The 57,671-nt window shown below is 64.0% G+C and carries 40 protein-coding genes (1 of these 40 running past the window's edge); 28 read left to right on the top strand and 12 right to left on the bottom strand.

From position 1 onward, the window contains the following. From ACVOLS_RS07650 to ACVOLS_RS07630, 5 genes are all read right to left on the bottom strand, one after another. Window positions 1-1,885: the 5' portion of a TonB-dependent receptor gene (locus ACVOLS_RS07650; protein WP_481545120.1), read on the bottom strand. The gene continues 374 nt to the left of window position 1, outside the view; the window shows 1,885 of its 2,259 coding nt (coding positions 1-1,885); the start codon lies at window positions 1,883-1,885; the stop codon falls past the left edge of the window. Between the two features lie 437 nt (window positions 1,886-2,322). After that, complete coding sequence (locus tag ACVOLS_RS07645) at window positions 2,323-4,506, bottom strand: TonB-dependent receptor (RefSeq protein ID WP_481545119.1); 2,184 nt, start codon at window positions 4,504-4,506, stop codon at window positions 2,323-2,325. A gap of 365 nt (window positions 4,507-4,871) precedes the next feature. Further along, window positions 4,872-5,753: a LysR family transcriptional regulator gene (locus tag ACVOLS_RS07640; protein WP_481545118.1), complete on the bottom strand. Its 882-nt coding sequence runs from the start codon at window positions 5,751-5,753 to the stop codon at window positions 4,872-4,874. Between the two features lie 135 nt (window positions 5,754-5,888). Next, a complete protein-coding gene (locus tag ACVOLS_RS07635) occupies window positions 5,889-8,297 on the bottom strand; it encodes a sodium:solute symporter family transporter (protein WP_481545117.1) in 2,409 nt (802 codons plus the stop codon). A gap of 52 nt (window positions 8,298-8,349) precedes the next feature. Beyond that, window positions 8,350-9,201 (bottom strand): HpcH/HpaI aldolase/citrate lyase family protein, encoded by an 852-nt coding sequence (locus ACVOLS_RS07630; RefSeq protein WP_481545116.1) that lies wholly within the window; start codon window positions 9,199-9,201, stop codon window positions 8,350-8,352. A gap of 351 nt (window positions 9,202-9,552) precedes the next feature. Between ACVOLS_RS07630 and xth the strand changes: the two genes are divergently transcribed. Beyond that, window positions 9,553-10,326, top strand: a complete 774-nt coding sequence (gene xth / locus ACVOLS_RS07625; RefSeq protein ID WP_481545115.1) for an exodeoxyribonuclease III — start codon at window positions 9,553-9,555, stop codon at window positions 10,324-10,326. Between the two features lie 56 nt (window positions 10,327-10,382). Here xth and ACVOLS_RS07620 read toward each other — a convergent pair whose 3' ends face one another. Further along, a complete protein-coding gene (locus ACVOLS_RS07620) occupies window positions 10,383-10,637 on the bottom strand; it encodes a GlsB/YeaQ/YmgE family stress response membrane protein (protein WP_481531951.1) in 255 nt (84 codons plus the stop codon). Window positions 10,638-10,739: 102 nt separating this feature from the next. Here ACVOLS_RS07620 and ACVOLS_RS07615 point away from each other — a divergent pair, with 102 nt between their 5' ends. The 25 genes from ACVOLS_RS07615 to ACVOLS_RS07495 all read left to right on the top strand — a co-directional run bounded on the left by ACVOLS_RS07615 (window position 10,740) and on the right by ACVOLS_RS07495 (window position 46,902). Next, window positions 10,740-11,330, top strand: coding sequence for a 4'-phosphopantetheinyl transferase family protein (locus ACVOLS_RS07615; protein ID WP_481545114.1), 591 nt, complete (start codon window positions 10,740-10,742; stop codon window positions 11,328-11,330). A gap of 231 nt (window positions 11,331-11,561) precedes the next feature. Then, window positions 11,562-12,203: a 16S rRNA (guanine(527)-N(7))-methyltransferase RsmG gene (gene rsmG, locus ACVOLS_RS07610; RefSeq protein WP_481545113.1), complete on the top strand. Its 642-nt coding sequence runs from the start codon at window positions 11,562-11,564 to the stop codon at window positions 12,201-12,203. A 332-nt stretch (window positions 12,204-12,535) separates the two neighbouring features. After that, window positions 12,536-13,333 carry a ParA family protein gene (locus ACVOLS_RS07605; protein WP_481514985.1) on the top strand — a complete coding sequence of 266 codons (798 nt, stop codon included), beginning with the start codon at window positions 12,536-12,538 and terminating at the stop codon, window positions 13,331-13,333. Beyond that, window positions 13,333-14,247 carry a ParB/RepB/Spo0J family partition protein gene (locus tag ACVOLS_RS07600; protein ID WP_481545112.1) on the top strand — a complete coding sequence of 305 codons (915 nt, stop codon included), beginning with the start codon at window positions 13,333-13,335 and terminating at the stop codon, window positions 14,245-14,247. Before ACVOLS_RS07605 ends, ACVOLS_RS07600 begins: the two co-directional genes overlap by 1 nt. Before the next feature lie 34 nt (window positions 14,248-14,281). Next, window positions 14,282-14,590 carry a helix-hairpin-helix domain-containing protein gene (locus tag ACVOLS_RS07595; RefSeq protein ID WP_296250089.1) on the top strand — a complete coding sequence of 103 codons (309 nt, stop codon included), beginning with the start codon at window positions 14,282-14,284 and terminating at the stop codon, window positions 14,588-14,590. Between the two features lie 38 nt (window positions 14,591-14,628). After that, window positions 14,629-15,594 (top strand): NAD-dependent epimerase/dehydratase family protein, encoded by a 966-nt coding sequence (locus ACVOLS_RS07590; protein ID WP_481545111.1) that lies wholly within the window; start codon window positions 14,629-14,631, stop codon window positions 15,592-15,594. 72 nt (window positions 15,595-15,666) lie between these two features. Next, window positions 15,667-16,389, top strand: a complete 723-nt coding sequence (locus ACVOLS_RS07585; RefSeq protein ID WP_481545110.1) for a glycosyltransferase family 2 protein — start codon at window positions 15,667-15,669, stop codon at window positions 16,387-16,389. Window positions 16,390-16,391: 2 nt separating this feature from the next. Beyond that, complete coding sequence (locus tag ACVOLS_RS07580; RefSeq protein WP_481545109.1) at window positions 16,392-16,727, top strand: lipid-A-disaccharide synthase N-terminal domain-containing protein; 336 nt, start codon at window positions 16,392-16,394, stop codon at window positions 16,725-16,727. Window positions 16,728-16,836: 109 nt separating this feature from the next. Then, window positions 16,837-18,621 (top strand): DUF885 domain-containing protein, encoded by a 1,785-nt coding sequence (locus ACVOLS_RS07575; RefSeq protein ID WP_481545108.1) that lies wholly within the window; start codon window positions 16,837-16,839, stop codon window positions 18,619-18,621. Between the two features lie 526 nt (window positions 18,622-19,147). Continuing rightward, a complete protein-coding gene (locus ACVOLS_RS07570; RefSeq protein ID WP_481545107.1) occupies window positions 19,148-19,984 on the top strand; it encodes a sulfotransferase family protein in 837 nt (278 codons plus the stop codon). Between the two features lie 128 nt (window positions 19,985-20,112). Next, complete coding sequence (locus ACVOLS_RS07565; protein WP_481545106.1) at window positions 20,113-28,740, top strand: Ig-like domain-containing protein; 8,628 nt, start codon at window positions 20,113-20,115, stop codon at window positions 28,738-28,740. Between the two features lie 53 nt (window positions 28,741-28,793). Further along, window positions 28,794-30,314 carry a TolC family protein gene (locus ACVOLS_RS07560; protein WP_481545105.1) on the top strand — a complete coding sequence of 507 codons (1,521 nt, stop codon included), beginning with the start codon at window positions 28,794-28,796 and terminating at the stop codon, window positions 30,312-30,314. Then, window positions 30,311-31,051, top strand: a complete 741-nt coding sequence (locus tag ACVOLS_RS07555; protein WP_481545104.1) for an efflux RND transporter periplasmic adaptor subunit — start codon at window positions 30,311-30,313, stop codon at window positions 31,049-31,051. The genes ACVOLS_RS07560 and ACVOLS_RS07555 overlap by 4 nt, the downstream gene beginning before the upstream one ends. Continuing rightward, entirely contained in the window at window positions 31,048-32,376 is a 1,329-nt protein-coding gene (locus ACVOLS_RS07550) for an efflux RND transporter periplasmic adaptor subunit (protein WP_481545103.1), read from the top strand. The genes ACVOLS_RS07555 and ACVOLS_RS07550 overlap by 4 nt, the downstream gene beginning before the upstream one ends. A gap of 3 nt (window positions 32,377-32,379) precedes the next feature. Continuing rightward, window positions 32,380-34,500: an efflux RND transporter periplasmic adaptor subunit gene (locus tag ACVOLS_RS07545; protein ID WP_481545102.1), complete on the top strand. Its 2,121-nt coding sequence runs from the start codon at window positions 32,380-32,382 to the stop codon at window positions 34,498-34,500. Window positions 34,501-34,777: 277 nt separating this feature from the next. Beyond that, entirely contained in the window at window positions 34,778-35,161 is a 384-nt protein-coding gene (locus tag ACVOLS_RS07540; RefSeq protein WP_481545101.1) for a hypothetical protein, read from the top strand. 54 nt (window positions 35,162-35,215) lie between these two features. Further along, entirely contained in the window at window positions 35,216-36,496 is a 1,281-nt protein-coding gene (locus ACVOLS_RS07535) for a TolC family protein (protein WP_481545100.1), read from the top strand. Beyond that, window positions 36,493-37,497, top strand: coding sequence for an efflux RND transporter periplasmic adaptor subunit (locus tag ACVOLS_RS07530; RefSeq protein WP_481545099.1), 1,005 nt, complete (start codon window positions 36,493-36,495; stop codon window positions 37,495-37,497). Before ACVOLS_RS07535 ends, ACVOLS_RS07530 begins: the two co-directional genes overlap by 4 nt. A 32-nt stretch (window positions 37,498-37,529) precedes the next feature. Next, window positions 37,530-40,697, top strand: a complete 3,168-nt coding sequence (locus ACVOLS_RS07525; protein WP_481545098.1) for an efflux RND transporter permease subunit — start codon at window positions 37,530-37,532, stop codon at window positions 40,695-40,697. A 391-nt stretch (window positions 40,698-41,088) separates the two neighbouring features. Further along, a complete protein-coding gene (locus ACVOLS_RS07520; RefSeq protein WP_481545097.1) occupies window positions 41,089-41,706 on the top strand; it encodes a cation efflux transmembrane domain-containing protein in 618 nt (205 codons plus the stop codon). Window positions 41,707-41,930: 224 nt separating this feature from the next. Beyond that, window positions 41,931-42,167, top strand: a complete 237-nt coding sequence (rpmB, locus tag ACVOLS_RS07515) for a 50S ribosomal protein L28 (RefSeq protein WP_431595526.1) — start codon at window positions 41,931-41,933, stop codon at window positions 42,165-42,167. A gap of 10 nt (window positions 42,168-42,177) precedes the next feature. Continuing rightward, on the top strand, window positions 42,178-42,345 hold the full coding sequence (rpmG, locus tag ACVOLS_RS07510; protein ID WP_172675037.1) for a 50S ribosomal protein L33: 168 nt from the start codon (window positions 42,178-42,180) through the stop codon (window positions 42,343-42,345). 153 nt (window positions 42,346-42,498) lie between these two features. Further along, on the top strand, window positions 42,499-43,875 hold the full coding sequence (locus ACVOLS_RS07505) for an FAD/NAD(P)-binding protein (protein WP_481545096.1): 1,377 nt from the start codon (window positions 42,499-42,501) through the stop codon (window positions 43,873-43,875). Window positions 43,876-44,032: 157 nt separating this feature from the next. Further along, a complete protein-coding gene (gene uvrD, locus ACVOLS_RS07500; protein WP_481545095.1) occupies window positions 44,033-46,228 on the top strand; it encodes a DNA helicase II in 2,196 nt (731 codons plus the stop codon). Window positions 46,229-46,452: 224 nt separating this feature from the next. Further along, window positions 46,453-46,902 carry a universal stress protein gene (locus ACVOLS_RS07495; RefSeq protein ID WP_282270134.1) on the top strand — a complete coding sequence of 150 codons (450 nt, stop codon included), beginning with the start codon at window positions 46,453-46,455 and terminating at the stop codon, window positions 46,900-46,902. A gap of 220 nt (window positions 46,903-47,122) precedes the next feature. Here the strand turns inward: ACVOLS_RS07495 and ACVOLS_RS07490 are convergent, their stop codons facing one another. Beyond that, window positions 47,123-47,404: a DUF2782 domain-containing protein gene (locus ACVOLS_RS07490; RefSeq protein ID WP_313174142.1), complete on the bottom strand. Its 282-nt coding sequence runs from the start codon at window positions 47,402-47,404 to the stop codon at window positions 47,123-47,125. Between the two features lie 78 nt (window positions 47,405-47,482). Between ACVOLS_RS07490 and polA the strand changes: the two genes are divergently transcribed. Both polA and ACVOLS_RS07480 read left to right on the top strand, forming a co-directional pair. Beyond that, a complete protein-coding gene (polA, locus tag ACVOLS_RS07485; protein WP_481545094.1) occupies window positions 47,483-50,251 on the top strand; it encodes a DNA polymerase I in 2,769 nt (922 codons plus the stop codon). 400 nt (window positions 50,252-50,651) lie between these two features. Further along, window positions 50,652-51,134 (top strand): DUF421 domain-containing protein, encoded by a 483-nt coding sequence (locus ACVOLS_RS07480; RefSeq protein ID WP_481545093.1) that lies wholly within the window; start codon window positions 50,652-50,654, stop codon window positions 51,132-51,134. Between the two features lie 187 nt (window positions 51,135-51,321). On the opposite strand, the gene hemF is transcribed toward ACVOLS_RS07480, so the two are convergent. The 5 genes from hemF to ACVOLS_RS07455 form a co-directional block, all read right to left on the bottom strand. After that, the gene (gene hemF / locus ACVOLS_RS07475; protein WP_481545092.1) at window positions 51,322-52,218 is read right to left on the bottom strand and encodes an oxygen-dependent coproporphyrinogen oxidase; all 897 of its coding nucleotides are present in this window, start codon (window positions 52,216-52,218) and stop codon (window positions 51,322-51,324) included. 46 nt (window positions 52,219-52,264) lie between these two features. Continuing rightward, window positions 52,265-53,821 (bottom strand): hypothetical protein, encoded by a 1,557-nt coding sequence (locus ACVOLS_RS07470; protein WP_481545091.1) that lies wholly within the window; start codon window positions 53,819-53,821, stop codon window positions 52,265-52,267. Between the two features lie 16 nt (window positions 53,822-53,837). After that, a complete protein-coding gene (locus ACVOLS_RS07465; RefSeq protein ID WP_481545090.1) occupies window positions 53,838-54,383 on the bottom strand; it encodes a hypothetical protein in 546 nt (181 codons plus the stop codon). 73 nt (window positions 54,384-54,456) lie between these two features. Then, a complete protein-coding gene (locus tag ACVOLS_RS07460; RefSeq protein ID WP_481545089.1) occupies window positions 54,457-54,888 on the bottom strand; it encodes an NUDIX hydrolase in 432 nt (143 codons plus the stop codon). Between the two features lie 198 nt (window positions 54,889-55,086). Beyond that, on the bottom strand, window positions 55,087-57,453 hold the full coding sequence (locus tag ACVOLS_RS07455; RefSeq protein WP_481545088.1) for a S9 family peptidase: 2,367 nt from the start codon (window positions 57,451-57,453) through the stop codon (window positions 55,087-55,089). Between the last annotated feature and the right edge of the window lie 218 nt (window positions 57,454-57,671).

The following is a 57,671-nucleotide window of genomic DNA, read 5'->3' as shown; positions in this document are numbered from 1 at the left end:
CTGCATCGTAGCGGCCCTGCGGGTCCGGGCCCCAGAACGAGGTGTAGCCACGCAGGTGCGTGTACAGGCCGGTGATCTTGAAGGTGTCGGTGAAGCGGAATTCGCCAGTGAGCTCGATGCCTTTGATGTCGGTGGGCGCGCGGGTCATGATGAAGTCGCTGGTCAGCGGGTCCACTTCCAGCGATGCACCGAAGTCGGAGGTGGAGTGGTACCAGCTGCCGCTCAGTGCACCGCGCGAACCGCGCCAGTTGAAGCCGATGTCGATGTTGTCGACGATGATCGCCTGCAGGTCGAGGATGCCGGCCACGGTCTGGCCCGGGTAATTCACGTTGCGCAGCGGGATGCCGATGTCGGGCAGGGTGAAGCCCTTGCTGTAGGCGGTGAACAGCGAGAACTCATCGGTGATGCGCCAGATCGCACCCAGGTTGGGCAGGTTGGCGGTGTAGTCCAGGGTGCCGCCTTCGACGAACGAATTGTTGCGGTAGGCGACGGTGGTATAGCTGTCGATGTCGAGCTCGCCGTTCTCGCGACGGAAGCCGCCGCTGACCGTGACCGGGCCGATATCCCAGGACAGCTGCGCATACGGGGCAACGCTCCTGTAATCCATCGGCGGCACCCATACGCGGTCGGTCATCACCAGCCGCTGCTCGGCCACGTCCTGCACGAAGTCCACGCCGGTATGCAGCTCCAATCCGTCCACGCCAAAGATGCTGGGGCGCGTCCACGAGGTACGCAGGCCCTTCTTGCGCGACTGGATCTCGGACTGGTCGAAGATGCGGTCGGCATCATCGGCCGGTGCCGGCTTCACCAGCTGGCGGTCGGCACCGTTCTCCGGCAGGAAGCGCATGCCCTGCTTGGCCTGGTAACCGACCAGGTCGAGCGTGCCGCCGTAGAAATCGCTGTGGGTGTACTGCAGGCTGTACTGGATGAACTTGTTGAGCGCATCGCGCTGGCCGTCGATGTGGCCCTTGATCGAGGTATTCGGCACCGGCGTGTCGCAGGGCGGCCAGTCGTTCGGGCCCTTGCAGCCGACCAGTTGGATGTAGTCGCCATTGCCGCCGATGTTGAAGTTGCTGTACGTGGCCTGCAGGCGCTGTTCGCCGTCCTCGCCGAAGTTGTAGCCGCCCTTCATGTACAGGTTGCGCGACTGCGAATCGGCCAGCGAACCACTGGAATTCATGCCGATGCTGCGGTTCTTGGCGTCATAGGCCATGCCGCGCTCGAGCTGCGAGACGCTGGCCAGGAAGTCGTAATTGTCCTGCTTGATCGCATGGCTCAGGCCCAGCTTCCAACCGACGCTGTCGTCGTTGAACTGGGTCTGGTAGCGCGCATTGATGGTGGTCTCGCTGCCGATCTGTTCCGGCACCTTGGAGATGTAGTTGATCACGCCACCGGTGGCGCCGATGCCTTCGGCGGCGGATGGGCCGTTGATCACTTCGATGCGGCCGATCACGCCCATGTCAGTGAAGGTACCGTTGCGGGTGCCTTCGCGTAGCGGCGAACCCTGCGGGATGCTGTCGAACAGGCGCAGCGGAATGCGCCCACGCAGCGACTCACCGGAGTTGGTCATTGCCTGCGAGGACTCGGCATAGCCGGGAATGGTGCGTGCCAGAACCGCGGTGTTGTCCTCGGTGATGATCAGCGACTGCTTGATCTCTTCTGGGGTGATGATGGTGATGGCGCCGGGGATCTTGTCCACCGCCTTGGGCGCGCGTACGCCGGTGACGATGACCCGGTCGAGCTCAGTGGCTTTCTTGTCCTGCGCGCGCTTGTCGGCGCTGCGGCTGTCTTCTTCGTTTGCTGCCTGCATCTGCTGGGCCTGCACGCTGCTGCTGATCGCCGCGGCCAGAACCAGAACCCCCAACGCTACCGGTACCTTCTTCATGGTGTTTATCTCGTTTTTGTTTTAGATAAGACGTGCATGAACTGCTGCCGCGGGCTGCGGCATTCCGATACTTCTGTTGGCTGCTGCATCCCTCCCGACGCAACTCCCCGACAACAGCAGCCTAGGCGTGCACAGGAGGGCATTGAAGGCGGGGGGCCTTGCTTCAGACGTGAGGTTTTGTTGCTTGAAGAAAGCTGCGGTTTTTTCTTGCGGTGCAACAAGAAAGGTTCTCTTGTTGCCGCTGGCCGTTGCTCTTGTAGGAGCGGCGTCAGCCGCGAAGCAGGCCATCGTTCCGGCGCCGAGATGTTTGCAATTGCAGGATGTGCGGGAGCGGTTGCTTTTTCCAGCTTCGCGGCTGACGCCGCTCCTACAAACCACAAACAACAAACAAAAACGGCGCCACAGTTGCCTGTGGCGCCGCTTTCAAACTGCAGCTATCAGAACTTGAACGTGTGGGTCAGCGACACCATCCGGCCACGGCCGGAGAAGTAGTTCTGCCAGCCCGGCAGCTGCGACCAGGTCAGCACGTACTGCTTGTCGAACAGGTTCTCGACGCCCAGTGCCAGCTGGCCGTAACGGCCGATGTCGTAGTTCACGCTGAGGTCCCACAGCGCGTAGCCATAGGTGTTCTCTTCGTTCTTGTAGACGGCATTGTTGGCCGGGTTGACGAAGGTCTCGCGCAGGTCGCGGCTGAAGGTCTTGCTCACGCCCAGCGTTGCGCTCAGGTCGTCGTTCGGGGTCCAGGTCACCGAGGCATTCACCTTGTCCGGCGAGATGTCGAGGATGCCCATTTCCTTCTTCAGGCCTGAGCCCGGGTAGTACTGGGTCTGGCCGCGGATGCGCGAGTACAGGAAGCTGGCCTTCCACTGCTCGTTGAAGGTCCAGGCGCTGTTCAACTCGAAGCCCTCGATCTCGACCGGTGCGCGGGTCAGGATGAAGTCGTCGGTGGCCTTGTCGATGGTCAGGGTGGAGCCGAAGTCCGAGGTCGAGCGGTAAACGGATGCACCGATCTGGCCCTGGGCACCACGCCAGTTGAAGCCGATTTCCTTGTTCTCGGTGATCAGCGGCTGCAGATCAGCGATGCAGGACACGGCCTTGCACGGGCTGCTGGCCTGGATGTTGCGCAGCGGGATGCCGACGTTGGCGATGCCGAAGCCTTCGGAGTACGAAGCGAACACCGACCACTGGTCGGTAATGCGCCAGATCGCACCGAAGTTGGGCATGTTGGCCTTGTAATCCATCTTGCCGCCCTGCACCGGGGTGTGGTCGCGGAAGGCAACGGTGGTGTAGCTGTCGATTTCCAGCTGGCCGTCTTCGCGACGGATGCCGGCATCCAGCGTCACCGGGCCGATGTCCCAGCTCAGCTGCGCGTACGGCGCGATGCTGGTGTACTTCATCGGCGGCACCCACAGGCGGTTGGTCAACGCCAGGCGCTGCTCGGCGGTGTCTTCCACCAGGTCCAGGCCGGCACGCAGGCGCAGGCCTTCCACCTTGAACAGGTCGCCGTAGGCGTAGCCGAAGCGCAGGCCCTTCTTCTCGCTGTTGATTTCCGACTGGTCCCAGATGCGCAGGGCGTCATCGGTGGGGGCCGGCTTGGTCAGCTGGCGGTCGTCGCCGTTTTCCGGCACGTAACGCATGGCCTGCTCGGCCCAGTACGCATCAACACTCAGGTCGCCGCCGAAGAAATCGGCATTGGTGTACTTGACCGCGAACTGTTCAAAGTCGTTGAACTCGGCCAGCGAACCAGCAATCGAGCCCTTTTCGGCGGTATTGGTGGTCGGCTTGGTGCAGCCGAGGTCACCGGCACGGCAACCTTCCACTGGAATGTAGTTGTGCTTGCCGCCGATGTGGAAGTTGCTGTAGCTGGCCTGGATGCGCTGCATCTGGCCTTCGCCGAAGTTGTAGCCGCCCTTCATGAACAGGTTCTTGCTGTACGAATCGGACAGCGAACCGGAGGTGTTCAGGCCAACGCGGCGGCCGTTGCCGTCGTAGGAGATGCCACGGTCGATGTAAGCGCCGCTGATCAGGTAGTCGACCGCGTCGCCCTTGAAGGCGTGGGTGACGCCGATCTTGGACTGCGCGCTGTCGTCCTTGAACTGGCTGCTGTAACGGGTGGTCACGGTGGTTTCGTGGCCAGCCACGTCCGGGTTCTTGGACAGGTAGTTGATCACGCCACCGGCGCCGCCGATGCCTTCAGCGGCGGACGGGCCGTTGATGACTTCGATCCGGCCGATCACGCCCATGTCGGTGAAGGTGCCGTTGCGGCTGCCTTCGCGCAGCGGCGAGCCCTGTGGCACGCCGTCGAACAGGCGCAGCGCGACGCGACCGCGCAGGGTCTCACCGGAGTTGCTCATCGCCTGCGAGGATTCGGAATAGCCCGGCACCATGCGTGCGAGCACGGCAGTGGCGTCTTCGGTCAGGTTCAAGGTGCGCTGCACCTGCTCCGGGCTGATCAGGGTGACAGCACCCGGAACCTTGTCGATGGCAACCGGGGTGCGGGTACCGGTGACGATCACCTGGTCCAGCGTGGTGGCGGCATCGCCAGCGTCCTGTGCAAAGGCCGGGCTCATCGCGCTGGCGAGCAGCACGGCGCTGATGGCGGCCGAAAGTGGCTTGATCATGTTGTTCTCTCCCCCAGGTTTGAATGTGTGACGCGACCGGCCTGGGAGCCGGCAGAGCCAAAATGCGATGGGGACTAGCGCCCCTTTGATCCTGCCGTTTGTTGATTTCGGTCCCCGACCATGCGGGCACCGGGCGCAACTCCGACGTTGGGCGAAGCCTAGGCGGGGCCCCGGCGCGATAGAAGCGCACCTGTGTATGTTCAAAGCCTAGGGTTTGTTGCGATTGGGTGACGGCGCCTGCAGCGGCATTGCCGGACAACCGACCTGTAGTGCCGAGCCATGCTCGGCAGAGGCCTTACCAGGAAATCCAACAGGACCGGGAAGGCCCTTGCCGAGCATGGCTCGGCACTACACGGGCATTGCGCTCAGTCGGTAGGCTGCAACAACGCCGTACGCGCCTCGTCCAGCAGCACATTGACCTGGCGCAGGCGCACCGAGGAGCGCGACCAGACCATGCCGATACGGCGTGGCTCGCTGGGCTCGGGCAGCGGAATGCGCACCACCGAAATTCCTTCCGGCCACGGCTTGGCCCAATCCGGCACCAGCGACACACCCAAACCGCGGTCAACCATCACCGCAATCGCATTCAGCGCGTTCAGCTCGAACCGTTCGCGCGGCACGATGCCTGCCTTGCGCAGGTATTCGTCGGCCTGGCGGCCACCCCATTCGTGGCGGTCGTAGCGGATCAGCGGCTCTTCCCTCAGCAGTTGGTGCGGATCCGCGCCGGCCAGGCGCGCCGGTGCCAGCACCACCAGCGGCTCTTCGCGCAGCAGCTGCCAGTCGCAGGTCTTGGGCAGCGAGAACGGTGCCTGCAGCACCATCGCCGCATCCAGGTCACCCGATTCCACCGCGCCATACAGGTCGGCCGAGTAACCGGGTTTGATGAAGACGTTGATCTCGGGGAACTTGGCCACCATCCGCGCCAGGATGTCCGGCACCAGCCCGCCCAGCGCGGTAGGGCAGGCGCCCAGCCGCAGTTCGCCGGCCATGCCGCTTTCGTTGGCGACGCTGCGCAGGTCGGCCACGCCACGCAGCAGGTCGCGCGCCCGCTGCAGGATGCGCGCACCTTCCTCGGTGACGCTGACGGTGCGGCCGGCGCGGGCGATCAGCGGCGCGCCCAGCTCGCGTTCCAGCGTGCGGATCTGCTGGGCGACGGCGGCCGGGGTGATGTGCAGCAGGCGGGCCGCCGCGGCCATGGAGCCACGGTCGACCACGGTGACGAAGGTATTGAGGAACTGGGTTTCCACGCGATTAGACCTCTCAGCTGCGCGCCAAACTACACCAGCGGGCGCGGCGGCGCGATCCGACCAACGTCATGGTCTTTGCCGGATCTGGCGCCACGCCGCCGCCGATCAAGGCCGCGGCGGCGCGCAGGCCCGCCTTCACACCGCGTCCTGCTTGTAGATGGTCAGGCCCTTCAGCGAACGGTTCGGGGCCGGGAAGAACAGGCTGGCCACATAGCCGATCACGATGCACAGGAAGATCGAGATGGCCAGGTAGAAGTACGGGTGCACCAGGCTGTACCACCAGGCCACGAAGGTCAGCACGATGCTGGAGGCGACACCGATTGCCACGCCGGCCGAGTTGGCGCGGCGGGTGAACATGCCCAGCGTATAGGCACCGGCAAAGCCGCCGCCGAGCAGGCCGGCCAGTTCGATCGACACGTCGAACAGCGAGTGGATGTCGTAGCGGGTCATGATCAGCGCCAGGCCAATCGCGGTCAGGCCGACCAACACCGTCGAGATCTCGGCGAACAGCACGCTCTTGCGCGGGGTCGGGTTCTTGGCGATGCGCTCGTAGAAGTCGACCGAGATCAATGTCGCCACGCTGTTCATGATGCTCGACAAGGTCGCCATCGCCGCAGAGAACACGCCGGCGATGATCAGGCCGGTGACGCCCGGCGGCAGCTCGGCGGCGATGAACAGCGGGAAGGTCGCGTCGATCGGCAGCAGCGGGTCAAGGCGCTGCGGGTTGTTCTTGTAGAACACCCACAGTGCAGTGCCGATGCCGTAGAAGATGAAGCCACCCGGGATCATGATCGCGGCGAACGCCCAGATCGAACGGCCGGCTTCCTTGTCCGACTTGGTGGCCAGGGTGCGCTGCATCAGCACCTGGTCCTTGGGGAAGGTCAGCACCACGTCGAACACGACCAGGAAGATGAAGCCCCACACCGTGGCCTTGGTCAGGTCGAAGCTGAAATCGAACAGCTTGGTCTTGTCTTCCATCGCCGCGGTGGCGACGAACTCACCGAAGCCGCCCTTCAGCGTCCACACGATGAACAGGATGGCGAAGATCGCGCCGCCCATCTTCACGATCACCTGTACGAAGTCGGTCCAGATCACCGCCTTCATGCCGCCCATCGCGGTGTAGAGGATGGTGAACACGCCCATCATCATGATGCTCCACACCACGCTGATGCCGGTGATGGTGGCGATGGCCAGCGCCGGCAGGAACAGCACCACGCTCATGCGCGCGCCGATCTGCATGACGATGCACAGCGCGCTGGCGAGCATGCGGATGGCCGGATGGAAGCGGGTTTCCAGATAGGAGAACACGCTCATCAGATCCAGGCGACGCAGCAGCGGCACGATCCACACCGCCACGAACATCAGGCCCAGCACCGCGATCAGGTTGTTGGTCAGGTACTGCCAGTTGGTCTCGAAGGCCTTGGCCGGAATGGCGATGAAGCTGATCGAACTGGTGTTGGTGGCGTACAAGCTCACGCCCGCTGCCCAGAACGGAATGCTGCGGCCACCGACGAAGAAGTCGGCGGTGCTGGCGCGCTTTTCGCGGAAGTAGAAGTAGGCGCCCATGCCCAGCATCGCGCCGAGGTAGATGATGATCACCGCCCAGTCCATCCAACCCAGCAGGTGCTTGCCGCTCTGCAGTTCAAAGGTATGCAGGCTGCCATCGGCATTCGCCCAGGCCAGGCCATTGCCCCAGCTGGCGCTGGCCAGCGGTGCGTTGGCATCGGTATCGGCCAGGTCGGCCCAGGCGCTGGTGATGGTGTGGAAGGTACGCGCGTGGCTGCTGCCAACCGCGTCGGTCACCTGCATCAACAAGTGCGCCTGGCCGAGTGCACGCAGCGAACCCGGGACAACGTCGCCACCGATGGCGGGCAGCTGATGCCAACCCTTCTCTGCGTTCCAGCGCAGCAGCTGCTGCGCGCCGTTGTTGCCGACCACCGCGTACAGCGCGCCTTTCTGCGCCTGCAGGGCGACGACTGCGGCAGCGCCCGGCCAGATCGGCTGTGGCTGCCATTGCGCGGCATCGGCCGGTTTTTTATACAGCTGGGTGACGCCGCTATCGTCGACACCGGCTACGAATAGTGCGCCATCCAGGGCGGCTGCATGCGCATTGCTCAACGGCGTCGGCAGTGCCAGGGACTGGCCCTTGCCCAGCGTTTCGCTCTTGAGGGTGAGCTGCTGCAGCTGATTGCTGTGGCTCGCATCCGGGCCGGTCAGCACCCAGGTTTTGTCGCCGTTGCGAACGATGTCCTGCACGGGCTCGTTGCTGATGCCGGTGGCCGACGTCCACGCCTTGCCGTTCTTGTCCAACAGCCATGCCTTGTCGCCGGAGCGGGCCAGCAGGCGGCCGTCGACATCCAGCAGCTGCTGCACCGAGGCGGCCTCCGGCAGGGCCGGCAGCGAGCCGGGCTTCACTGCATTCAAACTCTCGTCGGCGGCCGCGGTGCCGGCCAGTGCCAGCAAAGTGGTGATGACGAGCAGACGGAAGCCGAGCGAGAAGCGGTGCGACAGCGCGGCGAGCGCGGTGGCCATGGGCGTGGGCATGGATGGAATCCCGGTAATGAACGGCGTGGCGGCGAACCGCCAGATGGAAAGATCAGGCGCGCAGGGCGCCGGCGAGCAGGGCTTCGGCCCGGCGCAGGTAGGGCACATCGATCATGCGTCCCTCGAACAGGAACGCACCGCGGCCCAGATCGCTGGCCGCCTGCGCGGCGGCAACAATGCGCCGTGCTTCGTCCAGCTCGGCCTCGGCCACGCTGAAGATCACATTGGCCTGACCCACCTGGCGCGGATGGATGCAGCTCTTGCCGATATAGCCCAACTGCTGCGCGAGCATGGCCTCGGTACGGAAGCCCTCGGCATCGGCCACATCCGGCCAAGCCCCGTCACAGGCGAACACGCCCGCTTCGGTGGCGGCCATTTTCACCGCGAACAGCACCGCATGCACATTGGCCGGCGTGCGGGCGATGCCATTGGGCGCGAACAGATCGCCCAGGCCCAACTGCAGGCCGGCGACTCGCGGATGCGCGCCAGCCAATTCAGCGGCCAGACGCAGCCCGCGCGGGGTTTCGATGTTCAGCAGCAGGCCGATCGGGCGGGTCACGCCATTGGCGGCCTCGGCGCGTTCCAGCGCGACCACCACCTGCCGCACCTGTGCGGCCGATTCCACCTTGGGGATATTGAGCAGCCACAGGCCGGGCACCGCCATCGCGGCCAGATCGGCGGCGAAATGCGGGCTGTCGGTGGCGTTGGTACGTACGATCAACAGCTTGTTGCTGGCAAGCACGTCGGCACGGGCGAGGAAGCTGGCGATGGCCGCACGCGCCGCCTGTTTGCCAGCCTCGGGGACGGAATCCTCCAGATCGAAGGACAGGGCATCGGCCGCACTGGCCAAGGCCTTGTCGAACAGTTCCGGACGTGCGCCGGGCACAAACAGCTTGCTACGCATGGCTTCCCCTCACTTTGAGAGGCAGTCTGCGCGAATCGGAACGCTGAAAAAGTGTATTCCCCGACATTCACCCGATAGGTTTTGTTGTGGTTTGCGGGGTTTGGCGGGTGGGGTGACCCACGAAGCGCAGGAAACCATCGCCGTCCCCTCTCCCGCCTGCGGGGGAGGGTGCCCCGAAGGGGCGGGTGAGGGGAGCTTTTGACTTTGCTTGCGCTGTTGCCTACAAGCCAAAGCCAAAGCACCCCTCCCCAACCCTCCCCTGCACCTTCGGTGCGAGGGAGGCGGCTGATCGCTGCGGTCTTCAGCTTGGAAGTAGGGCCAACTTGACCTGCCCCGGCTAGAATCCCCTGCATGAAAATCGCTTCGTGGAACGTCAATTCGCTCAATGTCCGCCTGCCGCACCTGGAACAGTGGCTGGCCGACTTTGCCCCCGACGTGGTCGGCATCCAGGAAACCAAGCTGGAGGACCACAAGTTCCCCGATACGCGGCTGCTGGAGCTGGGCTACCGCAACGTGTTCGCCGGGCAGAAAACCTATAACGGCGTGGCGCTGCTGTCGCGGCATCCGATCGACGACGTGCAGATCGGCATTCCCGGTTTCGAGGACGAGCAGAAGCGAGTGATCGCCGGTACCGTCAACGGCGTGCGCATCATCAATCTGTATGTCGTCAACGGCCAGGACGTGGGCACCGACAAGTACGCCTACAAGCTGCGCTGGTTGGAGGCCGTGCACGCCTGGGTGGCTGCCGAGCTGCAAAAATACCCGCAGTTGGTGGTGATGGGCGATTTCAACATCGCGCCGGATGACCGCGATGTCTACGACCCGGCGGTGTGGAATGGTGACCACATCCTCACCTCCACCGCCGAGCGCGGCGCGCTGCAGAAACTGCTGGATCTGGGCCTGCACGACGCTTTCCGCCTGCATAACGACGCAGCCGGCGTCTTCAGCTGGTGGGATTACCGCGCGGCCGGTTTCCGTCGTGACCTTGGCCTGCGCATCGACCTGACCCTGGTCTCCGATGCGCTCAAGCCGCGCGCTGTCGCCTCCGGCATCGACCGTGAGCCACGCACCTGGGAACGCCCCAGCGATCACGCCCCGGCGTGGGTGCAGCTGGCACAGGGCTGAAACAACAAAGCCCGGCTGTTGCCAGCCGGGCCTTGGTCGAATCGGCGCCAGAACGGTTAACGCACGCTTTTGCGTGTGAACAGATTGACGATGGCCAGCAGTACCACCGCGCCGACCAGTGACAGCAGGAATGAGCGCACGGTGATCGCGCCATTGATGCTGCCGCCGCTGAAGAAGAAGCCGGCAATCATGGCGCCAATGATGCCCACCACGATGTTCAGGATGATGCCCTGCTGCGCATCGCGGCGCATGATGATGCTGGCCAGCCAACCCACGACGCCACCAATAATCAACCAGATGATGATGCCCATGCGCGAACCTCCCTGCCGTGAAGCACCCCGAAAGGTGCGGTGGCGACAGTCAACGCGTAGTGGCGTTAAGAACATGTTTGTCCGGGCAGGAACCTGTTCACCATGAGCCCAAAGGCAAGCCATTGGCGGTTTGGTCCGGTGGACGTGTGGCTGTTGCCGCATACCCCCGGCACCCGCGGTGAGCCGCAGGCCCGCGAGGTGCTGGCCGGTGTTTTCGATACCACGCCCGCAGCCTTGCCGCTGACCCGCGATGAGCGCAGCCGGCCGTGGCTGATCGGCGAACTGGCGCATTACGGCACCGGTTGGAGCCATAGCGGCGGGCATCTGCTGGTGGCGCTGGGCGAGGGGGCACGCCTGGGCGTGGACCTGGAGCGGCAGCGGCCACGCAAGCAGATGCGCGAGGTGATCCGTCGTTTCTTCCATCCGGAGGAGATTGCCTGGCTGGATGCACTGGACGACAGCGGCTGTGAGCACTGGTTCTTCCGCGTGTGGTGCGCCAAGGAGGCGCTGCTGAAGGCGCACGGGCATGGCATTTCGTTCGGGCTGGAGAAGCTGCGCTTCGCGCCGGATGCGGCGGGGGCCTTGCAGCTGGTGTGGTGCGATCCGGGCCTGGGCGATGCGACACGCTGGCATCTATATGAGTGGCAGGCGACGGAGGATTTCCGCGCTGCGTTGGCCTGGTACCCGCTGTAGTGCCGTGCTCCCTCCCTTTGGCCGTAGGCCAAGGGGAGGGCCGGGGAGGGGTGGTTTTGCTCCCTCCCTTGCGCGAAGCGTAGGGGAGGGCTGGGGAGGGGTAGCTGTTGCCGTTGCTCTTGCCGTGCGCGGCAGATCAAAAGCCAGATCCAGAGCACCCCTCCCCAACCCTCCCCTTGGCTTCGCCAAAGGGAGGGGGCCAAAAGCGCCACTCCTGCGATAATCCCTGCCATGAACGACACCACTCTCCCGCGCGAAGTCGCCAGCGACCTCGACCACGGCTTGAAGGCCATGGGTCTGGACGCCGCTTTGGCCAAGCCCTTGCTGGCCTACCTGACCCTGCTGGTGCGCTGGAACCGCACCTACAATCTCACTGCCATCCGCGATCCACGCGAAATGGTGACCCGCCATCTGCTCGACTCGCTGGCCATGGCCGAGCATGTCAGCAGCGGCAGCCTGGCCGATCTGGGCACTGGCCCTGGCTTGCCGGGCATTCCGCTGGCGATCACCCATCCACAGCTGCAGGTGACCCTGGTCGAGAGCAACGGCAAGAAGGCCCGCTTCATGCGTGAGGCCGTGCGCCAGCTCGGTTTGAGCAATGCCCGCGTGGCTGAATCCCGCGCCGAAGCGCTGGCCGAGCCGGGTGCTTACGACAACCTCACCGCCCGTGCCATGGATACGCTGGCCGGCATCATCGAGGTTGGCGGTCATCTGCTGCGTCCCGGCGGCCAGCTGCTGGCGATGAAGGGTGTGTACCCGCACGAAGAGATCGCCCAGCTCCCGGCCGGTTGGCAGATGCTGGAAGTGCGCCCGCTGCAGGTGCCGGGGCTGGTCGGTGACCGGCATCTGGTGGTGGTGGAGCGCAAGGGCTAGATCTGTAGTGCCGAGCCATGCTCGGCTGGGGCTTTACCAGCCAAGGCCGGAAGCTACCCCTCCCCAGCCCTCCCCTTGGCTTCGCCAAAGGGAGGGGGCTAAAGCGGTAGTGCCGAGCCATGCTCGGCAGGGGCTTTACCGGCCAAGGTCAAAAGCGGCCCTCACCCCAACCCCTCTCCCGCAAGCGGCAGGGGGGTAAAGCGGTAGTGCCGAGCCATGCTCGGCAGGGGGCTTTGCCAGCAAAAGCCGCCCGTTACCCGGAAACCGGTTTCCGCCTACGCGCCGCTACCCCCATAATGACCAGTCCAACTTCGCCAACGAGGCTCTCCTGCATGGCTCGCATCATCGCCATCGCCAACCAGAAAGGCGGCGTCGGCAAGACCACGACGGCTGTCAATCTGGCTGCTTCCCTTGCCGCTGCACCGAAACGCGTGCTGCTGGTCGACCTGGACTCGCAGGGCAACGCGACCATGGGCAGTGGCGTGGATAAACGTGAAGTGGCAGCGTCCACCTGTGACCTGCTGCTGGGCGAGATCACCGCCGCCGAGGTGCGCGTCACCACGCCGGAAGGCTTCGACCTGCTGCCGGGCAACATCGACCTGACCGCCGCCGAGATCCAGCTGATGGACCAGAGCGAGCGCGAGCAGCGCCTCAAGCGCGCACTGGCGCCGGTCCGCGATGAATACGACTACATCCTGATCGACTGCCCGCCGGCGCTGTCGCTGCTGACGCTGAACGCGCTGGCCGCCGCCGACTCGGTGATCGTGCCGATGCAGTGCGAGTACTACGCGCTGGAGGGCTTGAGTGCGCTGGTCGAGACCATCGACGCGCTCAAGATCAATCTCAACCCGGCGCTGGAAATCGAAGGCGTGCTGCGCACCATGTTCGATGTGCGCAACAACCTGGCCAACGCGGTGTCGGCGCAGCTCACCGAATACTTCGGTGACCGCGTGTTCCGCACCATCGTGCCGCGCAACGTGCGCTTGGCCGAGGCGCCCAGCCATGGCCAGAGCATCGTCGGCTACGACCGCGCCTCGCGCGGTGGTGTGGCCTATCTGGGTTTGGCCGGCGAGATCATCCGCCGCAACAGTGAACGCAAGCAGCCCTCCCGGGCCGTGGAGGCTGTCTGATGAGTGCAGCGAAAAAGCGCGGTCTTGGCCGTGGTCTTGATGCCCTGCTGGGCCCGAAGGGCGCAGTAACCCCGGTCACCGTCGCTGCCGTCGCCGAGCCGCAACCCGGCGAGGTGCTGCGCAAGCTGCCCATCGACCAGTTGCAGCCGGGCAAGTACCAGCCGCGTCGCGACATGGACGAGGGCAAGCTGGCCGAACTGGCTGACTCGATCAAGGCGCAGGGCATCATCCAGCCGATTCTGGTTCGCCAGATCGAAGGCGGCCGCTACGAAATCATCGCCGGTGAACGCCGGTGGCGCGCCTCGCGCCTGGCCGGGCTGGAGGAAGTGCCGGCGGTCGTGCGTGAACTGGAAGACCGCACCGTCATCGCGATGGCGTTGATCGAGAACATCCAGCGCGAAGACCTCAATCCGCTCGAAGAAGCCGAAGCGCTGGCGCGCCTGGTCAGCGAGTTCACGTTGACCCACGCCGAAGCCGCCCAGGCCGTTGGCCGCTCGCGCGCCTCGGTGTCCAACCTGCTGCGCCTGATCGATCTGCCGATCGGCGTGCGCGTGCTGCTGGAAACCCGCCGCCTGGAAATGGGCCATGCCCGCGCGCTGCTGACGCTGGCGCCGGAACTGGCCACCAAGCTGGCCGAAGAAGCCGCCGAGCAGGGCTGGTCGGTGCGTGAAGTCGAGCACCGCGCGCAGCAGTTCGCCGCCGGCAAGGTACCGGGCGCACGCAAGGCCAAGCCGTCGCCGAGCGCGCCGCAGGCCGATATCGCATCGCTGGAAACCGAGCTGTCCGAATCGCTGGGCGCGAAAGTGGCGATCAGCCACGGCCGCGGCGGCAAGGGCAAGCTGGTCATCCACTACACCGACCTGGACACGCTCGATGGCGTGCTGGAGCGGCTGCGCGTCCGCCAGAACGGCTGACGCAGTTCTTCCCAAACGAGGTGCATGCAAGGCAATGAACCCCACCAAGGTCGACCGCAATCATCTATTGCGTCTGACCGACCTGCCGAATGTCGGGCCGGCCTGTGAAAAGGATCTCCGTCTGATCGGAATCCGGGTTCCCGCGCACCTGCGCGGGCGTGATCCCTACGATATGTATGCGCAGCTATGCCTGAAGACCGGCGTGGTGCACGACCCCTGCGTGATCGACGTCTTCCTGTCGGTGGTGCGCTTCATGGGTGGCGACGCGCCGCAGCCGTGGTGGGCGTACAGCAAGGAACGCAAGGAAACCCTGGCCAAGGACGCGCCGCTCACCTTGTGGTGAGGCAGGATGATGTTGGTGGCAATGAAGCGGAGCAGTGCATGACCATACTCGTCACCGGTGCCGCCGGTTTCATTGGCGCCTATACCTGCCAGGCCCTGATCGCACGCGGCGAGCGTGTGGTCGGGCTGGACAACTACAACGACTACTACGATCCGCAGCTCAAGCGCGACCGAGTGGCGGCGCTGTGCCCGCAGCTGGACCTGCGCACGCTCGACCTCACCGACCGTGACGGCCTGGCCGCGCTGTTCGATGAAATCCAGCCCACGCAGGTGATCCACCTGGCCGCGCAGGCCGGCGTGCGCTATTCGCTGGAAAACCCGCACATCTACGTCGAAAGCAACCTGGTTGGCTTCGTCAACATGCTGGAACTGTGCCGTCACCGTGGTGTGCAGCATCTGGTCTATGCGTCCAGCAGCTCGGTGTATGGCAACTCGGCGACGCCGCCGTTCTCCGAAGACCAGCGCGTGGACCAGCCGCGTTCGCTGTACGCGGCCACCAAGGTCGCCAATGAGTTGATGGCCTATACCTATGCGCAGCTGTACGGCCTGAAGGCCACCGGCCTGCGCTTCTTTACCGTCTATGGCCCCTGGGGCCGGCCGGACATGGCGCCGCTGCTGTTCTCGCGCGCGGTGCTGGCCGGGCGCAGCATCGATGTGTTCAACAACGGCCACATGCGGCGCGACTTCACACATGTTTCTGACATCGTCGCCGGTATCCTCGGGGCGCTGTCGCATCCCTCCACCCAGGCCACACCCCACCAGGTGTTCAACCTGGGCAACCACACCCCGGTGGAGCTGGAACATTTCATCGACGTGATCGCCTCGGCCGCGGGGCAACCGGCGCACAAGGTCTACAAGCCGATGCAGCCGGGCGACATGGTGGAAACCATGGCCGATACCTCGCGCGCCCAGGCCGCCTTCGGCTACGCGCCGGATACGCCGATCGAACTGGGCCTGCCGCCGGTGGTGGAGTGGTGCCGCAACTACTACGGGTTACGCCCCTGACTCACCTTCCGCTAAGTTGAGTTTTGGAAAATGCGTGACCTTTCCTCAAATGCACAACCTGCGGAAACCGCAATGAACCAGCCCAGCCTTTCAGTGGTTGTTCCCGTCTTCAACGAACGTGACAACGTCACCCCGCTGGTCAATGAAATCACCGCCGCGCTGCGCGGCCAGATCGATTTCGAGATCGTCTACGTCGACGACAACTCCAAGGACGACAGCCTGCAGGTGCTGCAGGCGCTGAAGGCGGCAAACCCGGAGCTGCGGGTGCTGCACCATGTCAGCCAGAGCGGCCAGAGCACGGCAGTGCGCACCGGCGTCAAGGCCGCTCGCGCGCCGTGGATCGCCACCCTCGATGGCGACGGCCAGAACGATCCGGCCGATATCCCCAAGCTGCTGGGCGCACGTGCCGGGGCCGAACCGCAGGTCAGGCTGTTCGCCGGCTGGCGCGTCAACCGCCAGGATTCGGGCAGCAAGCGCTGGGCCAGCAAATGGGCCAACGCCATCCGCGCGCGCATGCTGCGCGATGACACCCCGGACACCGGCTGCGGCATCAAACTGTTCGAACGCGCTGCCTTCCTCGACCTGCCGTACTTCGACCACATGCACCGCTACCTGCCGGCGCTGATGCAGCGTGCCGGCTGGAAGACGGTGAGCGTGCCGGTCAACCACCGCCATCGCACCGCCGGTGTGTCCAAATACAACAACCTTGGCCGCGCGCTGGTAGGTATCCGTGACCTGCGCGGTGTGGCCTGGCTGATCACCCGTTCCAAGCGCACCGCGGTGGAAGAGGTCTGAACATGGATTTCATGAACCAACCGTTGGTGTGGCTGGAGTGGACCGGCGTGCACATGTCGCCGTGGAAGCTGATCGGCCTGACCGGTGCGTTGATGTTCGGCGGCCGCTGGCTGGTGCAGTTCGTCGCCTCGCGGCGCGCCGGCAAGCCGGTGATCCCGCGCCTGTTCTGGTACATGAGCGTGCTCGGCAGCCTGATGACGCTGAGCTACTTCCTGTTCTCGTCCAAGCAGGATGCGGTGGGTGTGGTGCAGAACCTGTTCCCGGCGTTCACCGCGCTCTACAGCCTGCGCCTGGACATCAAGCACCGCGGCTGGCAGCGCGACAAAGCCGATCACTGAGCGGGCGACTATGCCCAAATCCGGCGGTTTGCCGCCCGAATCCGTCTAGGTCGGGCGGCAGCTTCAATGCGATGATCGGGGTGAATGAACCACCTGGGGAATACCGATCGTGAAATCGCCGTTGACCGTTGCGCTGCTGCTCACCCTTGGCCTGAGCGCCACCCCGGCCTTTGCCGCCGCACCGTCGGCCCCGGCCGCGCTGGCTACCCAATCGCTGGATGACCAGTTCAAGGCCATCTACGAGAAGGAATGGGCCTGGCGCCAGACCGGTGGCGGCGAAGCCAGCGAAGACAGCGACGCCCCGGCCAACAGCACGCGCCTGCCAGACGTCAGTGCCGCCGCACAGCAGGCGCGCTTGAAGGTATGGGACGAGGTGCTGGGCAAGCTCAAGGCCATCGACCCGGCCAAGCTCTCGGCCGAGAACCAGATCAACTACGCCATCTATCACTACCAGGTCGAAAGCCTGGCCGATGAAGTGCGCCTCGGCAGCTACGAGATGCCGTTCAATTCGGATTCCTCGTTCTGGTCGAATCTGAGTTTCATGGCGCGCCGTGAGATGAAGACCGCGGACGACTACCGCAACTACATCGCGCGCTTGAACGATGTGCCGCGCTACTTCGACCAGCAGATGGTCAACATGCGCGCCGGCCTTGCCCGTGGCTTCAGCGTGCCGCGCGCGGTGCTGGAAGGTCGCGATGTCTCCATCTCGACCGTGGCCGAGTTGAAGGACCCGACCGAGTCGCCGCTGTACGAGCCGCTGAAGAAGCTGCCCAACAGCATTCCCGCCGCCGAGCAGGCCAAGCTGCAGGCCGATGCCAAGCAGGCCATCAGCGGCAGCGTGGTGCCGGCCTTCGGCAAGCTGCTGACCTTCTACCGGCAGGAGTACGTGCCGCAGTCGCGCACCACCCTGGCCGCAGAGAAAATGCCCGGCGGCAAGGAGTTCTACCGCCAGCAGATCCGCGAATACACCACGCTCGACCTGAGCCCGCAGCAGATCCATGCGCAGGGTCTGGCCGAGGTGAACCGCATCCAGCAGGAAATGAACGCCATCATCGACAAGGTGGGCTTCAAGGGCAAAAGCGAGCAGACCCGCTTCGCCGACTTCCTCGAATTCCTGCGTACCGACCCGCAGTTCTACGCCAAGACGCCGGACGAACTGCTGTGGCGCGCGGCGTGGATTTCCAAGCGCGTGGACGGCGTGATCGGCAAATTCATGACCTTGCCGCGTGCCCGCTTCACCATCGTGCCGGTACCGCCGGACATCGCCCCGTTCTGGACCGCCGGCCGTGGCGGCATGGGCACCTACTGGCTCAACACCTACAACCTGCCGGCGCGGCCGCTGTACAACCTGCCGGCACTCACGTTGCACGAGTCCGACCCGGGCCACGCCCTGCAGGGCGCACTCGCCGCCGAGCAGACCGGCCAGCCCGAGTTCCGCCGCACTGCTTATATCTCCGCCTATGGCGAAGGTTGGGGCCTGTACACCGAGAAGCTCGGCGTCGACATGGGCATCTACCAGACCCCATACGAAGACTTCGGCCGCCTGACCTATGAAATGTGGCGCGCCTGCCGCCTGGTGATCGATACCGGTGTGCACCACTACGGCTGGGACCGCGACCGCGCGATCGCCTACCTGCGGGATCACACCGCGCTGAGCGAACACGAAGTCACCACCGAAGTGGACCGCTACATTTCCTGGCCGGCACAGGCGCTGAGCTACAAGCTGGGCGAGATCACCATCGTCAAGCTGCGCGCACAGGCCGAGAAGGAACTGGGCGACAAGTTCGACATCAAGGGCTTCCACGACGCCGTGCTCAAGCAAGGCTCGGTGCCGCTGCCGCTACTGGAGCAGCAGATCCAGGCCTACATCGCCGAGCGCAAAGCAGCGAAGTGAGTGCTCTGCTCCCTCCCTTGCGCAACGCGCAGGGGAGGGTTGGGGAGGGGTGCTCTTCGCAGTGACCCCAAGCTACATGCACAAGCAACAAGCAAAGCCCCCTTCCAGCTTCCTGCTTGGCTGCGCCAAAGGGGAGGGGCTGAAGGCCTTGAGGCCATGTCTCTGCATCGCCAGCAGATCAGCCGGTGTGCCTGCATGCCGCGCAGAACAGATCACCATTTTGTCGCACAACGTTGAAAATCTGCGCAGGTGCGGGACGGAATACCGTCAAGCTCGCATTTGGCGTGATAGACGTCACTATTTTTTAATGAAAATTAGCGTCAACTTTATGCCGCAAAAAAAAACTTATCACCTGTGAAAAACCGGTGATAGGTTTGCCCTGCTTTTTCCGGTTTACCTAGTAAAGGGCTCAAGAGATCGTCAGCGGACGATCCGCTGAGAGGAAAGACACATCCAGCATGGCCATGGCAGCAAACCATGGCGACAAGGAACGTGTTGCAACAGTTCCACGCCAGGGGGCGAACGGGTGTCCACAACGCAGTACCACTTCATTTCCGGACTGCCACGGTCGGGATCAACGTTGCTGTCGGCGTTGTTGCTGCAGAACCCGCGCTTCCACGCCGGCATGAGCAGCCCGCTGGGCACGCTGTTCGGTTCGGTGCTTGGGCAGTGCAGCGCCGGCAGCGAGTTCGGCCCGGTCATCGACCAGGACCAGCGCCGTCGCCTGCTGCGCGGCCTGTTCGACAACTACTACGCCGACAAACCGCAACCGGTCATCTTCGATACCAACCGCCAGTGGTGCGCACGCATGCCTGCCCTGCAGGAGTTGTTTCCGCAGGCCAAGGTCATCGCCTGCGTACGCAACGTGGCCTGGATCATGGACAGCATCGAGCGCCTGTACCGCGGTAACCCGTTCGAGAACACCAAGCTCTATGACGATGTCGAGCGCAATACCGTCTACAGCCGGGTCGACGCCCTGGCCCAGCGCAACCGCTTGGTTGGCTATGCCTGGAGTGCGCTGAAGGAAGCCTATTTCGGCGAGCACGCAGGTTCGCTGCTGCTGGTTGATTACGACCTGCTGGCGCACAGCCCGGACAAGGTGCTGCGGTTGGTTTATGAATTCATCGGCGAGCCGTGGTTCGAGCATGACTACGGCAACGTGCAGTACGACGCGGTGGAGTTCGATGCCGCCCTTGGGGTACGTGGCCTGCACAAGGTCCGGCCGAAAGTGGAGGTCCAGCAGCGGCGAACCGTGCTGCCGCCGGATCTGTTCCAGCAATACGCCGGCATGTCGTTCTGGGAAGACGGCACCGGCAGCGCGGCAAATGTGATCAGGAAACAGCAACCGGCCGTCGCCTCGTAGGTGCGATTGCATAAGGGCGGCGCACGCGCCGCGGGGAAACCGGCAATGGGCACTGCCTGTGGTGCCGGATGACGATGACAAACAATGCCTGCAGCGTACTGATGTGACGTGCAGGCCAGGAGAGCGGTATGTGGTGGAGCAAGCAGCGCAAGGCCAAGGTCGCAACCAGCAAGGTCGTCACCGCCACAGGTGCCGCCACGCCACCACCGTCGCTGATCATGGCGCTGGAAGCACGCATCATGTTCGATGCCGCCGTCGTGGCGACGGTAGCGGATGCTGTCGTTGATACCGGCCATGCGGTCACCCCGCATTTCGATGTGCCGCGCGAAGCGCCGGCCGCGGTCGATATCAGCGCCCGTGTTGTTGCCGACAGTGCTCCTGCTGCCAGTGGCGGCAACGTGCTGTTCATCGATTCCCGCGTGACCGATGCCGCCAGCCTGCTGGCAGGCGTGGCCGCCGACACCCAGGTGGTCTATCTGCAGGCTGGCAAGGATGGCCTGCAGCAGATGGCGGACTACCTCACCCAGCATCCTGGTGCCAACAGTGTGCAGATCATCGCCCATGGCAATGCCGGCGACCTGTGGCTGGGTACCACGTATCTGTCGGCCGACAATCTGGCAGCGCATGGCGAAGCGCTGGCCGATATCGGCAGCGGCGTGGCGGCGGGTGGTGACATCCTGATCTACGGCTGCTACACCGCCCAGGGCGAGCGCGGCCTGGCCTTCGTCAACGGGCTGGCACAGTTGACCGGTCGTGACATCGCCGCATCCGACGACCGTACCGGCGCTGGGGGTGACTGGGATCTGGAAATCGCCGTTGGCAGCATCGAAAGTGCCAGCGTGTTGTCCGCCCAGTCCACTGCGGCCTATGACTGGGGACTGGCGACGTGGACCGCCACCAACAGCGCCAACACCGGGGTCGGTTCGTTGCGCGCGGCCATCGCCTCGGCACAGGACGGCGACATTGTGACCTTCAACTCCGGCATGACGGTGCAGCTCACCGCCCAGCTGCTGATCAACAAGAACATCACCATCGATGGCGATCTGAACGATGACGGCGTGGCCGACGTGACTCTCGACGGCCAGTACCGCACCCGTGTGATCGAAATCAGCAGCGGCAAAACAGTGACCCTCGACGGCCTGGTGATTACCAGGGGCCTGGTCTCGGGCAGCGGCGGCAATGGCGGGTACGGCGCAAGCGGCGCCATGGGCGGGGGGATCTTCAACGCCGGCATCCTGACCTTGAACAACGTCACGGTTACCGGCAACGCAGCGGCCGGTGGCGGCGGTGGTGGCGGTGTCGTAGGCGCTCAATATGCGTCTTACGGCGGCGCAGGCGGCGGCGGTGGTGGTCTCGGCGGGCAAGGTGGTGGCAATGGTGGCGCTACTGGATCAGGAATCGACGCATACGCCGGGCAGCCTGGCAGCGGTGGTAGAGGGGGCAATGGTGGCGGTTGGGACGCCATGGGCGGTAGAGGCGGCTCCACCTTCGGCGGTGCCGGTGGTGTCGGCTTGTCTGGTTACAGCAACGGCGGCATTGGCGGCACCGCGAACAACGGCATGATTTCCATTGGCGGCGGCGGTGGCGGCTCCGGCTGGGACAACGTCGGTGGCGCAGGTGGCAATGCCGCTGGCGGCATTTACAACACCTTGACTGGCACCCTGAAAATCGTCGGCACGTCGGTCATCGCCAACAACATCGGCGCCGGTGGCGGTGGTGGCGGCGGCAGTGGTCTGGGCAGCAATAACTTCAATGGCGGTGACGGCGGACGGGGCGTCGGCGCGATCTGGAACCAGGGCGGTACCGTCTTGATCACCGCGTCCAATTTCAGCGCGATGACCGGCAACGCGGCCGACAGCGGCGCTGGCGGTGCAGAACTGAGCGGCGGCGCGCCGGGGGTGGCGCCCACGCCATTTGCTGCGATCTTCAACAACGGCGGAATGCTCAACACCGCTTACGTAGAGGCTCCGACAGCGTTCATCACGATGTCGAAAACGGCACTGAAAGTCGGCGACACCTCGCAGGTGACCTTCACCTTCAGCAAGGCGGTTACCGGTTTCAGCAACGCCGACCTGTCGATTGCCAATGGCACATTGACGAACGTGTCCAGCACCGACGGTGGACGGCTCTGGACGGCCACCTTCACGCCCACCAATGGCATCACCGACACCACCAATGTCATCACCCTCGACAACTCGGGTGTGACGGCAATTGCGGACGGCGTTGCCGGTACCGGCACAACCCGCTCCGGCAACTACTCAATCGATACCCAGCGACCGACCGCGACGATCGCGATGTCCGATACTGACCTGAAGATCGGTGATACCTCCCTGGTGACCATCACCTTCAGTGAAGCCGTGACCGGCCTCACCAACGATGACCTGACGTTTACCAACGGCACCATGAGCACTCTCGTCAGTGTCGACGGCGGCGTCAACTGGACGGCGACCTTCACCCCGACCAGCAACATCACCGACAGCACCAACCTGATCACCCTCAGCAACAGCGGCGTCGCCGACATTGCGGGCAACACCGGCACCGGCACCACCGATTCGAACAATTATTCGATCGATAACGTGCGCCCTACCGCGAGCATCGTGGTGGCCGACAATAGCCTGCGGGCCGGCGAAACCTCGCTGGTGACCTTTACCTTCAGCGAAGCGGTGACCGGTTTCACCAACAATGACCTGACCATCGCCAACGGCACCCTCAGCGCAGTGAGCAGCAGCGACGGCGGCATCACCTGGACGGCGACCTTTACCCCGAACAGCAACATCACCAGCACCACCAACCTGATAACGTTGAGCAACAGCGGCATCGCTGACCTGGCGGGCAACGACGGCAGCGGCACCACCAAATCCAACAACTTCGCCATCGATACCGAGCGCCCGACGGCGAGCATCGTGGTGGCTGACAACAGCCTGCGGATTGGCGAAACCTCGCTGGTGACCATCAGCTTCAACGAGGCGGTGATCGGTTTCACCAACAATGCCCTGACCATCGCCAACGGCACACTCAGCGCAGTGAGCAGCAGCGATGGCGGCAAGACCTGGACGGCAACCTTCACACCGAACAGCAACATCACTGATACCACCAACATCATCACCCTGGACAATACCGGAGTGATGGACGCGGCTGGCAATATCGGTAGCGGGACCACCGATTCGAACAATTACGCCATCGACACGCAGCGTCCGACCGCGACCATCGTGGTGTCCAGCTCGAGCTTGCGCATCGGTGAAACTTCGCTGGTGACCATCACCTTCAGCGAACCTGTGCCGGGCTTCACCAGTGCGGGTTTGAACATTATCAATGGCACGTTGACCGGGCTGAGCAGCGCCGATGGCGGCTTGACCTGGACAGCGACCTTTACCCCGACGGCAGGCATCACCAACACCACCAATGTGATCACTCTGGACAATAGCCGGTTTGTCGATGCGGCAGGTAACACCGGTACGGGCAACACCACTTCGAACAATTTCGTCATCGACACCCAGCGGCCGACCGCGACCATCGTCGTCTCCGACCCGGTACTGACCGCCGGTGAGACCTCGCTGGTGACCATCACCTTCAACGAAGCGGTGACCGGCTTCACCCTGAACGACCTGTCCGCCAGCCATGGCAGCCTGAGCTCCCTGAGCAGCAGCGACGGCGGTATCACCTGGACCGCGACCCTCACCCCGGATGCGAACGTCAAAAGCTCGACCAACAGCATCACCCTGGCCGATACCGGCATTGCCGATCTCGCTGGCAACGCAGGCACTGGCACCACCAGTTCGACTAGCTACAGCATCGACACCACCCGTCCGACCGCCAGCATCGTAGTCTCCAACCCGATGTTGAACATCGGCGGCACATCGCTGGTGACCATTACTTTCAGCCAGGCGGTGACCGGTTTCACCAACTCCGACCTGACCGTTTCCAACGGCACCCTCAGCGCGGTGAACAGCAGCGATGGCGGTATCACCTGGACGGCGACATTTACGCCGACCAACGGCATCACCAATGCCACCAACCTGATCACGCTTGACAACGCTGGCGTGCAGAGTATGTCGGGCAATGCCGGCAGTGGCACTACCGATTCAAACAATTATTTGATCGATACGGTGCGCCCGACTGCCACCATCGTGGTGGCTGACACAATGCTCGGCATCGGCCAGACCAGTCTGGTGACCATCACCTTCAGCGAAGCGGTAACCGGTTTCACCAACGCCGACCTGATCATCAGCAACGGTACGTTGAGTGCGGTGAGCAGCAGCGACGGTGGCATCACCTGGACCGCGACCCTCACCCCGGCGGCAGGCATCACCAACACCAGCAACATCATCAAACTGGACAACACCGGCTTTGTCGACAGCGCGGGCAACGCCGGTACTGCTACCACCGATTCGAACAACTATGTGCTCGATAGCCAGCGTCCAACGGCGACCATCGTCATGACTGACAGTGACCTGCGTCCCGGCGAAACCGCGCTGGTGACCATCACCTTCAGCGAGGCGGTGGCCGGCTTCGACAACTTCGACCTGAACGTCGCCAACGGCACCCTTAGCAACGTGTCGTCGATCGATGGCGGCATCACCTGGACGGCCACTTTCACGCCGGACATCGGTGTCACCGACCTTACCAACCTGATCGTCCTGAACAACACCGGTATCACCGACCTGGCCGGCAATACCGGCACCGGTACCACCAATTCGGCCAATTATCGGGTGCAGACCCAGGTGCCGACCGCCACCATCGTGGTTGCCGACACCTCGCTGAAGGTCGGGGAAACCTCGCTGGTGACCATCACCTTCAACGAAGCGGTCAGTGGTTTCGACAACAGCGATCTGACTATCGCCAACGGCACGTTGAGCAACGTCAGCAGCAGCGATGGCGGCATCACCTGGACCGCGACCTTCACCCCGACCAACAACATTACCGACAGCAGCAATCTGATCACCCTGAGCAACGCCGGGGTAGCCAACCTGTCGGGCAACAGTGGTGTCGGCACCACCGATTCCAACAACTTTGCCATCGACACAGCGCTGCCGACCGCTACCATCATCGTTGCCGACAACCGTCTGGGCATCGGTGAAACCACCACGGTGACCATCACCTTCAGCGAAGCGGTGAGCGGTTTCGATCTGTCGGACATCAGCGTCGCCAACGGCGTGCTGTCGAACCTGACCAGCAGCGATGGCGGCATCACCTGGACCGCGACCCTTACGCCCACAGCCAACGTCAACGGTGCGACCAACCTGATCGTGATCGACACCGCCGGGGTGCAGGATCTGGCCGGTAATCTGGGTGCCAGCATCGCGATATCCAACAACTACATCGTGGATGCAACTAGGCCAACCGCAACCATCGTCACCGACCCTGTCGTCGGCATCGGCCAGAGCGGCGTGGTCACGATCACCTTCAACGAGGTGGTGACAGGCCTGGATATTTCTGACTTTGTCGTCAGCAATGGTGTTCTGAGCGATTTGGTAACCAACGATGGTGGCAGGACCTGGACGGCAACCTTGACCCCTTCGGCCAATGTGCAGAGTGCCAGCAACAGGATCACGCTGGACACCGCCCTAGTGGAGGATCTGGCGGGCAACATCGGTGCTACCTCCAGCAGCTCAGACAACTATGTGATTGACACGGTGCGGCCGACGTCCAGCATCGTGGTGGCCGACACCAATCTGCAGGCTGGTGAGACCACCACGGTCACCATCACCTTCAGTGAAGCGGTCAGCGGTTTCGATCTATCGGATCTGAGCGTGTCCAATGGCGTGCTGTCCAACCTGGTCAGCAGCGACGGCGGCAAGACGTGGACAGCCACCTTGACCCCGTCGGTCAATGTGGAAAGCACCAGCAACCTGATCACACTGAACAATGCGGACGTGGAAGATATTGCTGGCAACGCCGGTACGGGCGCGGCTGCTTCCAACAACTACGCCATCGACAGCTTGCGGCCGACCGCCAGCATCGTGGTGGCCGACAGCAATCTGCAGGCCGGTGAGACGACTACGGTCACCATCACCTTCAGTGAGGCGGTCAGCGGCTTCGACCTGTCCGACCTCAGCGTGGTCAATGGTGTGCTATCTGGCTTGGTCAGCAGCGACGGCGGCAAGACCTGGACAGCGACCTTGACCCCGTCGGTCAACGTGGAAAGCACCAGCAACCTGATCACGCTGAACAACAGCGGCGTGCAGGACGCGGCCGGCAACAGCGGCGTGGGTAACACCACTTCCAATAATTACGCCATTGACAGCTTGCGGCCGACGGCCAGCATCGTGGTGACCGACAGCAATCTGCAGGCCGGCGAAACCACCACAGTGACCATCACCTTCAATGAAGCGGTCAATGGTTTCGACCTGTCCGACCTGAGCGTGGCCAATGGCGTGTTGTCCAACCTGGTCAGCAGCGACGGCGGCAAGACCTGGACGGCAACCTTGACCCCGTCGGTCAACGTGGAAAGCACGACGAACCTGATCACGCTGGACAACAGTGGCGTGCAGGACGCAGCCGGCAACATCGGCACGGGCACGATTGCTTCCAACAACTACGCCATCGACAGCTTGCGGCCGACCGCCAGCATCGTGGTGGCCGACAGCAATCTGCAGGCCGGTGAAACGACTACGGTCACCATCACCTTCAGTGAGGCGGTGAGTGGTCTGGATGCCAGCGATTTCACCGTCGCCAACGGCAGCTTGAGTGGTCTGAGCAGCAGCGATGGTGGGATTACCTGGACCGCTACCCTGACTCCGACGACCAATGTCGAGAGCACCAGCAACCTGATTGCGCTGGACAACACCGGCGTGCAGGACGCAGCAGGAAACACCGGCACGGGTAGCACTGCCTCCAACAACTACGCCGTCGACAGCCTGAGGCCGACCGCCAGCATCGTGGTGGCCGACACCGCGCTGCAGGCTGGTGAAACCACCACCATCACCATTACCTTCAATGAAGCGGTCAGCGGTTTCGATCTGTCGGATCTGAGTGCGGCCAACGGCGTGCTGTCCAACCTGGTCAGCAGCGACGGCGGCAAGACCTGGACGGCGACCTTGACCCCGTCGGCCAACGTCGAAAGCACCAATAACCTGGTCACGCTGAACAACAGCGGCGTGCAGGACGCGGCAGGCAACAACGGCACCGGCAGCACTGCCTCCAACAACTACGCCATCGATAGCCTGCGGCCGACCGCCAGCATCGTGGTGACGGACAGCAATCTGCAGGCCGGCGAGACCACCACGGTCACCATCACTTTCAGTGAAGCAGTCAGCGGTTTTGATCTGTCGGATCTGAACGTCGCCAACGGCGTGCTGTCCAACCTGGTCAGCAACGATGGCGGCAAGACCTGGACGGCGACCTTGACGCCTTCGGCCAACGTCGAAAGCACCAACAACCTGATCACGCTCAACAACAGCGGCGTGCAGGACGCGGCAGGAAACAGCGGCGCGGGCAGCACTGCCTCCAACAACTACGCCATCGACAGCCTGCGGCCGACCGCCAGCATCGTGGTGGCCGACAGCAATTTGCAGGCCGGTGAGACGACTACGGTCACCATCACCTTCAATGAAGCGGTCAGCGGTTTCGATCTGTCGGATCTGAACGTCGCCAACGGCGTGCTGTCCAACCTGGTCAGCAACGATGGCGGCAAGACCTGGACGGCGACCTTGACCCCGTCGGCCAACGTCGAAAGCACCAACAACCTGGTCACGCTGAACAACAGCGGCGTGCAGGACGCAGCAGGAAACAGCGGCACTGGCAGCACTGACTCCAACAACTACGCCATCGACAGCCTGCGGCCGACGGTGACCATCGTCCGTGACCCGGGGCCGACAAACGTGACCTCGTCTGGCTTCACCATCACTTTCAGTGAGGCTGTCAGCGGCGTGGATGTCGCGGACTTCGCGCTGCTGGCCACCGGCTCGGCGACGGCCACAATCAGCTCCGTGGTGCAGGTCGACAGCCGCACCTACCGGGTGCTGGTAAAGGATATAAATGGGGTTGGCAACCTTTCGCTGGTGCTGACGCAGGCAGGCAGCGGCATCGTGGATCAGGCGGGCAACCAGCTGGCCTCTGACCAGAGCAGCGTACCGAACCCCGTGGCCGTGCTCGCACCGGTGTTGTTCGTGCCAGACCCACCGAGCTATGAATTCCCCGGCGAGCCCGACGCGGTTGCGCCCGTGCTCGGCCCGACGCAGAACGTGGTGCTTGGGGCTGTATCCGGCATACAGGAACAGACCCTGCTGACGATGCGGACGCAAGCGCAGGAGCAACGTCCCGCAATCGAATCCAGCATGCACCTGCTCGATCTGCAGCAGAAGCTGGAGCAGTTGAATCTGGATCCGCCGAAGCTGCATGCGCAGGAGCCGTTCGAGCTCAACCTGCTTGCCGGGGTGGTTGATCCGGTAGTGGCTGCCCAGGCACAGCTGGCAGACGGCGGCAGCCTGCCATCGTGGTTGTCATTCGACCCGCTGACCGGCGTGCTCAAGGGCAAGGCGCCGCGAGGCTTCGTTGGCACCGTCGAAGTGCGTATCACTTTGATTCTCGAAGACGGCAGCTCGGTGTCCAAGGTGGTGCGTCTGCAGTTCGAGCGCGCGCCTGATGCGCGGGATTCTGCGCGCGCGGGTTCAGCCGATACGGCTGCACCTGCTGGCAAGCCGGGCCTGCATGCCCAGTTCTCGCAGCACCAGCGAGATGCGTCGCTACAGCAGCTCATGCAACAGCTTGCCGCGGTACCCATGGCCGCCACCACCGCAGTGGAAAGCCGCCAATGAATCTGTTCCTCCGCATTCCAACTCTCTCTCATAACGAATCAAAGGAATTCAAGGTGAATCAATCCACAGCCTCCGGAAAGTTGCTGTTAGCGGTCGCGACGACAGCGTTGCTGGCAGGCTGTGCGATCAAGCCAAGGCCATTCTCGGAGGAAGAGCGCAAGGCGCTGGTTGCCGAGGGTCGGCAGTCGCTGTTCGTGGGCCAGGCGCCGCTGGCGGCGCCGGTCACCCTGGAAGAGGCAATGGCGCGCGCCCTGAAGTACAACCTGGATTACCGGGTCAAGATCATGGAAGAGGCGGTGGCGCAGCGGCAGCTGGATCTGTCCAGCGTCGACCTGCTGCCCAAGCTCACCGCATCGGCCGGCTACGCCTCGCGCGACAATGTGCTGGCGTCGTCGTCGCAGGACATCGTGTCAGGTAACCAGTCGCTGGTTCCATCGACTTCCAGCGAGCGCGACAGCCATCGCGGTGATCTGTCGTTCTCATGGAACGTGCTCGATTTCGGCGTCAGCTACTACGGTGCGCGCCAGCAGGCCGATCAGGTTCTGGCTGCGCGTGAACGTCGCCGCAAGGTCGTGCACATGCTGATGCAGCAGACCCGCATGGCGTACTGGCAGGCCGCCGGTGCACAGCGCTTGGAAAGCCGCATCGAGCCGCTGCTGGCTGAGACGCGCAAGGCCATCGAAGATTCCAAGGCCATCGAGAACGAGCGCCTGCAGACTCCGCTGAACGCCTTGAATTACCAGCGCGAACTGCTGGACCTGGTGCTGCAGCTGGAAGCCATCCGCAATGAGCTGCAGCAGGCCAAGCCCAAGCTGGCCGCGCTGATGAACATTGCACCGGGCACCGAGTTCCAGTTGGCCGCGCCGACCGACCTGCAGGTGCCGCAGCTGCGGCTGAAATCCGAAGACATGGAAGAGGTTGCCCTGAGCAACCGCCCGGAGCTGATCGAAGCTGCCTACAAGGAGCGTATTGGTCTGGTGGAAACCCGCAAGGCGATGCTGCGCCTGCTGCCCGGCCTGCAGCTGCAGACCGGCGCGCATTACGACAGCAATCAGTTCCTGGTCAACAACAGCTGGCGTGATGCCGGGCTGCAGGTAGGCTGGAATCTGCTCAACCTGGTCAATGCCGGCAAGATCAAGCGTGGCGCACAGGCGCAGTACGACCTTGCCCGCGAACAGCGCCTGGCCATGAACATGGCGGTGCTGACCCAGGTGCATGTGGCCGCGCTGGACTATGCCGGCCGCCAGCAGCAGTACGATCTGGTGCGCCAGTCCGATGATGTGCGCCAACGCATCCTCACCCACACCCGCAACGCGGTCGCCGCCAATGCCGACGGCCGCCTGTCCGAGATCCGCGCCTCCACCGGCGCGCTGATGTCGGAGCTGCGCCTGTATCAGAGCTACGCCGCCATGCAGGGCGCTTACGGCCAGCTGGTTGCCTCGCTGGGTCTGGACCCGCTGCCGGACAGCGTCGGCAGCCATGACGTCGCCGCCCTGAGCCAGGCCCTGCAGGCCACCGAGCAGCATTGGCTGCAGCAGATCGATACCCGTCGTGCGGAGGCTGTGCAGCCGTGAAGTCGTTGTTGATGAGCGCCGCGCTGTTGGCGCTGCCGGTCATGGCACAGGCGGTATCGTTGCCGCCTTCCAGCACCAGCCAGATCCGCACCCAGTTGGTGGCACGCAATGAAGTCGTCATCTCCAGCCAGATCTCGGCGCGGATCGATCGTCTGGATGTAAAGGAGGGCGATTCGTTCCGGCGTGGCCAGCTGCTGGTGGGTTTTGACTGCGGCATGCTGGCTGCGCAGCTGGCGCGTGCGGAGGCATCGTCGCAGGCCGCGCGCAAGCAGCTGCAGGTCAACGAGCGCTTGGCCGAGCTGCAATCGGTGGGCCAGCTAGAGCTTGAGCAGGCGCGGGCCAAGGCGCGTGAGACCGCAGCGGAGGCTACCTATGGCCGTGCCAGCATGGCCGGCTGCCGCATTACCGCGCCGTTCGATGGACGGGTTGCCAAGCGCGCGGCGGCACCGGCCGAATACGTCACTCCGGGCAAGCCGTTGCTGCAGATCGTGGATACCGGCAACCTGGAAGTACAGTTGATCGTTCCTTCGCGTTGGTTGCGTTGGCTCAAGCCCGGCACGGCGTTCACCGTGCATGTGGATGACCTCGACCTCGATGTGCCGGCGACGATCTCGCGATTGGGCGCGGCGATTGATCCGGTCAGCCAGACAGTGACGGTCAGTGGCCGCATCACCGCCGCCAATCCGTCGTTGTTGCCCGGCATGAGTGGCGTTGCGCGCTTCACCCAGCCGCGATGAGTGAAGGTACTGCACCGGTATTGATGGGCCTGCTGCAGATCTCGCGCCGCGCGCGTGAGGTTGGCACGCTGCAGGAGTTGGGCTTCGTCGCCGTCAATGAAACCCGTGGCCTGCTGAACTATCGGCAGGCTGCGCTATGGGTGGATGGCAGCGGTGGCCACCTGCAGTCCTTGTCGGGCGTTGCCCGGCCGGATCCGGGCGCACCGTTTGCACAGTGGCTGGCGCGGGTGTTCCGCGCGGTGTTGCCGGTGGCTTCGGTGCGTCGGCTGCAGGCTGACGAGTTGTCCGCGATGTTGGGCGAGGAGTGGACCGAATGGTTGCCTGCATTTGCCTTGCTGGTGCCGCTGCAACATCCGCAGCTGGGCAACGAGACGGTGTTGCTGCTGGCCCGCGATGAACCCTGGCAGGATGCCGAGCTGGCGCTTGCCACCGAGCTGGGTGCTGTCTATGGCCACGCCCTTTACGCGCAGCGGCCGGCACGGCGTCCGTTGGCCTGGTTGCGGCAGTGGCTGCAGCCACGGCGGACACGCTGGCGCGTAGCGCTGGCGTTGCTGGTGGTAGCGGTGTTTCCGATCCGCCTGTCGACCTTGGCTCCGGCCGAAGTGACCGCCGTGCGCCCGTCGGTGATGCGAGCACCGTTGGACGGCATCGTCGACCGACTTGACGTGCGCCCAAATCAAGCGGTGGAGGCTGGCGCGCCACTGTTCTCGCTGGACACCACCACTTTGCGCGGGCAGTACGCAGGCGCCAGCAAGGCGGTGGAAGCGGCGCAGGAGCAGTACCGGCAAGCGGCCCAGTTGGCGGTTACCGATGACAAGAGTCGCCTGGAGATGACCCGCAAGTTGGGCGAGCTGCGCCAGCACCAGGTGGAGCTGCAGCATGCGACGGAAATGTTGGATCGCATCCAGGTCAAGGCACCAAATGCCGGTGTGGCGGTGTTCGACAACATCGACGAATGGACCGGCAAGGCAGTGGTCGCGGGCGAGAAAGTGCTGATGCTGGCTGATCCGGAAAGCGTGGAGATCACCGCTTTCATGCCCGCTGCCGACCAGATCACCTTGCAGCCCGGCTCCAAGCTTGTGTTCTACCCCAAGGGCGCACCGTTCTCGTCCTACCAGGCAACGGTGCAGTCGGTGGCCTACCGTGCGGCGACCACCGAGGAAGGCGTGCTTGCCTACCGGGTCAAAGCGAGCTTGGTGCCCGAGCAGGCGCTGCCGCGGTTGGGCTTGAGTGGCAGCGCACGCCTGCATGCCGGACGGGTGCCGTTGATCTATTACGTGCTGCGCCGTCCGCTGGTAGCGGCGCGTCAGTGGCTGGGTTGGTAAGTGATGTTGGAGCAGACCCCTTCGGCATTGCCGACCCTGCGTGAGGAGCTGGCCTTGCATGCGGCGCCAGCGGCCAGTGATGGTTCGCCGGCATGGACGCTGCATGATCCGGCCGACAACCGGTTCTTCCAGATCGGCTGGGCGGCATTCGAGATTCTTTCGCGCTGGCCGCTGGGTACCGCTGAAGCAGTGGTGGAAGCGGTCAACAGCCAGACCACGTTGCACATCGAAGCCAGCGACGTGCTTGGGCTGGTCGATTTCGTGGTGCGCCATGATCTGGTCGTAGTCGGCTCGGCGCAGGCCAGCGCACAACTGCAGCAGAACGCATTGCGGCACAAGCTTTCCACCGGCAAATGGCTGTTGAAGAACTACCTGTTCGTACGGATTCCGCTGGTGCGGCCGATGCCGTTCCTGCGTGCGGTGTATCCATGGATACGCGGCGTCTACAGCAGTGGCTTCTGGTGGTTGATCGCTGCCGTTGCCACGCTAGGGCTGTATCTGGCTTCACGGCAATGGGATAGCTTCCTGCATACCTTCCAGGCCTATGGCAGTTGGCAGGGTTTGCTGGGCCTTGGCATCGCGCTGAGCGTTGGCAAGATCGTGCACGAGCTGGGCCATGCCTTTACCGCCTACCGTTATGGCTGCCGCGTGCCGGCCATGGGCGTGGCCTTGCTGGTGATGTGGCCGGTGCTCTACACCGATACCAATGAGGCCTGGAAACTACGCTCACGCCGCCAGCGCCTGCATATCGGCGCGGCCGGCATCCTCGCCGAGCTGGCGTTGGCGGCGGTGGCGCTGCTGTTGTGGAATTTCTTGCCGGAGGGTGCGCTGCGCTCTGGTGTGTTCATGCTCGCCACCAGCACCTGGCTGGTGACCGTGGCGATCAATGCCAGCCCGTTCATGCGCTTTGATGGCTACTTCCTGTTGTCAGATTGGCTGAACCTGCCCAACCTGCACGAGCGTTCGTTTGCTTTTGGCCGTTGGTGGCTGCGTGAGCAGCTGTTTGCTTATGGCGACCCTGAGCCGGAGTCGCAGCCGCCGGTTCGGCGCACCTTCCTGATCGCATTTGCCTATGCCACCTGGCTGTACCGGTTCTTCCTGTTCCTGGGTATCGCCTTGCTGGTCTACCACGCCTTCTTCCGGGCGCTGGGTATCGTGCTGCTGTGCGTGGAGCTGGGTTGGTTCGTGCTGCTGCCGGTAGCGCGTGAGTTGCGCCAATGGTGGCAGCGGCGTGGTGAGCTGGCCTGGTCGGCGGTGACCAAGCGCTCGCTGCTGCTGGTGTCCGCCCTGCTGCTGGTGTTGCTGTTGCCTTGGCAGTCGCGTGTGCACGCACCTGCGCTGCTGTCTGACGCGCAGGTACAGGAAGTACACGCGCCAGAGCTGGCCAGATTGTTGAGCTTGTCAGTGGATGACGGTGAGCGGGTCGTGGCTGGACAGGTGCTGGCGCGATTGGAATCACCGGACCTGGACTATCGACTTGCCCGCGCCACTGCCGAGCTGGAGCAGCTGGACTGGCAGGTGCGCCAGCAGCCCTTCGATGAAGAGCTGCGGGCGATGGGGCCAGCGCTGGGCAAGCAACGCGATGCCGCACGTCAGGTGCAGCAGGGCTTGGCCGCACAGAAAGCCAATCTGGTGGTGCGGGCGCCTTTTGCCGGGCGTATCAGCGATCTGAACCCGGCCTTGGCTGGCGATGCCTGGATCGCCCGTGGCGAATCGCTGCTGCGGGTCGTCGCGGCCAGCGGCGTCAAAGGCGAGGCCTATATCCCCGAGCAGGAGATGGCGCGTATCCAGCCCGGCGCGGTGGTGGCGTTTGTTGCCGATCTGGCGGAGGCTGGCAATGCGCGCTGCCAGGTGCAGGCGCTGGACCGTGTGCCGGTTGCGATACTGGGTGAGGTGGCAGCAGCCAGCCTGCACGGCGGGGCGATAGCGAGCGTTCGCGACGCACATGGCGCGTTGGTGCCGCTGACGCCGGTGTTCCGCATGCGCTTTGCCAACTGTGATCGCGCGCCGCGCCTGGATACCGAGCTGGCCGGGCAGATCGTGGTGTCGGGCGAGCGGCAAAGCCTGCTTGGCCGTGGCGTGCGTTGGGTGATGACCTTGTTCCATCGCGAAGCAGGGCTCTGACCGCGCCAGAGCCAGTGCTCCCTCCCTTACGCAGCGCGCAGGGTGCTTTGCCCCCTCCCTCTGGCGCTGCCTAGGGGTTGAAGAAGGCCTGCTTGCGCGCCGCGCGCGGGCTGCTCTTGGCAGTGACCCGAAGCTGCACGTACAGGCGACCAGCAAAGCCACCCCCTCCCAACCTCCCCCTTGGCTGCGCCAAAGGGGAGGGGCAACAGCGCACAGCTGAACCACCGCAACCACACTGCGATTGTGTAACCCATCGAGCACCAGCTAACCTGCGCCGATGCTGCACGCCCTGCGCCACCGCCGCCTCCACCTGCTACGCCTGCTGATGCTGGCGCTGGTCGGCATTGGCGTGTTCGGCACTTCGCTGGCTGCAGCACTGACCGACATCCACATGCTGGCGCATACCGACATCGGTGCCGACGTGCACGAGCACGACGACAGCAAGCTGGCCATGGCCCCGGATGCCGAGGACAGCGCCAATGCATTGCTGCACGCGCTGGTGCATTGCGTGGACTGCCACGGTCACGGCGGCGTACTGCCCACCGTTACCCCGGCCTGGATCGTGGCATCGCCGCCTGCACAGCAGGCCGTCGCCATACTTGGCACGCAACGGGTCACGCACCCGACCGAGAGTCTGTTCCGCCCCCCGATAGCTGTCTGACGTTCCGGCCCTCTGGCCGGCCCCCACGTCTGAACCTGCTATCTGGAGAAACCCATGTGGATGCGCTTGGCGGCTGTTGTCGCCTTTGCGCTGGTGCCGCGCGCGTATGCGCAGGTGCCGGCGTCTGCTGTGCCGTTGACGCTGGACGATGCCATCGTCCGCGTTGCCCTTGATCACCCCGAACTGCGTCTGATCGATGCGCAGCGCCCCGTACTTGAAGCCCGCCGCGACGCCGCGCTGCTGCACCCGCCGATGCAGTTGGGCGTGGAGCTGGAAAACCTGCTCGGCAGCGGTGATACCCGCGGCGTGCAGGGCGCCGAAGCCACGGTCAGCCTGTCCGGCGTACTGGAGCGCGGCGACAAGCTCGACGCCCGCCGCATGCTGGCCCAGGCCAATATTGATGCCTTGGCGCCGCAACGTGCCACCGCCAGACTCGATCTGCTGGCAGAGACCGCGCGTCGGTATCTCGCCGTAGCGCAAGCGCAGTCGGCATTGCAGATCGCCAACACCGATATCGAACAGCGTCGCCGTGCCGTCGATGCCGCGCGCCTGCGCCTGCAGGCCGGCGCTTCGCCGGAGTCGGTGTTGTTCACTGCGCAGGCAATGCTGGCGCAGGCGGAACTGGATCGCGATCGCGCAATCGAAGAAGCCAGCGCAGCGCGGCTGTCGCTGGCCGCGTTGTGGGGGGCGCGCACTCCAGACTTCAAGATGGTGAGCGGTGATGCGCTGCAACTGCCGACACTGCGCGATTTCGCCTTGCTCAATGACGATCTGCAGCGCGCCCCCGAACTGGCCGAACTGCTCGGCGAGCAGCGCATCCGCGAAGCCCAGCTGCAACTGGTGCGCACCCGTAGCCGTCCTGATTGGAACTGGCAGGTGGGCGTGCGCAACAGCCGTGCCGACAATGCGACTTCACTGGTCGGTGGCTTCAGTATTCCGCTGGGCAGCGCCCGCCGTGCCGCGCCGGAAATCCGCGAGGCCGAGGCTGATCTCGCATTGCTGCCGTATCAGCGCCAAGCCCGCCAGCAGCAGCTCTACGCCACCCTGGCCGAAGCACACGGCCGCTATGTCACCGCGCGCCTGGAAGTGCAGCGTATGCAGGCCGATGTTCTGCCGCAGCTGCAGAAGGCAGAACGTGCCGCCGAACGCGCCTGGCGCGCCGGTGCCGCCAGCTACATGGAATGGGCGCAGCTGCAGGCCATGCGCATCGAGGCGCGCCAGCGCCAGTTGGATGCGGCCATCGCCGCACAAACCGCGCTGATAGAAATCCAGCGCCTTACCGGCCAGGGAATGCTGGCCACCGATGCAACCGTTGCCGTGGAGAACGCACGATGAGCCGTCCGATGAATGTTGTAGCTGCCGGCGTGCTGGCAATGAGTCTGATGTTGGCCGGTTGCGGTGCAAAGCCGGCCGCGGAAGCCTCCGACGGAGCAGCGGAAGAAGCTGGCCACGACCACGCTGAGGAAAAGGGTGATGACGCAGATGGTCACGCCCACGAAGAGGGCGAGGAAGCAGAAGCCGACAGCACAACCATCAAGGCCGCCATGGCCGAGCAGGCCGGGATCCGCAGCGCTGCCGTGCAGGCCGGCACCATCGCCGATGAGCACGAAGTGCAGGGCTTGTTGACGCCGGTGGACGGCCGCGTTGCCCAGGTGATGGCACGCTTCCCCGGGCCGGTACGCACGTTGCGGGCCAATGTGGGTGACCGCGTCCGTGCCGGCCAGACCCTGGCCAGCATCGACAGCAACCTGAGCCTGACCACCTACAGCGTCAGCGCGCCAATCAGCGGCGTGGTGCTGTCGCGGCAGGCACAGGTGGGTGCGGTGGCGGGCGAGGGCACGCCGCTGTTTGAAATCGGCGACCTGTCCGAACTGTGGGTGGACCTGCATATCTTCGGCAAGGACACCCAGCACATCACCGCCGGCGTACCGGTGACGGTGACGCGTATGACCGATGGCGTCAGCCAGACCACCACACTGGAACGCGTTCTGCCCGGCACCGCCACCGCAAGCCAGAGTACCGTGGCCCGCGCCAGCGTGCGCAATGACGACGGCCTGTGGCGGCCCGGTGCGGCGGTGAAGGCTCGCATCGTGGTGGCGATGCAGCCGGCCGCGGTCGTCGTGCCTTTGTCGGCATTGCAGACCATGGAAGGCCGCGAGGTGGTATTCGTTCGTGAGGGCGATACCTATAGCGCACGTCCGGTGGTGCTGGGCGCACGCGATGCCGGCAAGGTCGAGGTCAAGGACGGCCTGCGTGTCGGTGAGCAGGTCGTGGTCGAGCAGAGCTATGTGGTCAAGGCCGACATCGGCAAGGCGGGGGCCGCGCATGAACATTGATCATCGCCCCTCCCAACGCGGAGGGCGCCGCCATGCTTGAGCGCATCATCCGCAGTGCCATCGCCCATCGCTGGATGATGATGGTGCTCACCTTCGCGTTGATCGCGATTGGCAGCTGGAGCTTCACTCGCCTGTCCATCGATGCAACGCCGGACATCACCAATGTGCAGGTGCAGATCAACACCGCCGCCGACGGTTACTCACCGCTGGAAACGGAACAACGCATCACCTATCCGGTGGAAACGGTGATGGCGGGTCTACCGAAGCTCGAACAGGTACGTTCCTTGTCGCGCTACGGCCTGTCGCAGGTGACGGTGGTGTTCAAGGATGGCACCGACCTGTACTTCGCCCGCCAACAGGTAGCCGAACGCCTGCAGCAGGTGAAGTCGCAGTTGCCGGAAGGCCTGGACCCGCAGTTGGGGCCAATCGCCACCGGTCTTGGCGAGATCTTCATGTACACCATCGACGCCGATCCCAAGGCGCGCAAGCCCGATGGATCGCCATACACCGCCACCGACCTGCGCACCTTGCAGGACTGGGTGGTGCGGCCGCAGCTGCGCAATGTACCGGGCGTCACCGAGGTCAACACGATTGGTGGCTACCAGCGGCAGATCCATATCACCCCGGACCCGGCCAAGCTGCGTGCGCTGGGGTTCACCCTGGATGACGTGGCCGAGGCAGTGGAAGGCAACAACCAGAACATCGGTGCCGGTTACATCGAACGCAACGGCCAGCAGTTCCTGGTGCGTGTGCCGGGGCAAGTCGCGGGACTGGAGGAGATCGGCAACATCGTGCTGGCCCGCCGCGAGGGCGTGCCGATCCACGTGCATGACGTAGCAGACGTGGCGGAAGGGCCGGAGTTGCGCAGCGGTGCCGCCACCCAGAATGGCCACGAAGTGGTGATGGGCACGGTGGTGATGCTGGTCGGGGCAAACAGCCGCGAGGTGGCGCAGGCCGCTGCGGCCAAGCTGGAACAGGCGCAGCGCAGCCTGCCCGAAGGCGTCACCGTTACCGCCAGCTATGACCGTACCGCGCTGGTAGATCGCACCATTGGAACTGTCGCCAAGAACCTGTTGGAAGGCGCGCTGTTGGTGATCGTGGTGTTGTTCCTGTTGCTGGGCAACTTCCGTGCGGCGCTGATCACTGCCGCGGTGATTCCGCTGGCGATGCTGTTCACGCTGACCGGTATGGCACGCGGTGGTGTGTCCGCCAACCTGATGAGCCTTGGAGCGTTGGACTTTGGCCTGATTGTTGATGGCGCGGTGATCATCATCGAGAACTGCCTGCGTCGCTTCGGCGAACGCACGCACGCGCTGGGCCGGGCGATGACCCGCGAGGAGCGCTTTGCCGAAACCGCCAGCGCCACTGCCGAAGTCATCCGGCCCAGCCTGTTCGGCCTCGGCATCATCACCGCGGTCTATCTGCCGATCTTCGCGCTGACCGGCGTCGAAGGAAAAATGTTCCACCCGATGGCGATCACCGTGGTGCTCGCGCTGAGCGGCGCGATGCTGCTGTCGCTGACCTTCGTTCCTGCGGCTATCGCGATGTTCCTCGGCGGCCGTGTGGAGGAGAAGGAGAACCGGCTGATGGCGTGGTTGCGCGCACGCTACGAGCCGTTGCTGGCGTGGGTGATGCGACGCGGGCGCTTGGTGGTTGCCGGTGCCTTGGTGCTGGTGGTTGCTTGTGGCTTGTTGGCAACGCGGCTGGGCAGCGAGTTCGTGCCAAACCTCGATGAAGGCGATGTCGCCATGCATGCCATGCGCATCCCCGGCACCAGCCTCACGCAATCGGTGAACATGCAGAAGCAGGTGGAAGCACGCCTGCAGCAACTGCCGGAAGTGGAGAAGGTGTTCTCCAAGATTGGCACGCCGGAAGTCGCCTCGGACCCGATGCCGCCCTCGGTCGCCGATACCTTCATCATGATGAAGCCACGCAAGCAGTGGCCGGACCCGCGCAAGCCGCGCAGCCAGCTGCTGGCCGAACTGGAAGCTGCGGTGGAGGAGCTGCCGGGCAACAACTACGAGTTCACCCAGCCGATCCAGATGCGCATGAACGAGTTGATCTCGGGCGTGCGTGCCGACGTGGCGGTGATGCTGTTTGGCGACGATATGGAGACTCTGGCGCAGGTCGGCCAGCGGATTGTTGCGGTCGCCAACAAGATTCCAGGTGCGGCTGATGTGCGCCTGGAGGAGACCAGTGGTCTGCCGTTGCTGACGGTTACGCCAAACCGTGCGGCATTGGCGGGTTACGGGCTCAACCCGGGCCAACTGCAGTCCACGGTATCCACAGCGGTTGGCGGGCGGGTGGCCGGGCAGTTGTTCGAAGGTGATCGACGTTTCGATATCGTCGTGCGCCTGCCGGAAAGCATCCGCCAGGATCCGGCGGCACTTGCCGATCTGCCGGTGTCACTGGAACCTGCGTTGGCACAGGACAGTGCCGATGAATCCAGCCGTGCGGGTGGCTGGCGCAGTGGCGATGCGCGCACGGTTCCGTTGCGTGAATTGGCGAGCATCGAAAGCAGCGAAGGGCCGAACCAGATCAACCGCGACAACGGCAAGCGCCGGATCGTGATCACCGCCAATGTGCGTGATCGCGATCTCGGTGGCTTCGTCAGCGAGCTGCAGCAGGCCATCGACACGCAGGTAAAGGTACCGGCTGGTTATTGGGTGGAATACGGCGGCAGCTTCGAGCAGCTGATCTCGGCCAGCCAGCGTTTGGCGGTTGTTGTGCCGGTGACCTTGCTGCTGATCTTCGCGTTGTTGTTCTGGGCCTTCGGCTCGGCGCGCGATGCCAGCATCGTGTTCAGCGGTGTGCCTCTGGCACTGACTGGCGGCGTCTTGGCGCTGGCGTTGCGTGGTATTCCCTTGTCGATTTCGGCTGGCGTCGGCTTCATCGCGTTGTCCGGTGTGGCCGTGCTCAACGGCCTGGTGATGATCAGCTTCATCCGCCACCTGCGCGAGCAAGGCCGCAGTCTGGATGTGGCGGTGCGCGAAGGCGCGCTTGGCCGCTTGCGACCGGTGCTGATGACTGCCTTGGTGGCATCGCTGGGCTTCGTGCCGATGGCCTTCAACGTAGGCGCGGGTTCGGAAGTGCAGCGGCCGCTGGCAACTGTCGTCATCGGTGGCATCGTCTCGTCCACGTTGCTGACCTTGCTGGTGTTGCCAGTGCTGTACCGCTGGCTGCACCGGAACGGAAAGTAGCGTCTGCTTGGCTTGAGGTTTTTGCTTTTGCTTTGGCTTTGGCTTTGGCTTTTGCTTTGGCTTGAAGCTCCTGCTTCGCTTAAAGCCCCTCTCCCGTTTACGGGAGAGGGGTTGGGGTGAGGGCAAGCTTTTCGTTGGTAAGGCCTCTGCCGAGCATGGCTCGGCACTACCGTTTCCGCCCCTCTCCCGTTCACGGGTTGAGAGGGGCAGCTCGCGAACCGCAGGTTCGTTGCCCATCGAACGCCCTTGCGCCAGCGCAAGGGCTGGGGCGCGGAGCGGGGGTTGGGGTGAGGGCAGCTTTTCGCTGGTAAAGCCCCTGCCGAGCATGGCTCGGCACTACCCCGGCCATTTCAGCGCGATAATCCAGCAGATCCATCCCCCCGGAACCCAAATGAGCGACTGCTGCGGCTGCGGCAGAACCCTGGAAGTCGAACGCATGCAGGCGCAACAGCGCCGCGTGCTGTACCAGGTGCTGGCGATCAACCTGATCACCTTCGTGATGATGATGCTCGCCGCCTGGCATAGCGGCTCGGCCTCATTGCTGTCCGGCAGCCTGGACAACCTCGGCGATGCACTCACTTACGCACTCAGCCTTGCCGTAGTCGGCGCCAGCCTCGCCGCCAAGGCGCGCGTGGCCATGCTCAAGGCGGTGTTCATCCTGTGCGCGGCAATCGCGGTCGCCGCCGGCATCGTCTGGAAGCTGGCCCATCCACATCTGCCCCTGTTCGAAAGCATGGGCATTGCCGCCCTGCTCAATCTCACCGCGAATCTGTTCTGCCTGCGCCTGCTGTGGCCATACCGGCAAGGTGACATCAACCTGGCCTCGGCCTGGGCCTGCTCATTGAATGACGTCTACGAGGGCGGCGCGGTAATCCTGGCCGCGTTGGCGGTCTGGGCCTTCGGCGCCGGCTGGCCGGATCTGCTGATCGCAGTGGCCTTGCTGGTGCTGTTCCTGCGCTCGGCAGGGAAGGTGGCGCGGGCAGCATGGCGGGAACTGCGTTCAGCCTGAATGGGCGAAAGGCCACCCGCATCGGCTTGGATTTGCAAGCAAGGTCGGGTCTGGGCATAATACGCGGCTCGCTGTGTCCGGAATTCTCCGGATCGGTGGCCGGGAACACGTCATCTGGTCATCCTCGTCAGCGTAACCCTTTGATTCCCATGACGCGTGGCGGGTAACCGCCGGGGCCGCCGTCTTCCTGGCTAAGGAAGTCATCAACATTACCGAGGTGCGCAATGTCCCGCGTATGCCAAGTTTCCGGCAAGGGAGTGCAGACGGGTAACAACGTCTCGCACGCCAACAACAAGACCCGTCGTCGTTTCCTGCCGAACCTGCACGAGCGCCGTTTCTGGGTTGCCAGCGAGAACCGCTGGATCAAGCTTCGTGTTTCCGCGCATGCACTGCGCACCATCGACAAGAACGGTATCGATTCCGTTCTGGCTGAGCTGCGTGCGCGCGGCGAAAAGGTCTGAGGAGTAAACGATCATGGCAGGCAAGCGCGATAAGGTCCGTATGATTTCCTCGGCCGGTACTGGCCACTTCTATACGACCGACAAGAACAAGAAGAACACCCCGGGGAAGATGGAATTCCTCAAGTACGATCCGGTTGTTCGCAAGCACGTGATGTACAAGGAAGGCAAGATCAAGTAATCCTCCAGGATTGTTTGAGCTGCTGTTCCAAGCAGAACCCGCCGAAAGGCGGGTTTTGTGTTTCAAGTCTGTGAAAAAGTTCCCGCCCTGCCAGCATGAATACATGCCCGTGCAGCATCAGTCGGGGGTACTGCATCGCCTACAATCGGGCAGATGAGTGTTATCGATACCCCTGCATTGTGTGATCTGGCCATCATTGGCGGTGGCGCCGCCGGCGTACTTGCCGCCATCGGTGTACTGCGTGGCGCAAGCCAGCCGCTGCGCCTGCTGGTGATCGAGCCGAACCTGCCGCTGGCCCGTGGCGTGGCCTATGCCACCACCCGCGAGGAGCACGTACTGAACGTGCCGACCGCCAAGATGAGTGGCTTTCCTGAACAACCCGAGGATTTCCTCGACTACCTGTGTGAAGTGCAGGCCTTTCCGGCGCTTTCGCGGGAACAGCTGGCCGGGCAGTTTGTGTCGCGCCGTCACTACGCCGACTACCTGCGCCAACGTCTGCAACAGGCAGTGGACGCCAGTCCTGCGCAATTGGAGATTCTGGCTGCGCGGGTACAGGCACTGCAGCCCAATGACGATGGCGTGTTGCTGACGCTGGATTCGGGCCGGCCGCTGCAGGCTGGGCGTGTGATCGTGGCGGTGGGCAATGCGCTGCGGCCGTTGCCGGCGCGCGGCGCCAGCAGTCTGGCCGACGGCAAGCGCGTAGAGGCCTGGGATTACGCAGCACTCGACAGCATTGCCGACAACGCCGACGTGGCGATCATTGGTTCCGGCCTGAGCATGGCTGATAGCGTGGCGACGCTGCAGGCCAGTGGTCATCGTGGCCGTATCCATGTGATGTCGCGGCATGCGTTGCTGCCGCTGCCGCATGCCAAGGGTGCGGCGGCCGACTACGACCCCGAACCCTTGCTGGCGATGAATCTGCGCCAGCGCATGCATGCGCTGCGATGTCACGCGGCCGAAGCAGCGACGCGTGATATTCCGTGGCAGAGCGTGATGGAGCGCATCCGTCCGCTGGGCCAGCGGCTATGGCAAACCTTGTCGTTCGATGACCAGCGCCGTTTTCTGCGCCACGTGGTGCGTTACTGGGACGTGCACCGCCACCGTATCGCTGCACCGCTGCATGCGCAGCTGCTGGAGCTGCAGCAAGCCGGTCGCCTGCAGCTGCACCGCGGTCGCCTGGAAACCGCCGTTGCCGAAGGTGCCTGCGTGCGCCTGAGCGCACAGGATCGTTGGCGTCAGCCGCTGCAGCTGGAAGTGCAATGCGTGGTCAATGCCACCGGCGTGGAGATGCGTGCACAGGCGATGCGCAATCCGCTGCTGCAGCAGTTGCTTGGCAGTGGCGTGGGCCGTGCCGGCCCGCATGGGATTGGTCTGGATACAGCGCCGGACGGCAGCTTGATTGATGCTGATGGCGTGGTTGAGCCGCGCGTACAGGTGCTGGGCAGTCTGCGCATCGGCAGCCTGTGGGAAAGCCTGGCGATTCCTGAGCTGCGGGGGCAGGCGGCAGCGGCGGCGGAACAAGCCCTGTAGGCGGGCTTGCGGTAGTGCCGAGCCATGCTCGGCAGAGGCCTAGCCGGTAAAGCGCCTGCCGAGCATGGCTCGGCACTACAGGGCCTTCCCGGCAGCCCCTGCAGGGCGGGGTTCAGTGTTGCAGGAAGCCTTGCTCCGCTTCCCGTAAAATGGCGGCATGGATGTCTCCCACTTGCTCGACGGGCTGAACGCAGCCCAGCGCGAGGCCGTTTCCGCGCCTCTTGGTCACCACCTGATTCTTGCCGGCGCCGGTTCCGGCAAGACGCGCGTGCTTATCCATCGCATCGCCTGGCTCACCGAAGTCTGTGGCGTGCCTGCGCACGGCATTTTCGCGGTCACCTTCACCAACAAGGCGGCCGGCGAAATGCGCCACCGCATCGACCTGCAGCTGAGCAAGGGCAGCCGCGGCATGTGGATCGGTACCTTCCACGGCCTGGCCCATCGCCTGCTGCGCCTGCACTGGGCCGATGCCAAGCTGCCCGAAGCCTTCCAGGTGATGGATTCGGACGATCAGCTGCGCATGATCAAGCGCGTGGTGCAGCAGCTTGAGTTGGATGACAGCAAGTACCCGCCCAAGCAGGTGATGTGGTGGATCAACACGCAGAAGGATGAAGGCCGCCGCCCACAGCACATCCAGCCCGAACCGCATGACCAGTGGGGCGAAACCCTGCGCCAGGCCTATGCGGCCTACCAGGAGCGCTGTGACCGTGCCGGTCTGGTCGACTTCGCCGAGCTGCTGTTGCGTGCGCATGAGCTACTGCGCGACAACCCGGCGCTGCTGGCGCATTACCGCGCCCGCTTCCGCGAGATCCTGGTCGACGAGTTCCAGGACACCAACGCCATCCAGTATGCCTTCGTGCGCGTGCTGGCCGGCGACAGCGCGCATGTGTTCGTGGTCGGTGACGATGACCAGGCCATCTATGGCTGGCGCGGTGCCAAGGTCGAGAACGTGCAGCGCTTCCTCAAGGATTTCCCGGGCGCGCAGACCATTCGCCTGGAGCAGAACTACCGTTCCACCGCCAATATCCTTGGCGCTGCCAATGCGGTGATCGCGCACAACCCGGACCGCATCGGCAAGGAGTTGTGGACCGATAGCGGCGACGGTGATCCGATCGACCTGTTCGCCGCCTACAACGAAATGGACGAGGCGCGTTACCTGGTCGAGCGTGCGCGGCAGTGGGTGCGCGATGGTGGCAGCTATGGCGATGTCGCTGTGCTCTATCGCAGCAACGCCCAGTCGCGTGCCTTCGAAGAAGCCCTGCTCAGTGAGCAGGTGCCGTACCGCGTATATGGAGGCATGCGCTTCTTCGAGCGTGCCGAAATCAAGGACGCGCTGGCTTACCTGCGCTTGATGACCAATCGCAACGACGATGCGGCGTTCGAGCGCGCGGTGAACACGCCGACGCGCGGTATCGGCGAGCGCACCCTGGACGAAGTGCGGCGTATTGCGCGGCAGCAGGCTATCCCGTTGTGGGAGGCCTCGATGTTGGCCACACAAGGCACTGACCTGACCTCGCGCGCGAAGAATGCGCTGACCGGTTTCATCAATCTGGTGAGCCAACTGACCGGCGAAACTGGCGAGATGGACCTGTCCGAGCGCATCGACCATGTACTGTCGCGTTCGGCATTGCGTGAGCACTGGGGCAAGGAAAGCCGCAACGCGCTGGATTCGGAATCGCGAACCGACAACCTCGACGAACTGATCTCGGTGGCCTCGCGCTTCGTGCGTCGCGAAGACGATATCGAAGAAGGCGCCGAGGATATGAGTGAGCTGGTCGCCTTCCTGTCCTATGCCTCGCTGGAGGCCGGCGAAGGCCAGGCACAGGCGGGCGAAGAGGGGGTGCAGCTGATGACGTTGCACTCGGCCAAGGGCCTGGAGTTCCCGCTGGTGTTCCTCGCTGGCATGGAAGAAGGCCTGTTCCCGAGCGCACGCTCGCTGGAAGAAAGCGGGCGTCTGGAAGAGGAGCGCCGTCTGGCTTATGTCGGCATCACCCGCGCGCGACAGAAGCTGGTGCTGGGCTATGCTGAATCACGCCGCATCCACGGTCAGGACAACTACAGCCTGCCGTCACGTTTCCTGCGCGAGATCCCGCGCGAGCTGCTCAACGAAGTGCGCCCCAAGGTGCAGGTCTCGCGCCCGGCCTCGCTTGGTGCAAGCCGGTCGATGGGTGGCCACGCCAACATCGAAAAGCCGCCGATCAAGCTAGGTGCGTTGGTCAATCATCCGAAGTTCGGCGAAGGCATGGTCACCGACTACGAAGGCAACGGTCAGCACGCACGCGTGCAGGTCGAGTTCGCCGACGCTGGCAGTAAGTGGCTGGTGATGGCGTATGCGAATCTGACGGTGATTTGATTGGTTGATGGGTGCCAAGGGTTTGCCGGTGCCCGTTGTCTGTGTGGAGAGCTGCCGAGCATGGCTCGGCACTACAGGTAGGCTGCTTGTGCTGGCCGTTGGGCGGACCACACTGGGAGGTATGGGTCAGCGCCTGATCGGCCCGGTTTGATCTTGCGCAAGGCATGGGGGCAACATCGGGTGTGCAATGGTGTCACCACCCCTTTCCTGCAAGGAGAACTGCCATGTACAAGCGCATCCTGATCGCCACCGACGGTTCCGAGCTTTCCGCCAAGGGCCTGGCCAAGGGTCTGGAGTTGGCCGCGCAGCTGGGCGCGCATGCCGACATCGTCACGGTTTCCGAGCCGTGGGCGGTGGGCATGTACGACGCCATGGGCTGGAGTGCCGGCTACGAGGCCAGCCCGGAGTACAAGAAGGACCGCGAGGAAGCCGCGCAGAAGATCCTGCAGCCGGCGCTGGCAGCCGCTCACGCGGCCGATGTGGCCGACGTGCAGACCCACCACGTGCTGGACCGCTACGCCGCCGACGGCATCATCGACACCGCCAAGGCCTGCAACAGCGACCTGGTGGTGATGACCTCGCACGGCCGCCGTGGCGTCACCCGGGTACTGCTGGGCAGCCAGACCTCCGAAGTGCTGGCGCGCAGCACGGTCCCGGTGCTGGTGATCCGCTGAGGGCTTTGCGCCCCCTCCCTTTCGCGCAGCGAAGGGGAGGGCTGGGGAGGGGTGCTTCTCGCCGTGGCCCCAAAGAAACCAGAACCCAGAATCAACAAAGCCCTCGAATCGAGGGCTTTGTCTTATCGGGTGAACGGGCGTGTTGGCCTTCAGGCTTGGTCGCCAAAAGCACCCCTCCCCAACCCTCCCCTGCGCTTCGCGCAAGGGAGGGGGTAGAAGATCACCAGCTATACAGCTTCCAATACACCGGCTTGGTGCCGTCCTTGTCGCTGTCCATGCGGCCGTCGCCATCGCGGTCGTACATGTAGAACGGGGCGCCACGGGCCGGGGTCACCTTGACCATGCGCAGGGTGCCGCCGACGCGGTATTCCTCGATGGTGTCGCCGTTGTCCATCGCCTTGCGCGTGACATCCGCGCCTTTGACATCTACCGGTGGCGAGCCAGCGCCGAGGGTGGCGCAGCCGGCCAGGGCCAGCAGGGGGATCAACAGCAAGGATTTCATGGAGTCACTTCCTTCGGTGGGAATGGGCCGATTATGCCTGTCCACATGCGGCAACGGTCCGCCGCGTAGAATCAGCGCATGAGCAGATTAGTCCTTATAGACGGTTCCAGTTACCTGTACCGCGCGTTCCACGCGCTCCCGCCACTGACCAACGCCAATGGCGAGCCGACCGGCGCGCTGTTTGGCGTGGTCAACATGCTGCGTTCCACGCTGAAAGAGAAGCCCGAGTACGTCGCCTTCGTGGTCGATGCGCCGGGCAAGACCTTCCGCGACGACATGTATGCCGAGTACAAGGCCAACCGTCCGCCGATGCCCGACGACCTGCGCTCGCAGGTGCAGCCGATGTGCGACATCGTGCAGGCGCTGGGCATCGACATCCTGCGCGTTGACGGCGTGGAAGCCGATGACGTGATCGGTACGCTGGCGCTGGCCGCCGCTGCGGATGGACTGGAGGTCACCATCTCCACCGGCGACAAGGATTTTGCCCAGCTGGTGCGTCCGGGCGTGGCGCTGGTCAATACCATGACCGGCAGTCGCACCGATTCGGACGCGGCAGTGATGGAAAAATTCGGCGTGCATGCCGAGCAGATCGTCGACTACCTCGCCTTGATGGGCGACACCGTCGACAACGTGCCGGGCGTGGAGAAGTGCGGCCCCAAGACCGCCGCCAAGTGGCTGGCCGAGTACAACGATCTCGATGGTGTGATCGCCGCCGCCCCGAGCATGAAGGGCAAGATCGGCGAGAACCTGCGCGCTGCGCTGCCGCGCCTGCCCTTGAACCGCGATCTGGTCACCATCCGCACCGATGTGCCGCTGGAACAGGGGCCGCGCGACCTGCAGCTGCGCGAGCAGGACGTGGAGTCACTGCGCGGCCTGTACGCGCGCTACGGCTTCACCCAGGCGTTGCGTGAGCTGGGCGAGGTTGCCGCGCCGGACGTCGCTGCCGACAGCAAGCCCAGCCTGCGCGGCACTGCCGCCGGTTACGCCAAGGCAGCAGATAGTGAGCCGGTTGTTGGCCTTGATCCTGCGATGGCGGAAAAGGGTGAATACGAAACGGTATTCACCACCGAACAATTGCAGGCTTGGGTGGAACGTCTGCAGGCTGCCGACGAATTCGCCTTCGATACCGAAACCGACGCGCTGGACGCGATGCGTGCCAACCTGGTCGGCATCAGCCTGGCGGTAGAGGTCGGCAAGGGTGCGTATATCCCGGTCGGCCATATCTATCCGGGTGCGCCGGCGCAGCTGCCGATGCAGCAGGTGCTGGATGCGCTCAAGCCGCTGCTGGAAGACGCTGGCAAGAAGAAGCTCGGCCAGCACGGCAAGTACGACATCCATGTGCTGCGCCGCCACGGCATCGAGGTGCAGGGCTACGCCGACGACACCATGCTGGAAAGCTTCGTGCTCAATTCCACGGCGACCCGCCACGACATGGACTCGCTGGCGCAGCGTTATCTTGGCTATACCACCACCAAGTTCGAGGAGGTGGCGGGCAAGGGTGCAAAGCAGATTTCATTCGCCCAGGTCGGCATCGACGAGGCCGGCGCCTACGCCGCCGAGGACGCTGACATCACCTTGCGCCTGCACCGCGTGCTTGGCCCGCAGCTGGCGGCGGTGCCGTCGTTGGAAAGCGTGTATCGCGATATCGAAATGCCGCTGGTGCCGGTGCTTGCGCGCATCGAAGCCAACGGCGTGCGCATCGATGCGGCCGAACTGAAGCGGCAGAGCAACGATCTGTCCGCACGCATGTTGGCCGCGCAGCAGAAGGCCACCGAACTGGCGGGCCACACATTCAACCTGGATTCGCCGAAACAGCTGCAGGCCGTGCTGTTCGACGAACTTGGACTGCCCGCGCTGGTGAAAACGCCCAAGGGCCAGCCCAGCACCAACGAAGAAGCGCTGGAGGCGATTGCCGAGCAGCACGAGTTGCCGCGCGTCATCCTCGAGTATCGCGGGCTGACCAAACTGCGCAGCACCTATACCGACAAGCTGCCGGAGATGGTCAACCCGGATACCGGGCGCGTGCACACCAGCTATCACCAGTCGGGTGCTGCGACCGGGCGTTTGTCGTCCTCCGACCCCAACCTGCAAAACATCCCGGTGCGCACCGAGGATGGCCGTCGCATCCGCCAGGCCTTTGTCGCACCGCCGGGACGCAAGCTGATGGCCTGCGATTACTCGCAGATCGAGCTGCGGATCATGGCGCACCTGTCGGAAGATCCGGGTCTGGTGCGTGCGTTCGAACAAGGTGCCGACGTGCACCGCGCCACCGCTGCCGAAGTATTCGGTCGCGCGCTGGACGACGTTACGCCGAACGAACGTCGCGCAGCCAAGGCGATCAACTTCGGCCTGATGTACGGCATGAGCGCGTTTGGCCTGGCCAAGAACCTGGGCATCGACCGTGGCCAGGCGCAGGATTATGTGGCGCTGTATTTCAGCCGCTATCCCGCGGTACGCGACTTCATGGAGCGCATGCGCGTGCAGGCACGTGAGCAGGGTTATGTGGAGACCCTGTTCGGTCGCCGCCTGTACTTGAACGACATCAACGCCCGCAACCAGGGCCTGCGTGCCGGCGCCGAGCGTGCCGCCATCAATGCACCGATGCAGGGCACCGCGGCGGACATCATCAAACGCGCGATGGTCAGCGTGGACGGTTGGCTGCAGGGGCACAGCGACAAGGCCAAGATGATCCTGCAGGTGCACGATGAACTGGTATTCGAGGCGGACATCGCATTCATCGACACCTTGCGTGCCGAAGTTGAGCAACGGATGGCAGCGGCCGCAAGCCTGCGTGTTCCGCTGGTGGTGGACACCGGAATAGGGGAAAACTGGGACGAAGCGCATTAGTTTTCCAGTTTCTTAACTGAAAAGTTTTAGTAAATGAAACAATGCGTCGCGTTACATCGCATTTAGAAAATGCCGGTGTTTTTTTCAGATGAATCTGTCCTTAATTATTTTGGAGGAGGGGCAGAATCTTCACGAACCATCAAGGTTGAGAGTGCTCATATAGTCCGCGACAGACGCAACGTCTGTCGCGGATCTCTCCCATCCCCTGGAGCAGATCTCGGAGCGGGGATTCCTCCCCAAATGCCCGCTCCCCGGCCCCGTCGACCCCCCCCTGGTCGGCGGGGCTTCTTTTTTGTATCACTTGAAACCATTTCGACGAGATCGCGCTCCTCCCGAGTTTCTCGCACCATCTTTATCCGCACTGGCCGAGGATGAGGTCATCAAGTGATGGAGGGGAGTCATGTCCGACCTGTTCGCACTGGCGATGCCGTGGTGGGAGTTCATCCTGCGCGCGGTGATTGTCTATGTCGTGGTGCTGGTGATGGTGCGGGTTGCGGGCAAGCGCACGTTGGGCCAGTTCACCCCGTTCGACATGTTGTTGCTGGTGTTGTTGGGCAATGCCGTGCAGAACGCATTGCTCGGGCCGGACACGTCGTTGGGCGGTGGCTTGCTGCTGGCGTTGACACTGATCAGCTTGAACTACTTCGTGGGCTGGATCACCACCCGTAGCCCGGCCGTGGAACGGATGATTGAAGGCGAGCCGGTGGTGCTCGCGCGGCATGGCCATGTGCTGCAAAAGGTGCTGCAGCGCGAGCTGGTAAGCAAGGCTGATTTCGCCAAGGCGATGCGCGATGCCGGTTGCGATGATGTGGATGAAGTCGACCTGGCACTGCTGGAAACCAACGGCCACATCACCATCATCCTCAAGAAGGACAAAATGTAGTGCCGAGCCATGCTCGGCATGAGGCGTTACCCGGAATCCAGGCTTGTAGGAGCGGCGTCAGCCGCGAAGCTCGTGATACATCCGATTGCAGGCATCGCTGCAATTTCATTGCTGTTGGCTTCGCGGCTGACGCCGCTCCCACAATTGTGAGGTTGTTGGTAAAGCCCCTGCCGAGCATGGCTCGGCACTACAGCCAATCGCGCGGGACCAGGTATTCGGCCAGACGCGCTTCGTCGCTGCCGGTGTCGGGGGTATAGCCGTATTCCCAGCGCACGCGCGGTGGCAGGCTCATCAGGATGCTCTCGCTGCGGCCGCCGCTTTGCAGGCCGAACAGGGTGCCGCGGTCGTAGACCAGATTGAACTCGACGTAGCGGCCGCGTCGGTACAGCTGGAACTCGCGCTCGCGCTCGCCATATGGCGTGTCCTTGCGGCGTTCGACGATGGGCAGGTAGGCATCGAGGAAGCCGTCGCCAACCGCCTGCAGGTAACTGAAGTCGGTTTCGAAGTCGCCGTGCAGGTCGTCGAAGAACAGGCCGCCTACGCCGCGCGTTTCATTGCGGTGCTTGAGGAAGAAATATTCATCGCACCAGCGCTTGTGCGCGGCGTAGCGGTCAGCGCCGTAGGGCGCGCACAGCTCACGGGCAACCGTGTGCCAATGCTGCACGTCTTCGTCGAACGGGTAGAACGGAGTCAGGTCGAAGCCGCCGCCGAACCAGGCTGCCACCGTCTTGCCATCCAGCTCGGCCTGGAAGTAGCGCACGTTGGCGTGGGTGGTCGGCAGGTAGGGGTTGCTGGGGTGGAACACCAGCGACACGCCACAGGCGCGCCAGGACGCTCCTGCGAGCTCCGGGCGGTTGGCGGAGGCCGAGGGTGGCAGACGCGTGCCGGCGACGTCGGAGAAGCCGATGCCGGCCTGCTCGAACACCGCGCCATCGCGCAGGATGCGGGTGCGGCCACCGCCGCCTTCGGCGCGCTGCCAGCGGTCTTCGTTGAAACGGGCCTGGCCGTCGGCCTGCTCGATGGCGGCGCAGATGCGGTCCTGCAGGCCGGTCAGATAGTCGCGTACGCGGTCGAATTCGTTCATGTGCGTACTGTAGCGCAGGCTGCTGCTGCGGCCTGCGCCTTAAAGCTTACTTGCGCAGCGATTTGCCCTTGCTTGGGATCGCCGGCGCGTCGGCGTCTTGTTCGCTGTCGAGGTCTTCGGCGGCACGCATCAACTGCGCGCCCAGGCCAAGCATTGCCCAGTTGCTGGTCTCGTAGACATCGCAGGCCACATGCGTGCCCTTGCCGTCGCGCTTGCAGATCGACAACAGCTTGCCCGGGATGTCTTCATCACCGGTGTTCTCGTAGACGCTGCGCAGATTCTCGCAGCCAACGCGGACGCCGGCCTGGCACAGCTTCTGGTAAGCCGGCGCGGCGGCCTGCCAGTCGCCGGCCAGCGCATGGCGGTGGCCAAGGGTATTGCAGCCCTGCAGCTTGCCGCTGTCGCAGCAGGCCTGCGGATCACTGCCCAGTGGGCAGTCCTGCGGCAGCGGCAGTTCGACGAATACCTTGGGCGTGCTGCACTGGTTGCTGCCGCCAGTGCGCTGGTAGACGGCATAGCGGTTCCAGCTGTCGATGCCGAGCAGGCCGCCGTTGCGCAGTGGCTTGAGCACGAAGTCGCCACCCTTGTCGTGGCGGATATGGATGGCGCCGTCCTGCAGGCGTGCGCGCAGCTCGCTGCCCATGCCCATCGTGACCAGGCCATCGTTGCCGAAACCGAGCTCGTCCATCAGCCCGGTGCTGGCCTTGTAGTCGCCGCAGGGCAGGCTGCTGGCGGGGCCAACATCAAGATCGGCAGCGCCCAGTGCAGCCAGGCCTTGAGCGCGCTTGCAGGTCATCTCGTCGGCACCAGCCTTGCAGGCCAGCTGCAGGGCGTCGCGCGCGGGCAGGTAGCGCCCGGCATCCCAGTGCGCATCGGCGACTTCGCTGCAGAAGCCTGCGTCCGGATGGCTGCGGCACAGTTGCAGCAGTTCATTCAAACGCGGCTCGGGCAGGACCGCGGTGTTGCTGCTCAAGGCGCCGGCCAGCGCCTTGGCCATGGCGATGCCGAGGACTTCCTTGGCCGCGGCCAGGCATGCCGCTTCGTTGTACTGCGGGGTGCCTTCCTTGCAGACCTCAGGCTCTTCCAGATCCGGGTCCGGCGTTGTTGCCTGTTGTGCAGCCTGGGCTTCATCACGGTAGCTGGACAGCAGGCGTTCGCAGGCGAAGGGCAGGTCTTCCTGGCACCACTGGCGCAGCTGCTGCGGCGTTGCCGAGCTGGCGTTCTCGATGCAGCCGTCGATATCGGCACGACAGCTGTTCGCCGCCGGCGTGGGCGCGGTCTTGCAGCTGCTGCTTGAATCAAGCACGTAGTCGCCGAGGCTGCCGGTGATGCGCTTGCCGTCGCGGCTGAGGCTGTATTCGGTGCTGAAGCCATTGGATACGTCGGCGGCGTGCAGGGTGTTGCCCTGCTGGCGGATCACGTACTGGGTGGGAGCCAAGCCTTCATAGCGCATCGACGCCTGGCTGTTGCTTTCAATCACGAAGCGGGCCGAGCCCTCTTCTGCGGTATAGCTGCCACAGCTCAGGGTGGCGGCAGTGGCCGGCAGCGCGCTCAGCGCGAGCAGGCCGCCGGCGAGGGCGGAGAGGTAACGTGGGAGGGACATGCAAACTCCAGGGGAATCAACGAAACAGGGCGCGAACATCAGGGTGACGCAGCTTGATCACCAGCCACGCATGCAGCCCCGCCAGTGCCAAGGCGGCAATGCCGCCGGTGATCAGCGAAGTCCACAGGCCAACGCGCAGTTGCACGCGCATTTCCAGGCCTTGTGGCGAATTGAGGAAGTCGGCAGGCACCATTGCCTGCATGGCGTCAAACATGCCGTGTATAAGTGGGATGGAGGCGAAGTTGGCCAAGGCCACCAAGACCAGAAAGACGATGAAGCCGATCCGGCCCCATTCGCGGTGCTTGAGCAAGGCCCACGACACTGCCAGAAATGCGATCGACAGCAGCAGGCCGAGCACGCTCAGCGAGAGTGCGTGCTCACCGAGCCAGCGCATGCCTGGCGTTATCGGCAGGCCTTCGTTCTGCATGACGCCAAGGATGTCCAGGCGACCCATCAGGGCCACTGCCAGCAGTTGCAGCAGGCTCCAGACAATGGCCAACGCAGCCATTACCAGCGAGAGTTTGGCGGTGACGGCGATGAAAGAGGCTGCTGCGGAGGGCATGGCCTGAGTAGGCGGGAGCTGGGGTGGATTCACGATGGCTCGCTACAGGTGTGTAGATGGAACAATGCTGGGATCAGCCAGCTTTCGCAGCGGGGAAGAGCGCGGCATACGCTGCAGGCAATACATGCAGCGCACTCAGTGGTGCCAGCTTTACGCCGTGCGGTGGCTGTAGCGGAATCCAGCTCAGCTCGGCGATTTCAGCCTGAACCTGTGGTGTGCCGGTGATGCTTACCAGGAAGGACTCGCTCTGCACACGGCGGCCGGGTTCGTTGACCGCGATATCTTCGAAGCTGCCAAGTGCTACTGCTTTACGGCTGTCGATCTGCACGCTTAGTTCTTCGTGCAGTTCGCGTGCCAGGGTCTGCAGTGCATCCTCGCCGGGTTCGCGCTTGCCGCCGGGCTGGATGAAGGTATCCGAGCCATGTTTGCGCACGACCAGCACGCGTTGCTGCGGATCGAGGATGACGGCGGTGACGATGCGGATGGGGTCTTCGGTGATGGGCATGTGCTTCCAGCGGGTAGGGCTCCGTGGAGGGAATGGTACTGGAGGCTTGGCTGATGGTGGGGTGCTGCGTAGGCAGGAGCGGGATCAAGATCAAGATCAAGAGCACCCCTCCCCAGCCCTCCCCTGCGCGTTGCGCAAGGGCGGGGGCAAGCCTCACCCACAAACAACAAGGGCGCCTCGCGGCGCCCTTGTTGATGCTTACTTCAGTTCCTGTTCGAACAACTTGAGGATGCGCTTGTACTGGTCCAGCCAGGAATCGGCACGCGTATAGCTGTGACGCTCCAGCGGGTAGGGCGCGATCGACCAGTTGTCCTTGTGCAGCTCGATCAACTTCTGGGTCATGTTGACCGAGTCCTGGAAGAACACGTTGTCATCCATCATGCCGTGCGCGATCAGCAGGTTGTCCTGCAGGCCTTCGGCATATTCGATCGGCGAGGAGATGCGGTAAGCCTCCGGGTCGATGTCCGGGGTGTTGAGGATGTTGGCGGTATAGGCGTGGTTGTACTGGTGCCAATCACCAACCGGGCGCAACGCCGCACCAGCCTTGAACGTACCCGGCGAGCGGAACAGCGCCATATAGGTCATGAAGCCGCCGTAGGAGCCGCCGTAGATGCCGGCATGGGCGCGGTCACCCTGCTTGGTTTCCACCAGCCAATCCAAGCCGTCCAGATAGTCATTCAACTCCGGATGGCCCATGTTGCGGTAGATGGCGGTGCGCCAATTGCGGCCATAGCCTTCGCTGCCGCGGTAGTCCATGTCCAGCACGATGTAACCCTTCTGCACCAGCAGGTTGTGGAACATCTGCTCGCGGAAGTAGGTGGGATAACGCGCATGCACGTTCTGCAGGTAGCCGGCACCGTGCACGAACATGGCGATCGGGTATTGCTTGCCCGGTTCAAGCTTTTCCGGGCCGTAGTACTTGGCCCAGACATGGCCGGCGCCGTGCTTGGATGGCACCTGCACCATCTGTGGCTGCACCCACTCGCGGGCCTTGAACTCGGCGCTGCGGGTGTCGGTCAGCTTGCGTGCTTCGCCACCGCTGACCGGCAGCACCGCGACCTGGGCCGGCAGGTAGGCCGCGGAGTAGCGCACCAGCAGCTGCTGGCCATCCGGCGACAGGCTGAAATCTTCCACGCCATCCAGCGCGGTCACTTCCCGTACGGCACCGCCGTTGGCGTTGACGTTGCAGACTTCGTAATCGCCCGGCCACTTCTGGTTGCAGACGAAGTAGAAACTGTTGCCGTCGGCGCTGACCACCGGCGCCGAGGTTTCCCAATTGCCGGACGTGATCGCCTTGGGCTTGCTGCTGCCGGTCTGCGTATACAGGTGCGAGTAGCCGGATTCCTCGGACAGCAGCCACAGGGTGCGGCCGTCCGGCATCCAGCCGTAATCATTGAAACCCCAGTTGATCCAGCCGCCGTCGGTCAGGCGGTGACGGCTTTCCAGGCGTGGGCTGGTGGCACTGGTGGTGGCGATCCAGCGGTCCTTGTTGTCGTTGGCGCGCAGCATCAGTGCAGCCTGGCTGCCGTCGGTATTCCAGCGGATGCCGCCGCCCATGAAGTCGCTCATCAGTTCCAGCGGACGATTGCCCTTCAGCGCGTCCTTGCCCGCCTTGCGGCGCAGCTCGGCCAGCGGATCGGTAGCGATGCCGGGCAGGTTGTCCAGCGACAGCGGCTCGACCTTGCCGGTGGCGGCATCGGCCAACCAGAACGCGTGCGGTTCGGGATTGTTGCGGCCAACGCGGGTGCGGGTGTCTTCAGCTTCCTCGTAACCGGACTCGGTCACGTACAGCGGCATCTTGCCGCCGCGGCCTTCGTCGTAGCCTTTGGGCTTGGTCACTACGATCAGGTGGCGGGCATCGGGTGACAGCGAGCTGTCGACGATCTCGACATCGGCGCCGAGGAAAATCGGTGCCGGTGCGCGGGTCGGGTCAGCCTGGCGCCAACGCTCGCCCTGCTCGCGCAGTTCCTCGCGCTGGGCGCGATCAGTACGCAGCGTGGACAGGGTGCGCATCTGCTGGTCGCGCAGCACGTCGGCCTTGGGCGCGTCGGCCGGGTTCTTGTCGGCCTTCAGCTGGGCGACCTGGCTGGTGATGTTGTTGCGCGGATTCCAGTGGAACCAGTTGTTGCCCACTTCCCAGATCACGCCGCCATCGCTGGCGAAATTGACGCCGCTGGCGCGCTCGTTGCTGCGGGTCAGCTGGGTCAACGCACCGCTGCGCAGGTCGCGCACGAACACGTCGCCATTGCGGACGAAGGCCATGCGCTGGCGGCTGCTGTCATAGACGCGGTCGGCGGCATCGAGGGTGCCGCGCTGGTCATCGGCGACCTGCTGGGCGACGCCGCCGGCCAGCGGCAGACGGAAGCTGTCGCGCACCGCGCTGCCCTGGCGCTTGAGCGTGTATTCGACCTGCTGGCCGTTCCACGACCACCAGGCCGATTCCACCGGCGGCCCGATCCAGTCCGGGTTGGCCATTGCCTGCTCGATGGTGATCGGCGTGGGCGCGGCATGGGCGTTGCCGAAAGCGGTCAACAACAGCAGGGACAGGGGCAGCAGCTTGGGCATCATTCGGCACCGGTGAAAGAGAACCGGGCAAGGGTAGCAGCCGCCAACTGCGCGGGGCTGGGCCACAGGTCATGGAGGCAGGGTTCGGCGGCTGAGCTGCCGGAATCGGCAATGTTTTGGCCCCGTGCGTGATTCAAGGGTAGTGGGGGGGCCCGGGGGGGCGCGGGGGGTGGGGGGGCACGGCCGCGCGCCCCCGGAGCGCGACAGACAGCCGCGCC

Source organism: Stenotrophomonas sp. STEN038 (genome assembly GCF_056759895.1).
The sequence above is the reverse complement of the archived record's forward strand: the minus strand, read 5'-3'. Positions and strand labels throughout refer to the sequence as shown.

Coding starts and splice junctions, on each gene's coding strand:
- ACVOLS_RS07580 (WP_481545109.1), top strand. CDS start 16,392: ATGGATTTCATGAACCAACCGTTGGTGTGGCTGGAGTGGACCGGCGTG.
- ACVOLS_RS07635 (WP_481545117.1), bottom strand. CDS start 8,297: ATGCCCACGCCCATGGCCACCGCGCTCGCCGCGCTGTCGCACCGCTTC.
- ACVOLS_RS07460 (WP_481545089.1), bottom strand. CDS start 54,888: ATGCCCATCACCGAAGACCCCATCCGCATCGTCACCGCCGTCATCCTC.
- ACVOLS_RS07540 (WP_481545101.1), top strand. CDS start 34,778: ATGCTGCACGCCCTGCGCCACCGCCGCCTCCACCTGCTACGCCTGCTG.
- ACVOLS_RS07585 (WP_481545110.1), top strand. CDS start 15,667: ATGAACCAGCCCAGCCTTTCAGTGGTTGTTCCCGTCTTCAACGAACGT.
- ACVOLS_RS07620 (WP_481531951.1), bottom strand. CDS start 10,637: ATGGGCATCATCATCTGGTTGATTATTGGTGGCGTCGTGGGTTGGCTG.
- ACVOLS_RS07615 (WP_481545114.1), top strand. CDS start 10,740: ATGAGCCCAAAGGCAAGCCATTGGCGGTTTGGTCCGGTGGACGTGTGG.
- ACVOLS_RS07535 (WP_481545100.1), top strand. CDS start 35,216: ATGTGGATGCGCTTGGCGGCTGTTGTCGCCTTTGCGCTGGTGCCGCGC.
- ACVOLS_RS07565 (WP_481545106.1), top strand. CDS start 20,113: ATGTGGTGGAGCAAGCAGCGCAAGGCCAAGGTCGCAACCAGCAAGGTC.
- ACVOLS_RS07530 (WP_481545099.1), top strand. CDS start 36,493: ATGAGCCGTCCGATGAATGTTGTAGCTGCCGGCGTGCTGGCAATGAGT.
- rpmB (WP_431595526.1), top strand. CDS start 41,931: ATGTCCCGCGTATGCCAAGTTTCCGGCAAGGGAGTGCAGACGGGTAAC.
- hemF (WP_481545092.1), bottom strand. CDS start 52,218: ATGAACGAATTCGACCGCGTACGCGACTATCTGACCGGCCTGCAGGAC.
- ACVOLS_RS07545 (WP_481545102.1), top strand. CDS start 32,380: ATGTTGGAGCAGACCCCTTCGGCATTGCCGACCCTGCGTGAGGAGCTG.
- ACVOLS_RS07525 (WP_481545098.1), top strand. CDS start 37,530: ATGCTTGAGCGCATCATCCGCAGTGCCATCGCCCATCGCTGGATGATG.
- ACVOLS_RS07480 (WP_481545093.1), top strand. CDS start 50,652: ATGTCCGACCTGTTCGCACTGGCGATGCCGTGGTGGGAGTTCATCCTG.
- uvrD (WP_481545095.1), top strand. CDS start 44,033: ATGGATGTCTCCCACTTGCTCGACGGGCTGAACGCAGCCCAGCGCGAG.
- ACVOLS_RS07470 (WP_481545091.1), bottom strand. CDS start 53,821: ATGTCCCTCCCACGTTACCTCTCCGCCCTCGCCGGCGGCCTGCTCGCG.
- ACVOLS_RS07550 (WP_481545103.1), top strand. CDS start 31,048: ATGAGTGAAGGTACTGCACCGGTATTGATGGGCCTGCTGCAGATCTCG.
- ACVOLS_RS07465 (WP_481545090.1), bottom strand. CDS start 54,383: ATGCCCTCCGCAGCAGCCTCTTTCATCGCCGTCACCGCCAAACTCTCG.
- xth (WP_481545115.1), top strand. CDS start 9,553: ATGAAAATCGCTTCGTGGAACGTCAATTCGCTCAATGTCCGCCTGCCG.
- rsmG (WP_481545113.1), top strand. CDS start 11,562: ATGAACGACACCACTCTCCCGCGCGAAGTCGCCAGCGACCTCGACCAC.
- polA (WP_481545094.1), top strand. CDS start 47,483: ATGAGCAGATTAGTCCTTATAGACGGTTCCAGTTACCTGTACCGCGCG.
- ACVOLS_RS07520 (WP_481545097.1), top strand. CDS start 41,089: ATGAGCGACTGCTGCGGCTGCGGCAGAACCCTGGAAGTCGAACGCATG.
- ACVOLS_RS07630 (WP_481545116.1), bottom strand. CDS start 9,201: ATGCGTAGCAAGCTGTTTGTGCCCGGCGCACGTCCGGAACTGTTCGAC.
- ACVOLS_RS07495 (WP_282270134.1), top strand. CDS start 46,453: ATGTACAAGCGCATCCTGATCGCCACCGACGGTTCCGAGCTTTCCGCC.
- ACVOLS_RS07455 (WP_481545088.1), bottom strand. CDS start 57,453: ATGCCCAAGCTGCTGCCCCTGTCCCTGCTGTTGTTGACCGCTTTCGGC.
- ACVOLS_RS07490 (WP_313174142.1), bottom strand. CDS start 47,404: ATGAAATCCTTGCTGTTGATCCCCCTGCTGGCCCTGGCCGGCTGCGCC.
- ACVOLS_RS07505 (WP_481545096.1), top strand. CDS start 42,499: ATGAGTGTTATCGATACCCCTGCATTGTGTGATCTGGCCATCATTGGC.
- ACVOLS_RS07605 (WP_481514985.1), top strand. CDS start 12,536: ATGGCTCGCATCATCGCCATCGCCAACCAGAAAGGCGGCGTCGGCAAG.
- ACVOLS_RS07595 (WP_296250089.1), top strand. CDS start 14,282: ATGAACCCCACCAAGGTCGACCGCAATCATCTATTGCGTCTGACCGAC.
- ACVOLS_RS07590 (WP_481545111.1), top strand. CDS start 14,629: ATGACCATACTCGTCACCGGTGCCGCCGGTTTCATTGGCGCCTATACC.
- ACVOLS_RS07600 (WP_481545112.1), top strand. CDS start 13,333: ATGAGTGCAGCGAAAAAGCGCGGTCTTGGCCGTGGTCTTGATGCCCTG.
- ACVOLS_RS07645 (WP_481545119.1), bottom strand. CDS start 4,506: ATGATCAAGCCACTTTCGGCCGCCATCAGCGCCGTGCTGCTCGCCAGC.